45 protein-coding genes and 3 pseudogenes are annotated in these 48,905 nt (G+C 59.7%); 32 read left to right on the top strand and 16 right to left on the bottom strand.

Annotated elements, in window-relative coordinates:
- From P3C50_RS23920 to P3C50_RS23905, 4 genes are all read left to right on the top strand, one after another.
- On the top strand, positions 1-254 hold a 254-nt coding region (locus tag P3C50_RS23920; protein ID WP_275547871.1), incomplete at its 5' end, for an SDR family oxidoreductase.
- Between the two features lie 328 nt (positions 255-582).
- Positions 583-1,557 (top strand): zinc-dependent alcohol dehydrogenase family protein, encoded by a 975-nt coding sequence (locus P3C50_RS23915; RefSeq protein WP_275547870.1) that lies wholly within the window; start codon positions 583-585, stop codon positions 1,555-1,557.
- Between the two features lie 234 nt (positions 1,558-1,791).
- Positions 1,792-2,049, top strand: a complete 258-nt coding sequence (locus P3C50_RS23910) for a DUF2790 domain-containing protein (RefSeq protein ID WP_275547869.1) — start codon at positions 1,792-1,794, stop codon at positions 2,047-2,049.
- A 375-nt stretch (positions 2,050-2,424) separates the two neighbouring features.
- Positions 2,425-3,129, top strand: a complete 705-nt coding sequence (locus tag P3C50_RS23905) for a hypothetical protein (protein WP_275547868.1) — start codon at positions 2,425-2,427, stop codon at positions 3,127-3,129.
- A gap of 660 nt (positions 3,130-3,789) precedes the next feature.
- On the opposite strand, the pseudogene P3C50_RS23900 reads toward P3C50_RS23905, so the two are convergent.
- The 5 genes and pseudogenes from P3C50_RS23900 to P3C50_RS23880 form a co-directional block, all read right to left on the bottom strand.
- Positions 3,790-3,969, bottom strand: a pseudogene (locus P3C50_RS23900) (hypothetical protein); the annotation flags it as partial.
- A gap of 138 nt (positions 3,970-4,107) precedes the next feature.
- Positions 4,108-4,422, bottom strand: a complete 315-nt coding sequence (locus tag P3C50_RS23895; RefSeq protein ID WP_275547867.1) for a DUF2149 domain-containing protein — start codon at positions 4,420-4,422, stop codon at positions 4,108-4,110.
- Positions 4,422-4,898 carry a MotA/TolQ/ExbB proton channel family protein gene (locus tag P3C50_RS23890; protein WP_275547866.1) on the bottom strand — a complete coding sequence of 159 codons (477 nt, stop codon included), beginning with the start codon at positions 4,896-4,898 and terminating at the stop codon, positions 4,422-4,424. Before P3C50_RS23890 ends, P3C50_RS23895 begins: the two co-directional genes overlap by 1 nt.
- Positions 4,895-8,755, bottom strand: a complete 3,861-nt coding sequence (cobN, locus tag P3C50_RS23885; protein ID WP_275547865.1) for a cobaltochelatase subunit CobN — start codon at positions 8,753-8,755, stop codon at positions 4,895-4,897. Before cobN ends, P3C50_RS23890 begins: the two co-directional genes overlap by 4 nt.
- The gene (locus P3C50_RS23880) at positions 8,755-10,695 is read right to left on the bottom strand and encodes a TonB-dependent receptor domain-containing protein (RefSeq protein WP_275547874.1); all 1,941 of its coding nucleotides are present in this window, start codon (positions 10,693-10,695) and stop codon (positions 8,755-8,757) included. Before P3C50_RS23880 ends, cobN begins: the two co-directional genes overlap by 1 nt.
- Positions 10,696-10,995: 300 nt before the next feature.
- Here P3C50_RS23880 and P3C50_RS23875 point away from each other — a divergent pair, with 300 nt between their 5' ends.
- Positions 10,996-11,343, top strand: coding sequence for a LasR-specific antiactivator QslA (locus P3C50_RS23875; protein ID WP_275547864.1), 348 nt, complete (start codon positions 10,996-10,998; stop codon positions 11,341-11,343).
- 42 nt (positions 11,344-11,385) lie between these two features.
- On the opposite strand, the gene P3C50_RS23870 is transcribed toward P3C50_RS23875, so the two are convergent.
- The 4 genes from P3C50_RS23870 to P3C50_RS23855 form a co-directional block, all read right to left on the bottom strand.
- On the bottom strand, positions 11,386-12,867 hold the full coding sequence (locus P3C50_RS23870; protein WP_275547873.1) for a PepSY domain-containing protein: 1,482 nt from the start codon (positions 12,865-12,867) through the stop codon (positions 11,386-11,388).
- A 5-nt stretch (positions 12,868-12,872) separates the two neighbouring features.
- Positions 12,873-15,032: a TonB-dependent receptor gene (locus tag P3C50_RS23865; RefSeq protein WP_275547863.1), complete on the bottom strand. Its 2,160-nt coding sequence runs from the start codon at positions 15,030-15,032 to the stop codon at positions 12,873-12,875.
- A 72-nt stretch (positions 15,033-15,104) separates the two neighbouring features.
- Positions 15,105-15,497: a DUF2946 domain-containing protein gene (locus P3C50_RS23860; RefSeq protein ID WP_275547862.1), complete on the bottom strand. Its 393-nt coding sequence runs from the start codon at positions 15,495-15,497 to the stop codon at positions 15,105-15,107.
- Positions 15,498-15,659: 162 nt separating this feature from the next.
- Entirely contained in the window at positions 15,660-17,153 is a 1,494-nt protein-coding gene (locus tag P3C50_RS23855) for a methylenetetrahydrofolate reductase C-terminal domain-containing protein (protein WP_275547861.1), read from the bottom strand.
- A gap of 420 nt (positions 17,154-17,573) precedes the next feature.
- On the opposite strand from P3C50_RS23855, the pseudogene P3C50_RS23850 reads away from it, so the two are divergent.
- The 4 genes and pseudogenes from P3C50_RS23850 to P3C50_RS23835 all read left to right on the top strand — a co-directional run bounded on the left by P3C50_RS23850 (position 17,574) and on the right by P3C50_RS23835 (position 21,263).
- Positions 17,574-18,130: pseudogene (locus P3C50_RS23850) on the top strand (epoxyqueuosine reductase QueH).
- 425 nt (positions 18,131-18,555) lie between these two features.
- Positions 18,556-19,539, top strand: coding sequence for a DUF1852 domain-containing protein (locus tag P3C50_RS23845; RefSeq protein ID WP_275547859.1), 984 nt, complete (start codon positions 18,556-18,558; stop codon positions 19,537-19,539).
- Positions 19,540-19,565: 26 nt separating this feature from the next.
- A complete protein-coding gene (locus P3C50_RS23840; protein WP_275547858.1) occupies positions 19,566-20,594 on the top strand; it encodes a methionine synthase in 1,029 nt (342 codons plus the stop codon).
- A 150-nt stretch (positions 20,595-20,744) separates the two neighbouring features.
- On the top strand, positions 20,745-21,263 hold the full coding sequence (locus P3C50_RS23835) for a flavin reductase family protein (protein ID WP_275547857.1): 519 nt from the start codon (positions 20,745-20,747) through the stop codon (positions 21,261-21,263).
- 91 nt (positions 21,264-21,354) lie between these two features.
- Here P3C50_RS23835 and P3C50_RS23830 read toward each other — a convergent pair whose 3' ends face one another.
- A complete protein-coding gene (locus P3C50_RS23830; RefSeq protein WP_275547856.1) occupies positions 21,355-23,292 on the bottom strand; it encodes a hybrid sensor histidine kinase/response regulator in 1,938 nt (645 codons plus the stop codon).
- A 253-nt stretch (positions 23,293-23,545) separates the two neighbouring features.
- On the opposite strand from P3C50_RS23830, the gene P3C50_RS23825 reads away from it, so the two are divergent.
- From P3C50_RS23825 to P3C50_RS23780, 10 genes and pseudogenes are all read left to right on the top strand, one after another.
- Positions 23,546-23,779, top strand: coding sequence for a hypothetical protein (locus tag P3C50_RS23825; protein WP_275547855.1), 234 nt, complete (start codon positions 23,546-23,548; stop codon positions 23,777-23,779).
- A gap of 900 nt (positions 23,780-24,679) precedes the next feature.
- Entirely contained in the window at positions 24,680-25,024 is a 345-nt protein-coding gene (locus tag P3C50_RS23820; RefSeq protein WP_275547854.1) for a hypothetical protein, read from the top strand.
- 33 nt (positions 25,025-25,057) lie between these two features.
- A pseudogene (locus P3C50_RS23815) lies at positions 25,058-25,150 on the top strand (integrase); the annotation flags it as partial.
- A gap of 271 nt (positions 25,151-25,421) precedes the next feature.
- Positions 25,422-25,934: an antirestriction protein ArdA gene (locus P3C50_RS23810; protein WP_275547853.1), complete on the top strand. Its 513-nt coding sequence runs from the start codon at positions 25,422-25,424 to the stop codon at positions 25,932-25,934.
- Positions 25,935-26,439: 505 nt separating this feature from the next.
- Positions 26,440-26,811, top strand: a complete 372-nt coding sequence (locus P3C50_RS23805) for a helix-turn-helix domain-containing protein (RefSeq protein WP_343252779.1) — start codon at positions 26,440-26,442, stop codon at positions 26,809-26,811.
- A gap of 11 nt (positions 26,812-26,822) precedes the next feature.
- Positions 26,823-27,650 carry a replication initiator protein A gene (locus P3C50_RS23800; protein WP_275547852.1) on the top strand — a complete coding sequence of 276 codons (828 nt, stop codon included), beginning with the start codon at positions 26,823-26,825 and terminating at the stop codon, positions 27,648-27,650.
- 244 nt (positions 27,651-27,894) lie between these two features.
- Positions 27,895-28,533 carry a ParA family partition ATPase gene (gene parA / locus P3C50_RS23795; RefSeq protein ID WP_037004274.1) on the top strand — a complete coding sequence of 213 codons (639 nt, stop codon included), beginning with the start codon at positions 27,895-27,897 and terminating at the stop codon, positions 28,531-28,533.
- Entirely contained in the window at positions 28,530-28,772 is a 243-nt protein-coding gene (locus P3C50_RS23790) for a hypothetical protein (protein WP_275547851.1), read from the top strand. The genes parA and P3C50_RS23790 overlap by 4 nt, the downstream gene beginning before the upstream one ends.
- Positions 28,769-29,296, top strand: coding sequence for a S26 family signal peptidase (locus P3C50_RS23785; protein WP_275547850.1), 528 nt, complete (start codon positions 28,769-28,771; stop codon positions 29,294-29,296). Before P3C50_RS23790 ends, P3C50_RS23785 begins: the two co-directional genes overlap by 4 nt.
- Positions 29,297-29,646: 350 nt before the next feature.
- Complete coding sequence (locus P3C50_RS23780; RefSeq protein WP_275547849.1) at positions 29,647-31,596, top strand: relaxase/mobilization nuclease and DUF3363 domain-containing protein; 1,950 nt, start codon at positions 29,647-29,649, stop codon at positions 31,594-31,596.
- Positions 31,597-31,613: 17 nt separating this feature from the next.
- On the opposite strand, the gene P3C50_RS23775 is transcribed toward P3C50_RS23780, so the two are convergent.
- Positions 31,614-32,468 (bottom strand): helix-turn-helix transcriptional regulator, encoded by an 855-nt coding sequence (locus P3C50_RS23775; protein WP_108232780.1) that lies wholly within the window; start codon positions 32,466-32,468, stop codon positions 31,614-31,616.
- A 156-nt stretch (positions 32,469-32,624) separates the two neighbouring features.
- Between P3C50_RS23775 and hemA the strand changes: the two genes are divergently transcribed.
- From hemA to P3C50_RS23730, 9 genes are all read left to right on the top strand, one after another.
- Positions 32,625-33,857 (top strand): 5-aminolevulinate synthase, encoded by a 1,233-nt coding sequence (hemA, locus tag P3C50_RS23770; protein ID WP_275547848.1) that lies wholly within the window; start codon positions 32,625-32,627, stop codon positions 33,855-33,857.
- A 1-nt stretch (position 33,858) separates the two neighbouring features.
- Positions 33,859-34,362 carry a GNAT family N-acetyltransferase gene (locus P3C50_RS23765; RefSeq protein WP_275547847.1) on the top strand — a complete coding sequence of 168 codons (504 nt, stop codon included), beginning with the start codon at positions 33,859-33,861 and terminating at the stop codon, positions 34,360-34,362.
- Positions 34,359-35,429 carry a Gfo/Idh/MocA family oxidoreductase gene (locus P3C50_RS23760; RefSeq protein ID WP_275547846.1) on the top strand — a complete coding sequence of 357 codons (1,071 nt, stop codon included), beginning with the start codon at positions 34,359-34,361 and terminating at the stop codon, positions 35,427-35,429. Before P3C50_RS23765 ends, P3C50_RS23760 begins: the two co-directional genes overlap by 4 nt.
- A 22-nt stretch (positions 35,430-35,451) precedes the next feature.
- Positions 35,452-37,305: an asparagine synthase (glutamine-hydrolyzing) gene (asnB, locus tag P3C50_RS23755; protein ID WP_273256403.1), complete on the top strand. Its 1,854-nt coding sequence runs from the start codon at positions 35,452-35,454 to the stop codon at positions 37,303-37,305.
- An 85-nt stretch (positions 37,306-37,390) separates the two neighbouring features.
- A complete protein-coding gene (locus P3C50_RS23750; RefSeq protein ID WP_275547845.1) occupies positions 37,391-38,593 on the top strand; it encodes an MFS transporter in 1,203 nt (400 codons plus the stop codon).
- A 13-nt stretch (positions 38,594-38,606) separates the two neighbouring features.
- Positions 38,607-39,533: a LysR family transcriptional regulator gene (locus P3C50_RS23745; protein ID WP_275547844.1), complete on the top strand. Its 927-nt coding sequence runs from the start codon at positions 38,607-38,609 to the stop codon at positions 39,531-39,533.
- Positions 39,533-39,799, top strand: coding sequence for an EexN family lipoprotein (locus tag P3C50_RS23740; protein ID WP_275547843.1), 267 nt, complete (start codon positions 39,533-39,535; stop codon positions 39,797-39,799). The genes P3C50_RS23745 and P3C50_RS23740 overlap by 1 nt, the downstream gene beginning before the upstream one ends.
- A gap of 85 nt (positions 39,800-39,884) precedes the next feature.
- On the top strand, positions 39,885-40,292 hold the full coding sequence (locus P3C50_RS23735; RefSeq protein WP_275547842.1) for an antitoxin Xre-like helix-turn-helix domain-containing protein: 408 nt from the start codon (positions 39,885-39,887) through the stop codon (positions 40,290-40,292).
- Positions 40,292-40,987, top strand: coding sequence for an RES family NAD+ phosphorylase (locus P3C50_RS23730; RefSeq protein WP_275547841.1), 696 nt, complete (start codon positions 40,292-40,294; stop codon positions 40,985-40,987). The genes P3C50_RS23735 and P3C50_RS23730 overlap by 1 nt, the downstream gene beginning before the upstream one ends.
- A 294-nt stretch (positions 40,988-41,281) precedes the next feature.
- On the opposite strand, the gene P3C50_RS23725 is transcribed toward P3C50_RS23730, so the two are convergent.
- The 3 genes from P3C50_RS23725 to P3C50_RS23715 form a co-directional block, all read right to left on the bottom strand.
- Positions 41,282-41,989 (bottom strand): TraX family protein, encoded by a 708-nt coding sequence (locus P3C50_RS23725; RefSeq protein WP_275547840.1) that lies wholly within the window; start codon positions 41,987-41,989, stop codon positions 41,282-41,284.
- Positions 41,986-42,426, bottom strand: coding sequence for a YqaA family protein (locus tag P3C50_RS23720; RefSeq protein WP_275547839.1), 441 nt, complete (start codon positions 42,424-42,426; stop codon positions 41,986-41,988). The genes P3C50_RS23725 and P3C50_RS23720 overlap by 4 nt, the downstream gene beginning before the upstream one ends.
- Before the next feature lie 67 nt (positions 42,427-42,493).
- Positions 42,494-42,781: a metal-sensing transcriptional repressor gene (locus tag P3C50_RS23715; RefSeq protein WP_105446797.1), complete on the bottom strand. Its 288-nt coding sequence runs from the start codon at positions 42,779-42,781 to the stop codon at positions 42,494-42,496.
- A 127-nt stretch (positions 42,782-42,908) separates the two neighbouring features.
- On the opposite strand from P3C50_RS23715, the gene P3C50_RS23710 reads away from it, so the two are divergent.
- From P3C50_RS23710 to P3C50_RS23695, 4 genes are all read left to right on the top strand, one after another.
- Positions 42,909-43,238, top strand: a complete 330-nt coding sequence (locus tag P3C50_RS23710; RefSeq protein ID WP_226033785.1) for a hypothetical protein — start codon at positions 42,909-42,911, stop codon at positions 43,236-43,238.
- Positions 43,239-43,286: 48 nt separating this feature from the next.
- On the top strand, positions 43,287-44,024 hold the full coding sequence (locus P3C50_RS23705; RefSeq protein ID WP_105446799.1) for a HupE/UreJ family protein: 738 nt from the start codon (positions 43,287-43,289) through the stop codon (positions 44,022-44,024).
- A 12-nt stretch (positions 44,025-44,036) separates the two neighbouring features.
- A complete protein-coding gene (locus P3C50_RS23700; RefSeq protein WP_105446800.1) occupies positions 44,037-44,747 on the top strand; it encodes a transmembrane anchor protein in 711 nt (236 codons plus the stop codon).
- A gap of 194 nt (positions 44,748-44,941) precedes the next feature.
- On the top strand, positions 44,942-45,961 hold the full coding sequence (locus tag P3C50_RS23695) for an amidohydrolase family protein (protein ID WP_105446801.1): 1,020 nt from the start codon (positions 44,942-44,944) through the stop codon (positions 45,959-45,961).
- A gap of 18 nt (positions 45,962-45,979) precedes the next feature.
- Here P3C50_RS23695 and P3C50_RS23690 read toward each other — a convergent pair whose 3' ends face one another.
- Positions 45,980-47,284, bottom strand: coding sequence for an MFS transporter (locus P3C50_RS23690; RefSeq protein WP_275547838.1), 1,305 nt, complete (start codon positions 47,282-47,284; stop codon positions 45,980-45,982).
- 354 nt (positions 47,285-47,638) lie between these two features.
- Positions 47,639-48,592 carry a zinc ABC transporter substrate-binding protein ZnuA gene (gene znuA / locus P3C50_RS23685; protein WP_275547837.1) on the bottom strand — a complete coding sequence of 318 codons (954 nt, stop codon included), beginning with the start codon at positions 48,590-48,592 and terminating at the stop codon, positions 47,639-47,641.
- Between the last annotated feature and the right edge of the window lie 313 nt (positions 48,593-48,905).

Raw genomic sequence — 48,905 nt, 5'->3', positions numbered from 1 at the left:
CGGCATCATCTGCCGCACCACCCACTCCCGATGCTCTATCGAATAACGCGCCACACGGCTCTCACTTCCGCCCACCGACCAAGACTCATCGAATCAACTCACACGACAACTATCCTGACGCGGCGGGCACTCCAGAAGACGTTGCTAGCGCTGTCATGTTCTTCGCTAGCCGCGAAGCCGGCTATATCACAGGGCAAAGCCTAATTATCGACGGTGGCCAAGTCTTGCCTGAATCACTTCAAGCTATTGACTGAGTATCAGCCTAAATAAGAGACATGCCCGTGAACACCATAGCCACTGCTGCTCCGAGGACCAAACGGTATCTGCTGACTTGCAGGGCTTGCGCAGGAACTTCGTAAGTTTTCCTGAGGTCTCGCAGCACGCCTGCACAACTGGATTGATAGCCGCAAATTGGTTCCAGGACCGTAGTTTGGTCCAAGGCGAGTTACTGCCACCGGCAATATCATTCTTTATCCGGCACCGGAGAAACAAGCAAGAGCGCAGCCTACGAGCTCTTTGTGAATCGCACGCTGAACATGCTCGGTTCGAACATTCGGATGCCCATTGATACGAGGATTTAAAATGAAAGCACAAGTACTCAAATCGTTTGGCGGTCCGAACGCGTTCGAACTGAGCGAAGTCGCCAAACCCGTACCGCAGGCAGGACAAGTGCTGGTGCGGGTGCACGCCACCTCCATCAACCCGCTGGACTACCAGGTGCGTCGGGGCGACTACGTCGACTACGTGCCCCTCCCTGCCATTACCGGACATGACGTATCGGGCGTCGTCGAAGCCGTCGGTCCAGGCGTGACGAGCTTCGTGCCGGGCGATGAAGTTTGGTACACCACGCAGATTTTTGAAGGCGACGGCAGTTATGCCGAGTACCACGTTGCATCCGAAAGCATCATCGGCAAGAAACCGGTATCGCTGAGCCATCTCGAGGCCGCAAGCCTGACGCTGGTAGGCGGGACGGTATGGGAAGCGCTGGTCGGACGCGTAGCGCTCCGAGTCGGGGAAAGCATTCTGATCCACGGCGGTGCCGGCGGCGTTGGTCATGTCGCGATCCAGATCGCAAAAGCCATTGGTGCCCGGGTGTACACCACCGTGCGCGAAGCGAACTTCGAATTCGCCCAGGGGCTGGGTGCAGACGTAGTCATCGACTACGAACAAGAGGATTACGTTGAAGCGATCCTGCGGGAGACCGATGGCTACGGTGTGGATGTCATCTTCGACACCATTGGCGGCGACACCTTGACCCGTAGCCCTGACGCGCTCGCCCAGCTCGGCCGTGTGGTTTCGATCGTGGACATCGCCAAGCCGCAGAACCTCATTGAGGCCTGGGGCAAGAACGCCAGCTACCACTTCGTCTTCACCCGCCAGAACCGCGGCAAGCTTGATGAGCTAAAGGCATTGGTCGAGCGCGGCCAGTTGCGGCCCCATGTTGGAGCGGTTTATTCGCTCGCTGACATTTCCAGCGCGCACGCACTACTGGAAACGCCCAACAATGGCCTTCGCGGGAAAGTCGCGATCGCTATTGAGCCTTCAATAGTTCCGTAAGTGTGCACTTTTAAAAATTGGCCTGGCGCTTGCGTACATCGAAGTATACGACTGCCAGGTCAAATTTAGCCATCTAGCGCAGCATCGTACTCACAAAAAACATCCTGCACTGAAAGCTTAATTCACTATCGCTGCCAGCGTTAATAGTGACACCAGCATCATTCACCCCCAAAAGTCATTAATCACACTCATAAACACATAACACCTCAAGCATAAAATCAATTGGAACCTAAAATGAATAGCACAAAAATTATCAAATACCTTTTCGCCAGCTTAAGTTTGTTTTTTTCTTTTAGCGTCATCGCTGAAAGCCAGCCGAACACTTACAGATACGGAACAAAGCTTGACATTGTAAAGGTTTTATCCGTATCAGCCCCCAAAACTAATAATTGCAAGATAGTAGATCAAACGATGAGATACATAGATTCAACTGGAAAAGTACGAACTCTAAAATATCGAGCTCATTCAGGCGCCTGTAGCAAAGGGCACTAAATGCGCTTCGCAGCACCCAAGAGCCATTATCACGCCCGGTGAATTGTACTATCAACACGCTTGCTTTTATACATCCACACCTCACCTGTAATCTATGTTCAGAAACTAATTAATCGAGGACAATTTTATGAAATAGCCATCAGCACGTACTTCCGACTGAATCGAACTCAATCAATTGCTGCTTCACTATGAAGCCATCAACGCGTTACAGAAGGCGCAAGTTGCTGAATAAATCAGCAAAAGCGTCACTGACAAGTATTTTTCCACAAATGATTTTTTGGCTCATCCACTGAGTAGCAACTGGCGCAAAGTTTTAACTTTTGCAAGCTTATATCGAAAAATCCCTATATTCCTTTTCGCATAGCGAGGTTCAAAATGAAAGCACAAACTTTTACTAAGGCATTTGTAAGTTTTATACTGGCCCATGTAGCTTCGTCTGCATTCGCCGTTCCAGCATCTAGCCTTCAGCCCCTATTGGGGGAAGCGCGAGGCGCCGCGGCAGTCCAACAAGCCATTGCCGGCGATTTCCATATTTCGGAAAATGGTTTCGACCGCACACCGCTCGGCGAACGTATTGCTGAGGACGGTTTCGACCGCACACCGCTCGGCGAACGTATTGCTGAGGACGGTTTCGACCGCACACCGCTCGGCGAGCGTATTGCTGAAGACGGTTTCGACCGCACACCGCTCGGCGAGCGTATTGCTGAAGACGGTTTCGACCGCACACCGCTCGGCGAACGTATTGCTGAGGACGGTTTCGACCGCACACCGCTCGGCGAACGTATTGCTGAGGACGGTTTCGACCGCACACCGCTCGGCGAACGTATTGCTGAGGACGGTTTCGACCGCACACCGCTCGGCGAACGTATTGCTGAAGACGGTTTCGACCGCACACCGCTCGGCGAACGTATTGCTGAAGACGGTTTCGACCGCACACCGCTCGGCGAGCGTATTGCTGAAGACGGTTTCGACCGCACACCGCTCGGCAAGCGTATTGCTGAAAACGGTGTCGACCACACACTCCAAGGCCAGCTACTGGCAGTAGTTAATTGTGATCGTCCTAGCCTCATTAGCGGCTAACTCTGAAGAGAGAGAAAATTGGTTCTTCACAAAACTCCGCGTAAGCCAGAAACAAGAACGCCGATTTGATGGGTGATGTTCGTGCGAGCAAACACATCTACAAAACGGCGTCCTTGTGCTCGGTATTACACGGTTCTGCCCTTTGGGGAGGGCTTCTGTGTCATTGCCTTCAGGCCGATGGTGATGACCTGCTGATCAATCTGATCCCTCTTTCCACCAAACTCCCCACCTCCGGCAGCTGCCATCAGCCCAACAGCACCATCCACAAATACTGCCAGCGCTCAATCCATGACCTGCCTATTCTTGGCCGCGCGGTGCGGTTGAGTGTGGGGCTCCGGCGGGTCCGGGTAGCACAGTCGCTTACGAATGGGGTCAGCCAGTTGGCTTGATCGCTATTTGAGGATGGCTAAGCGCCTGGCCGAAGCCATGCTTCAGGCTTCTCAGCGACTCCCCCTTCACGCCGCCGAGTTTTTGAATCGCATTGGGACAGCGTGCGCTTACTGAAACGACGAGCATTGCAAGCCGCGCTGGAGAGGTCGCCGAAGGCCCAACCCAGACCGTTGGTGATGGACGAGTTTGCTCTGTAGTGGTCTACTAACGCCGGACACCGATTTAGGCGAAAATCCTCGCCGTTAGAGAGGTGTCTGATGAGCAACCAACGACGAGAGCCTCCTGCCATTTATTGGCCAAGGTCCCTTGATTGCCATATCCCCTTCTCAGGACGACACGGCCGAACTGGGCGACCACGCGTAGGGCGTGCTCCAGAATCTCGGGCGATACGTTGTCGCAATCCACCAAAACAGCTACACGCGCTTCTCCAGCCGGCGTGAAAACTCCCATCCCTGCTCCTTGTGGTTGATCTCGGTTGCCCAATAGCATCACGGCTACTATCAGCACGGCAATCACAGATTGCAGCAAATGACTCCGACCCAGTCTCCAGTCGGTACTGTACAAACGCGCCGAACGAAATGCTTCCGGTCACTCATTTTGCTCCGGCACATAGATCATCCGCCCATCAGCCAGACGATAGGTGACACCAGCCTTGGTGCCCTGCCCTTCGCCAATCGCACCGCTGGATTCATAGCGCTTCAGCTCCTGGCCATCCTTGACCAGCATGCGCATGTCGTCCTCGCCAGGGTTCTCGATGACCACTACATTGTCCTGGCTGAAGGGATTGAGCGGGTTCTGCACGATGACGACCATCAGGATACCGATCACTACCAGGAACAGATCGATGAGATTGACCATCGAGATGATCGGATCGTCCGCCTCGTCATGCTCAAGGAAGCGCATCAGGCCTGCTCCTGCGCACGTTCCACGCTGCGCAGCTCCTGCAACAGCCAGCGGCGGCGAACGGTAAGGATGAAGAAAGTGATGCTGGCAGCGACCAAGGCAACGATCACCGAAGAAAAGGCCACCACCATGTTCTCGCCGATGCCCTGAGCATCATTGCGGGTCAGTGCCAGCAGCGCCGGGCCCATGGGGATCATGGTCGCCACCAGACCGAGCATCGGGGCGCTGCGTGAGGTGATACGCAGCCACTCGAGCTGCTTCATGATCCACAGTTCCAGATCATCGCTGGTGCCCCCGTGTTTGTGATGCCAGGCAGCTAGCTTCGAGTGGTAGCGACCGCTGTGACGCTGCCAAGCCTCCAGTGCAAACGAGCCAAAGGCGAAGCAGGCATAGGCCAGCGAGGCGAGGATCAGCAGCATCACTGGAACCAGAAAGAGCCGGGTGATTTCGTAGATGCTGGTTTCGAGACCATTCATGGTGTGAGTTCCGTCATTCGAGAATTTGTAAGGCCTTGCCGAATGGCACCAACCAGGAAAAAACCGAGCATCGAGGCAAAGCCCAACCACAGCAGCCACTGAGGTTGAGTCTCTCCAGTCGCTGGCATTACCTCTTCAAGCACCCGCCCAGTGACGACTTGGGTCGCGGCGCCGGTTGATTGCGTTGGTGAAGTCTGAGCCTCGTTGTGCATGCCGAAGCCGGCGGCCATCTGTTCGAGGAACTGCCGAGTAAGCGCTTCACCGACTACGCCGGCTTCAGTGGCCGCGAGCTGCTGACGACGCTCCACCAGTTCGCGCCGGGTCTGCTCGCTGGCATCCCAGTAGCCCTTGCGGATGGCCTCGATCAGGCGCTCGATGAGCTGGGCCTGGGCCGTGGGGTTGTGCTGCTCGAACCAGGCATCGAGGCCCAGCTCGCGCTTGTCCATGACGTAGGTGTCATGGATCGCCTGCCATTGATCGTCACGCACCATGCTGCGGTCGGTCGCTTGCCAGCCCCAGAGGTTGTTGACCAGATCGAGCATCTCCAGCGTGCCGGCGTAGCCCTCCTTCTGCATCTCACCGATCCACTGCGGGTTCAGATAGCGGCCCCGCAGCTCAGTGGCCAGGAACTGGGCTGCCACTGTGGTGCGCGGAGCCGTTTTGCGCAGGTCGGAAATGTAGAGCGACGGGCTGGTGCCATCGAGGTGCCGGACGGCGGCTGACAGACCACCGAGGAACTCGAAGGGATGGTCCGTCGAGAGCAGGCCGTTGAGTTCAGATGAGCGTGACATTACGGCTGCCTGTACCCCCTTGAGCTGCTCGGCGAACAGGTTGCCAGCCTCCAGCTTCACCCCCCAGGATTGAGCCCCGTAGCCGTACTGCAGGCGCTCTAGGAATTGCTTGCCGAGCGCGGCATCGTCCTCCCAGGTGGTCGAATCCAGTGCCAGTTGAGAAACACCGGTGCCGTAGTCCCCTGGCTCGTTGCCAAACACACGTAGGCGCGATAACTGCCGCGCCTGATCGGCAGGCAGGCCCTGTTCCTGTTGCAGGCGCGCCGCCAGCGCCTGGCTGTTGGCGGCGATGACGTTGCCGGGCTCATCCAGCGCGGCCAGACGATCAGCCGCGTCGGCCAGCAGGCGCATGAAGCCGTCGAACTGGTCGCGGTAGACGCTGGTCACCTGCAGCACCGCGTCGATGCGCGGGCGCCCCATCTCGGCAGCCGGAATGATATCCAGCGCCACCACGCGGCCACCATCGTCCCACACCGGCCGTAAGCCCATGGCGTGCAGCACCTGGCTTTCGACGATGCCTAAGTGCCGCAGCGCTTCCGATGACCAGAGGCTGAACGCCAGCTTCTGCGGGGCCTGGCCCTGATGCTCGACCTCGTACTGGATGATCAGTTGCTGCAGGGCCTCTCCACCTGCGGCATAGGCCGCCCGGGTCGGTACTTTGTCAGCCTCGAAGGCATAGAGGTTGCGGCCGCTCGGCACCTCGGGATTGCGGATCGGATCGCCGCCCGCACCTGGAGCGACGAAGCGCCCGGATAGGCCGGCAAGCAACGCCTCCAGTTCCTGGGTATCGGCGAGGTGACTGTCCAGTTCCAGGCCCTTGGCGATCAGCTGTCGCAGCACGGCAGACTCGACTTCGTCGAGCGACTGGCCGTCCCGCAGGTAGCGCTGCAGGGTCTGATAGGGAAGCGAGGCCTGCAGCTCGCTGTAGTCCGCCGCGAATACCTCGTCGGAGTCCAGCCCCAGCGCCTGGTAATACGGTGTGCCCAACTGCTGCATCACCGTGAGCAGACGGTGCTCGGCCGAAGCCGGCTTACCGAAGGTATGCAGGCCGAGCGGCGTGGCGCCCCGTGCCAGTTCGTGCAGGTGATCGTGCAGCGCGGCGAAGAACGCAGGGAAGTCTGCGAACATGGATGCTTCGTCCCAGCCGAGGTCGGCCTGCATGTCCATCTCCAGCACCGCCGCACGAATCTGCTCGGCGGTTTTCTCGCGCACCGCGCCTTCGTCCAACTGCTGGTACTCGTGGATCAGGTGGTGCAGGTCGCGCAGCTCATCGTAGAGCCCGGCCGGCGCGAAGGCCGGGGTCTGGTGGCTGATGGTCACGGCCCGACCACGGCGCTTAGCCTGGATAGCCTCGCCGACATTGTCCTGGATATAGGGGTAGAAGACCGGCAGGTCGCCGACTGCCAGGAACGGGTAATCCTCGGCGGACAGGCCACGGTCCTTGCCGGGCAGCCATTCCTGCGTGCCATGGGTGCCGAAATGGATCAGCGCATCCACACCCACGCGCTCGCGCACCAACTGATAGGCCGCCAGGTAGAGGTGATCCGGCGGCACCTTGCTGTCGTGGTAGGACTCACCCGGCCGGCCGGCCCTTGGTGGCTGCGGCAACAGTAGCAGCTTGCCCAGGTGCAGCGCCGGGATTACGAACTGCGGCTCACCTTCGACCTCGCGTCGGGCCCAGTGCTGCGCCGGGTCACCCCAGCGTGCGCCCAAGGCATCCCGCGTGACCTGCGGTAGGTGGGCGAGCCAGGCCTGGTAATCCTTCAATGGCAGAGTCTCGGCCAGGCCATCGCGCAGCAGGTCGCCGAGGGTTTCCGGGCGGTAATAACCCGCCAGCAGCCGCTGGGCGCTGTCGATCAACTGCTGCTCGGTAGTGGCTGGCACGTCATACCCTTCTCGCCCCAACGCCGCGCTCAGTGTTGCCAGGCTGGCCGGCACATTGAGGTGGGATGCCGCGACATTGCGTTCGCCGTCCGGGTGGTTCCAGAACATCAGCGCCAGGCGCTTTTGCGCCACTGGCAACTGACGCAGACGGATCAGACGATCCAGCTTGCCGAGCAAGGCCTCGGCCTGCCTGGCCATCAGCGCCGGCTCGCCCTCCTCCAACGCGGTGATCACCAGCGGATCACTCATGCCCCAGCCTTCCGGCACGCTGAGAAAGGCCGCCGCCGAGCGCGCGGCCATGCCGCTGGGTTCGGCCTGCCAGTGCTGCTCGTCGCCGCCGCGATGACCAAAGGTCTGCAGCACCGGCACACCGAGCTGCAGAAACTCCTTCTGCCGCGCCGGGCCATTCTGCATGTGCTGCATGTTCACCAGTGCTCGGATATCGGCCTCGGCGAACAGCTCGGTCAGGGCATGCGGATTGGCATCGTCGAACCAGAACACCAACGGCACCTGACCACGGCGCTCGCTACGCGCGATCAGGTCATCGATGGCGCGCACCTGGGCATCGGCAATGGCGCCGCGGTGGATGGCGAAGGCCACACGGGGCGCATCCGCAGCCCAGCGTCCCTGGCCCCAGGCGAGGTACTCAGCCAGCGTGGCGAAAGGTCCCGGTGCGGCCGGATGGTAGAACCCGGTATTGGGCAGTGGGACAGGCGCCGGCAGATCATCGAACGGCTGCCCCGCCTTTTTGCGCTGCACCAGAGTGAATAGCTGTCTGAGGTTGGCTTCGCCTCCATTACCGTAGTAGCCGATCAGGCGCATGGCCACGGGCGGGGGCAGGTTGCCGTAGGCCGGCGCACCGCCGCCGATACGAATCCATGGGACTGGCAGGCGCTCCAACACATCGCCCAACCGTTGCTGCACCGCTGCGACATCGGAAGGCCGCGGCGTGTCCAGAATCAGCAGATCGACCGCCGTCAGCCACTGCGCATCGGGCGCCTTTTCGGCGCCGCTGTGCAAGCTGGTGAAGCCGACACCTTGTTGCTGCGCCCAGCTGGCCAGGCGCGCATGTTTGCCGGGAAGCACAAAGTCGCTGCTGAGCATCCGCACTTGTGCCGGTGCGGAGGCTGCAGCGTGCAGGCTCCAGAGCAGGCAGCAGAGTAGAATCATCAACCCCCGCATCAGAACGTCGCCACCAACCCGATGTGGTAGGTGCGCCCAGGCTCGGCATAAGCGAAGTGGTCATTCTGATCGGCGAGTCGCTCGTCACCGATGTTCTCGATGCCGCCGCGCAAGGTCAGGTTGCGACTCAGCTTCTGGCTCAGCTCCAAGTGCCACAGGCCGTAGGCCGGCAGCGAATAGGCGACGTTGCTGCTGTAGGTGATCTGGCTGCCGACGTACTCGGTGCGCAACTGGGCATCGAAGGCGGATGTCGGGCTCCATTTCAGCACGCTGTTGGCCAGGTGCCGCGAACGATCGCCGAGGCGCTGGCCGACGGTCCGGTTGCGGGCATCCAGATAGGTGTAGTTGAGGTCCCAGCGCAGCCCTTGTGCCAGGTCAACGCCACCGCCCAGCTCGATCCCGCGAATGCGGGCCCGCTCGACGTTCTCGTAGTTGCGCAGCTCGCGCCCCCGAATGCCGCAATTGGCCACGCACACGGTCTGGATCAGGTCCTCCACATCGTTCTCGAACAGCATGCCGCTCAGGGACCAGCCGTCCGCCTGATAGTCGGCGCCCAGCTCGTAGGCGGTATTGGTCTCCGGTTGCAGCTCGGGGTTGCCGACGATGGTGAAACGGCCACCGCCGCCGGTCGCGGAATACTCTGGCGACAGCTGCTTCAGGCTCGGTGCCTTGAAGCCTTTACCGACACCTGCGCGCAGGGTCAGCTCATCGTTGAAATGATGCAGCAGGTAAGCGCGTGGGCTGCTCTCCCAGCCGAACTGCTCGTGTTTGTCGAAACGGCTGCCGAGAGTCAGCGACCAGTCTGAATTGAAGGCGATCTCGTCCTGCAGGAAGACAGCACGGTGCAGGGCTTGTTCTTCACCGTTAAGGTTGACCGAACGGTCTTCCAACTCTTCCTTTCGCCACTCGCCGCCGACAGTCACGCGGTGCATCTCGAACAGAGGCACACTCAGGCTGCCGTCCACCACGCTGTCGATCAGGCGCTGCGGGTTGCTAGGCGCCGTCCCATCGCTGCGCGAATTCGTGCGATCGAGTTGGTTACGGTAAGCGCGGACCTGGCTGCTGCCCCACTGCCAGTCACCGGAATGGGCCAGGGACCAGCGCTCACGCTCAATGACGTCGGTGGACTCATAGTCGCGCGAGGCCGGGCCACCAGTTTCGGTATTGCGCCAGCGCCGCTCACGACCGCTCTCGTAGCCAAGGTCGATGCGCTGTGCGTCGTCGGGTGTCCAGGTGAGCGTGGCCCCGCCGCTGTTGCCATTGCGGCCTTCGAGTTCGGACAGGTTGCGCCTATCGGCGTCGGGGGTTTCCTGCTGGCGCTGGGTTTCGGCATTTAACGCCAAGCCCAGCACGCCCGGCAGCAGCGGACCGCTGACATACCCGCCCACCTGGTGCGTTTGCCCACCCTGGCCGTCCTCGCGCACGCCACCATCGACGAAGCCGCTGCCCAGCCAGGTGTCGGTCGCCTTACGGGTGATGACGTTGACCAAGCCACCTAGCGCCTCGGAACCGTAGAGCGATGACATGGGACCGCGTACCACTTCGATGCGTTCGATGGCTTCGACCGGCACCCAGCCCAAGTCGAAGTCGGAGTGCGCGATGGCACCGGAAGACGGGCTGATTCGCTTGCCGTCAATGAGCACCAGCGTGTGCTCGCTAGCCATGCCGCGGATGCTGATGCCACGCCGGCTCATACCAACGCCGTTGAACTGCAGACCTTCACTACCGCGCAGCGCTTCTTCCAGGTTGCGCACCGGGCGCTTGCTCAACTCCTCGGCAGTAATGACGCTGATGCTCGCCGGCGCATCCTTAAGCGTACGCTCGGTGCTGGTGGCACTTACCACCGTCGAGTTCAGTTCCAGCACATCCGCCAGGCTGGTGAGCGGGAAAAGCCCAAATGCGAGCAAAGACAGAGGACGGCGCTGCGCGAAGCTGCGCATCTTCAATACAGGCATGGTGATCCTTCCAGTTGTATGTCGTGCAAGCGATCTCGCACGACTGGTGTAACGGTGCACTTCGGTACCGAGGATTGATATCAGGGGAACGGGGCCGTGTTAGGCGGCGACATTGTGAAGATGAATCGATTCAAATGCTACTTTATAACATAGCACTTTATATGAAGACGGCTTGCAACCGGCAGACCTGCGCGTGCGCATCGCCGCTCACTCAACTTTGGATCTGCTCGATGAGATGGTCGTGCTCTATCGCCGCGTCCTCTCTGATGTTCAAGGAGGTGGCAGATGAGCAAGGGTGTGATGACCTACCTTCCGCCTCACTTCGGCCATCCAGTCATGGAGATAGCCTGGGCTGCCGACTGCCGGGACGCTTTCAATCAAGGCGTGAAGCTGGCACAGACCTGGCTCGATAACGCCCGCAGTGGATGGCTCTGGGCAGTAATGATCGCGGAGCGCGATCTGCTGCCCTGCGCTATTGAAAGGCGAGCTTTTGAGGTGGGTTTCCTGAGTCGTATCCACCAGCGTATGTGCTCGCATCTTCGCTGCGGTGAGCAGGCCGAGATCTATACCGCGGGTGATTGCTTTGGCCACAGAAAGACCCTGACGCGCGCCGAAGCGAGCTGTCAGGGCTGACCTGAGCCATGGCAAATGCCGATGAAGATACTGCCAATGACGCTAGGAGTGGCCATGCCTTTTCGTTTTGCAGGAGTGTGACCGACGTAAGCGACGCCAACCCAGCACAGTGCCGCTGAGGCAGATCACCAGACCGCCAAGGCTGAAGGCGATGATCAGGGCTTCGCGCAGCAGCGGGCGCTCCAGTAGCGGCGGCCAGTCCCAGCTATGCAGCAGGTTGAACAGCCAGCGGCCGATACGCTGGCGCTGGTCATGCCGCGCGACCATCTCGCCGCTGGCCGGGTCGAGGTAGACCCAAGTCTGCTCCGGGTCATCGAAGCGCACCCGCAATACTGGCAGCGGCCGGCTCTGGGAGCCGTACATGCTCTGCGCATCGCGGGCGAAGTAGTAGGAATCGAAACGCTCCAGCCAATCGCTTTGCAGCACCGTATCCGGCGCCATGAGGAGGGCCGTATCGAGCAGTTGCTCACGGGGGAGCTGACGCAGCAAGGTCTCGCCGAGCAACAGGCGGCTATCGCCGCTCGCATCGCGCGCCACCAGATAGGTGCGGCCATCCAGGCGACGCCATTCCAGCTCGACCACATCCAGCTCTGTACGCAGCAGTTGCAATGCACGGCTGACGGAAAGCGAGATATCCGCAGCACGCAGCTCGCCGCCCTGCATCAGCGCCGCGTCGAGGCGCGAACGGCTGTCGGTGGTGCCCCAGGGCCGCATGGACATCAAGCCACTGAAGATCCACGCCACCAAAACGACACCGAACAGCAGGCCACCAATATGGTGCCAACGCCACCAGCCTGCCGAATACGGGCTGCGCGAGCCGTTGCGATAGGGTTTGCGAAAACGCCAGCGCATCACGCCAACCACCATGCCCAGCACGGCCATGGCCGTGCCCAGCAGGGACAGGCCAATCACCAGTACGCGCCAGCCGTTGTCGAAACCAAAGCCACCGCGCAGCGGATAGAGCCAGTGCAGCCAGGCACCCAGCCAGTTCCAGCGCCTCTCCTGCAGACTGGCGTCGCGCACCACTTCGCCGGTCCTGCCGGACAGGTAGAGCCAGGTACGCTCGGCATCACCCAACTCGACCAGGTGCAGAGGACGCTCGGCATCCAGCGCACGCGAATGCGTCCAGACATCCTCCTCGAACTGGCCGCGATAACGCAGGGGCACGTCACCGGCATATTGCCGGGCGCCAGCCAGCGCCCAGGCTTCGTCGGCCCGCTCCAGTGGTTCACCGCTGCGCGCATCGAGGGTCACGCGGCGCCCGTCGGCCAGCTCCAGCAGATAGAACGGCTGGCCGCCCAGGCTGCTCAGGCGCAGCCGCTGCAACGGCAGCTGTGCCCATTGCGCCGGCACCTCCGCGCAGCAGGTCGCGGGCAGCGCCGGCAGATGCCCGAGGCGTTCGCTGCTGGTCAGCTTGGGGTAGCCTACATACAGCATCACCACCCCGGAGACGAACCACAGCGCCATCAGCAGGCACAGGCCGATACCCAGCCAGCGATGCCAGAGGTACAGCTGTCGCTTCAGCGCCATCAGTAACGCCACTGCACAGCCACTTCCAAGCTGCGTGGCTCACCCAGGTAGTACTGGGTGTTGCTCTGGTGGATGAAGCGGGCGTAGGTCTCGTCGGTGAGGTTGCGCAACCGCGCGCTCAGTTCGGTGTGGGCATCCAAGTCGTGCTTGAGGAACAGCCCGTAGACCGTGTACGACGGCACCCACATGGTGTTGGCGGTATTGGCGTAGACCGAGGAGACATAACGCGCATCGGCCCCCACCTGCCAGTCCGGTGCGACGTCATAGGTCAGCCAGAGGTTGGCCACGCGCTCGGGGATGTTCACCGGGTTCTTGCCCTTGCGCGATACCGCCACACCGCCGACGTTTTCGTTGAACTCGTCGTATTCGGCACGCACCCAGGCGACGTTACCGGCGGCGAGCAACTGCGGGGTGATCTTGAGCGAAGCTGCCAATTCGACACCGGTGGAGGTCTGCTGCCCGGCCTGCTCGGTGGTGTTCGGCACGCTGGAAGACGGCACCGAGATGTTCTTGCGCACGATGCGGTAGGCCGCCGCCGTCGCCGTGCCGCGACCATCGAGGAAGTCGAACTTGCTGCCCACCTCGACCTGGCGGCCGGTGCTCAGGTCGAAATCGGCGACCTGGGCGACCGAGGCGCTGGTCAGGGTGCCGCCTGGCGGTTCGGCCGAGGTGCTGTATTGGGTGTAGAGGCTGATGGCATCGGTGAGGTCATAGACCAGACCGACCCGTCCGGTGAAGGCATCCCAGCGGCGATCAAGCTCGACGCGGGTTGCATGTTCGAGCACCTCGAAGTCGATGTGGTCGTAGCGCAGCGCGGTGATCAGCGCCAGACGTTCGGTCAGCCGGGTACGGTTCTCGACGAAGGCCGAGGCGGTATCGGTCCAGGTGCTGCGACCCTTTGTACGCGGGGCGTCCATGCCGGGGATGTCGAGAAACTCGCCTGGATTGAAACCGTTGGGGTCGACCGTGTCGAAGTTCGCCGAGATCGACAGCGGGTAGTTGGTTTGCTGGTTGCGGCTGTACTCCAGACCGAAGGCCCAGTCGCTGGCCAGGCCGAACAGATCGCCGGCATGGGTCAGCTCGAAGCGGTCGCCATTGACCTCCTGATCATGACGCTGACGGTAAGCGGCAGAGCGGGTCACCTCGGTATTGGCGGCGTTGTAGCGATAACGCTCGAGGTTGCGGTAATCGCGCTGGCCCTTGTAGTGGTAGAAAGTGTTGCGCAGCTGGGTGGCGTCATCAAGGCTGTAGTCGGTGATCGAGCGCAGCCAGCGGGTGCGTTGCTCGTAGCGACCGTCCTCGACGTTGTAGTTGTTGAAGCGGTTGTGCTTGTCGATACGCAGCTTGCCACTCAGTGGCTGCAACGCCGGCGAGCCCCAGTACGGGCTGTCTTCCTGCTCTTCCAGGTACTCGATGGCCAGGGTGTGGGAGAGCTGGTCGTTGATGTCGCTGAGCAGGGAGAAGGCCAGGTTGCCGGCCCCGTTCTCCTGACGGTCGATATAGCCATTGGTGTGGGTGCGGCTGTAATCCAGGCGCGCGTAATGGCGCGGCCCGTCGCCCTGGTTGAGCGCCTGATTGACGCCGATGGCGGTTTCCCAGGTGTCATAGCGCGAGTAGCTGACACGCCCTTCCAGGCTATCCCGGTCACGGCTGGCCAGCTTGGTGATGTAGTTCAGGCTGCCGCCGACCGCACCGCTGCCATTGAGAAACGACGAAGGCCCGCCGAGCAGCTCGACCCGGTCGTAGATCCAGGCGCCGACAGGACGTGCCGAACCGCCGTACTGCAGGTTGATGCCATTGAACAACTGGCCGATCTGCGCGCCATTGAAGCCGCGATAGGCCACATAGCCGCCCCAGCCGGGCGGTGCCGACGCATTCACGCCGGGCAAGGCATTGGCGGCATCCTGGAAGTTGCGCACGCCCAGGCGCTCCATGGTCGCGCGGTCGGCCACGCTGACCGAGGCCGGGTTCTCACGAACGCGGAGATTGAGGCGCGAGCCGCTCTCGATGGTTTTGTCCAGGTTGATGCCAGTAGCCTCGTCAGGCTCGGCAGCAACGGCAGATACGGTGCTGGCAGGCAGCGTCAAGGCGTCATCTTGCGCCCAGGCAAGGGAGGTGGTGCTGCAGGCGAGCAGCGCCAGAGTGGTCATACGAAACATGTAAGGCTTCCAGGCTTTTGTTCGATAAGCCCGCACACGCCCTGGCCTCAAAGCCAGGTTGAACGGGCGATTTCAGAGCGCAGGAAGCAGAGAGGGAGAAGCGCGGGGATTAGCAGGAGGCCAGCGATAACGAGCAAGACGCGGGATGTTCAGCGTGAACAGCGGGCTTACACGCTCGACAGCGAGTAAACCGAGAAGGCCGAAGAACGCCGCCAGGATGATCGCGCTGAACAAACTGGCTAGGGCGCAGTTGGAACCCGTGGCCGGGTTCGGCGCGACGATACCGGAGCCGTCGAGGTCGGCGCCCGCGCCAAAGTTGCCGTCGAACGAGCAGTACTGACCATCGAGACCGCTGAGCTGCATGCCGGCCATCTGACCATGGCTGATCGCGCAGACGAACGCACTGAACAGGATGCTGAAGTACAGCATCCAAGCAGTTAGTGATCGGTCTTTGCGTAGTTTCATGGGATGCGACTCTACCACTTCAGCAAGAGCAAGTGCGTAGATTCTCATTCGCTGCAATGAGACTGATCCATTCGCGATCCGATGCACTTGCCGTAAAAATTTCCCACCGACGCTCACCCGAGTGACCTGCCATCACCGCCCCATCAATTCGCTTCATTTCGGCTACACAAGTTCATTCGAATCAGTCTGCTGAGGACTTAGGCCCGCAGCAGCGCTGGATCCATCAGCATTAAACCAACGTGGCCATGAACTCTGGTGTCTGGAGATGATGTCCACGCTTGGGATCAGTCGCTCGGTCAGTACAGCGGTCTGACCGAGGCTTTTAGCAATGCGATACTTAGCGCTGTGTATGCACTCTCGATCACCGAACTCGCAACGGTTGAGACGCGTGCCGCCACAAGGGCCATTAGCGACGCCTTTGGGACAAGTTTCCGGGCATATATACAGAGTGTCTTCAAGGCGGCAACTGCCGCAGGTGTCACATCCAACCAGCGGGCTTTTCAGACTTCGCTCCACCTTACACAACAAGCGTGCGCCACTCGGCGTAGTCCAGATGCGTCGCTGTACCGCCCAACCGAATCCTCGGCTTGCATAGCTACTGCGGTTGAAAACCAGTGAATGAAGGCCCGACAGCAAGTGATAGCGCAGCCTTTCCTTCGCTGAAGCGTTGACTTGGGATTCGCCCATCCGCCAACTGGCGCCTTCAGGGTTGAAGTTCACCACGGGTAACCCTTCGATCTGCCAGCTCGCTTCCCAGGCCGCGAACCATCGCTCCAGCGTTTGAACTTGTGTCTGCTGCTTCTCTATCGCCCGCTCCAGTTCCTCCAATTGCTCCACGTTATGGATTCCCGACAAGTGAATCCTGGCGTATCCCATCAGTTTAAGACCGATAATCTGCAATGCGAGGCGATCAGTGCTGCGTGCCTTGGCATAGGCTTTAGAAATACCCTCTTCGGATGCGAGGATGGCGCGCATGGACGCCGAAATCACCACACCTGGAACGTGCTCGAGCATGGCCGCCCGATTACGGGTAAGGCCTATGACGCATGCGATGACAGGAACCGCCCGACTCTGCCGTTGCCCCCATTCCCGTACTTCAAGGTACTTCACCGCATCGAAGCCCAACTGCAGCGTGAGGAAGTCTGCCCCGGCGGCGAGCTTTTTCTCGGCCTTGAAGTACTGCGCACCGCCCTCTTCCTCGCAATACTTAAACGGGTTGAGGGCCGCTCCCAATAACCAGTTGGGCCTGGCTTGGCGAACGATCTGCAAGGCGGAAACCGACTCCAGATAGCGTATTGGCTCTTGCCCAGGATCGTGGCCAGGCAGCCGATCACCGCTGAGCAGCAGGAACTGATCCAGGCCCATGGCGTCCATTCTGGCCAAATCTGCCAGGAGCGCCTCGCGCTCCCTGTCCTTGCCCGAAAAGTGGATCAGCGTGGGAACTGGCTTATCGAGTTTGCCAGCCGCATCTAGCGGCGTGATATCCGACGCGCCGCCAACCCGATCGGCAATAGCAGCGACCATTGGCCAGTCGCACAAGGTTTCATGACGCATCAACTTCTCGAATGCGGCGAAGTGCTCTACAGCAGGCTTAGGAACGAATTCGACGACACACACGAAACGATGTTCGTGTAGTGCCTTTTTCAGCAGGCTCATTATTGGGGATATCCGTCTTGCAATGGACTGACTTCGGACGCCAAGACGCGGCATTCTGAATGAGGCGGTCACTGTCTAGCATGCCTGTATGCGCAGAGAAGCTTTGTGAAAGAGACATGTGGCGACACTTGGGCGCTAGTCCCCATACCACGTTTACGCCTTCGCCCGCCTAAATCGCCCGCTGCGTTAATCCGAGTCCCGCACTGGCGCAACGCGCCCGGCGTGGTGCCTGCGAGGTTTGCGCAAAACGTGGAACGTACGCTGTTCTTGAGACACGATCATGAGAAAAATTTCTATTCATCTCGCAGGAAATCAGTTTGCCTCGCGAGCTGGTGGCGTTGAAAATTTCTCTATACCGATCGTAACGCTGACGAAGCAGCTCTCCGGGCTCGGCTTCGCCCTATTTTTTGGAGAGCTTCGATGCTAAATCAGCGCCCTAAGCTGAGCCTACCGGGTGGCGCCGACAAACTGCTGCTGCACTCCTGCTGCGCAAGGACGAGAACATTCGCTTTGCCGAGCAGAACGGTGTGCCGTTCATAGACGCCGACTATGACACCGACAACTGGTTCGCTCGCGCCAAGGGCATGGAGCACGAGCCGGAGCGCGGTATCCGCTGCACCATGTGCTTCGATATGCGCTTCGAGCGTACTGCGTTGTACGCCTACGAGAACGGCTTTTCGGTGATTTCCAGTTCGCTGGGTATCTCGCGCTGGAAGAACATGCAGCAGATCAATGACTGCGGCCAGCGCTCAGTGGCCAAGTACCCTGGAATCAGCTACTGGGATTACAACTGGCGCAAGGGTGGCGGTGCGGCGCGGATGATCGAGATCAGCAAGCGTGAGCGCTTCTACCAGCAGGAATACTGCGGTTGCATCTATTCGCTGCGCGACACCAACCACCACCGCAAGGCTACAGGCCGCGACATCATTCGGATCGGCGTGCAGTACTACGGTGATGACGAAGCCCATGACAATTGATAGCCACCCGCCAGGGCAAACCATAGAACATGGCTGGTAAGGTGGCTTCCGAAATTATCCTGAACGTCTGAAAAACTCCGTTTAGCGTCGCCCGACGCTATGGGTGCGTTGTGGCGTATGGCATACCTACGTCTATCAGCGGGAAAACGATTCGCTGATTCGCCTTGATGTCTTCAAGCAGAGCAAAAAGCAACCATAGCGCCAGCTAGCGCACCTCAGTACACGAGTGAGCCCCTTGGAACTGGGCTGCCGTGATCGTGAGCAGAGCTAATGATCAGGTGAAATAAGATCAGTTCTGTTCAATCAGTGCACTACATAGAATGCAGTACTCCTTGCTGCCAGCAGCACAGAAAACTACCCATTGGAAAATCCCTGAAGCGCCAGAAACGAACTCAGGGCTGTCTTGAATATTAGGTCGGGTCGAGATGAATCAAGAATTTACATTTGCCGTCAAGAGTATTCGTTTTGATGAGAACTACCAGCCATCAGACAGTACCCGTCTCACTACAAACTTTGCCAACTTGGCCCGCGGGCAGCATCGTCAAGAGAACCTGCGCAACGCGCTCAGGATGATTGACAATCGTTTCAATGCCTTGGCGCAATGGGACAATCCTCAGGGTGATCGTTATTCCGTCGAGCTGGAAATTATCTCCGTCGAGATGAATGTTGGCTCCGCGGGGAATGAAAATACCTTCCCTGTAATTGAAGTATTGAAAACCAGCGTTTTTGATAAAAAAACAAATAAGCGCATTGAAGGTGTTGTAGGCAATAACTTCTCCTCCTACGTCAGGGATTACGACTTTAGCGTGCTGTTGTTGGAACACAACAAAGGACAACAAGGATTTGGTATTCCAGAAGGCTTCGGTGACTTACATGGAAAGCTCTTCAAGCATTTTGTGAATTCCGAAGCTTACAAGCAGAACTTCAGTAAGCCACCTGTTATCTGCCTTAGCGTCTCGGATAATAAGGTCTACCGTCGCACTGAGAATCAGCACCCTGTACTTGGGTTTGAATACCAACCCAATGAGTCATCCTTGACGGAAAGCTATTTCAAGAAGATGGGCTTGCAGGTTCGTTACTTCATGCCTTCTGGCAGTGCTGCGCCATTAGCGTTCTATTTCTTTGGTGATTTGCTCAATGACTACACTGCTCTTGAGTTGATCAGCACCATCAGTACGATGGAAACGTTCCAGAAGATTTACCGCCCAGAAATTTATAACGCCAATGCTCCGGCAGGCCAACGTTATCAGCCGAACCTGAAGAACCAGGACCACTCGTTAACTCGTGTCGTTTACGATCGCGAAGAACGTAGCCGTCTGGCCATCGAGCAGGGCCGCTTTACTGAAGAACATTTCATCAAACCATACCAATCCGTTCTTGAAAAATGGTCTGCTAGTTGCGGCCTCTGATTAACCAGAATATAAGGTTATCTATAATGAAGAAGTTATTGCCTACGTCGACAGCCGGCAGCTTGCCCAAACCTTCCTGGCTTGCAGAGCCCGAGAAGCTTTGGTCACCTTGGAAACTGCAAAATGAAGAGCTGATTGAAGGTAAGCAGGATGCTCTGCGCTTGTCGCTGCAGGAGCAACAGCAAGCAGGTATCGATATCGTCAGCGATGGCGAACAATCGCGCCAACACTTCGTCACCACGTTTATTGAGCACCTCGACGGCGTCGACTTCGAGAAGCGTGAGACCGTCAGAATCCGTGATCGCTATGACGCGAGTGTGCCTTCGGTTGTAGGAGAAGTCAGTCGCTCAAAACCTGTTTTTGTTGAAGATGCCAAGTTTCTGCGTCAGCAAACCAATCAGCCTATCAAGTGGGCCTTGCCTGGTCCTATGACCATGATCGACACGCTTTACGACGGCCATTACAAAAGCCGTGAAAAGCTAGCCTGGGAGTTCGCCAAGATTCTCAACCAGGAAGCCAAGGAGCTGGAGGCAGCAGGCGTTGACATCATCCAGTTCGATGAGCCTGCATTCAATGTGTTCTTCGACGAGGTCAATGACTGGGGTATTGCTACGTTAGAACGAGCCATCGAAGGACTGAAGTGCGAGACGGCCGTGCATATTTGCTATGGCTACGGCATCAAGGCCAATACTGACTGGAAGAAGACGCTCGGGTCCGAGTGGCGCCAGTATGAAGAGATCTTCCCCAAGCTGCAGAAGTCGAACATCGACATCATCTCGCTGGAGTGCCAAAACTCTCGCGTGCCGATGGAGTTGCTCGAACTCATTCGCGGAAAGAAAGTGATGGTCGGTGCCATTGATGTGGCAACTAATACCATCGAGACCCCAGAGGAAGTGGCCAACACGCTGCGCAAAGCGCTTCAGTTTGTAGACGCCGACAAACTTTGCCCTTGCACCAACTGTGGTATGGCTCCGTTGTCTCGCCGAGTCGCCAGAGGCAAGCTGAATGCGCTGAGTGCCGGCGCGGAGATTGTCCGCCGAGAGCTCTCTGCCTAAGTACTGAGCTAACACTGGATATGCTGGGTGAAATATGGCCTGTCGTAACTGATCGACTGGCCATATTCAAGGCAGTAATGCTTGAAAATAGCAACCTACCTCAGGTTCTCTCCAGCACGTTCGAGTAGTACCTAATATTCAGGCTTTACTATGTCACTCCCTTGCAATGCTATCGAGCCATTGCGCTTTCGCGAAGCGCTCGGACACTACGCATCCGGTATCACGGTCATTACATCGCTCATCGACGATGAGCCGCTTGGCTTCACTTGCCAGTCGTTCTACAGCGTGTCAATGAGCCCGCCGCTGGTGTCATTCAGCGTAATGGCCAAGTCGTACAGCTATCCCAAAATCCGCCAGGCAGGTCGATTCGCAGTCAACATCCTGTCAGGCGAACAGGCCGAAATATCCAACACCTTCGCTCGACAAGGGGCTGACAAGTGGAACGGTGTTGAGTGGTGCGAATCACCACTGGGCAATCCAATCATTGGCGACAGCCTGCACTGGCTGGATTGCGAGATTCACGCCGAGCATGTTGCCGGCGATCATCTGATCGTGATTGGTGAAGTGAAAGCATTGCACGTTCAGGAAAATATTGCTGCACGGCCTTTACTGTATTTTAAAGGGCGATATTGCGAACTTGCGATACCTGGCGAAAAAGGCCTCAAGTAATAACGACAATATGCGCCACCAACGCTTCGCCACTAGATTATCAGTTCGACTTGCTCGAAAGTACCTCGCGTTGCAAAAAGTGTCATAGACATCAAGCTGTGAAGGCCGACAATGCTTGTAGCGAGACCCGCGCTAGTGTTTCCTGATCAAAAGGTTTATGAAGCCTGGGCAGCTTGAACGCTAGCTCTTCAGCAGCTCTATCTGCGAATCCTGAGGCAAGCACAACAGGCAACCTAGGATGTGAAGAGCTAAGCTGTTCAGCCAACTGGGCTCCAGTCATACCCGGCATCACCTGATCGGTAATAACCAAGTCTACGACCATTGTTTCCAACTTAGCGACTGCCTCCTCCGCGGAGTTTGCTTGCGAAACGCTCGCACCAAGATCTTCGAGCATCGCGGTGGTGCTGAGCAATACTAACGGATCGTCGTCGACCACCAAGACAGAGTGATTTTTCAGTTCAACGCCTCGTAAGGGAGGAGCGTCGACTTCCGGATCGTTTGCGACAGGAGCGTCCACCGCTGGCAGCCAAAGCTCGGCGGTAGTTCCATGGCCGCGCTTACTTTTGAGATGAAGACGGCCGCCCGATTGCTCCGCAAGGCCATGAACCATGGAAAGTCCCAGGCCGGTGCCTTTACCAGCCCCTTTGGTGGTGAAGAATGGCTCCTTGGCGCGCTGAAGCGTTGAGCTATCCATTCCGCTACCAGTATCGGTGATCGAAAGGCAGACGTACCGGCCAGGCTTCAGATCTTCTCCTGCTCCGCAAACCTCTCGCTCCACTGCTGCAATCGTTATTAGGCCGCCGGAGGGCATAGCATCCCGTGCATTGACAGCCAGGTTCAGCACCGCCATTTCCAATTGATTCGGGTCGGCCATTACGGACGTCAGAAAAAGAGGAAATTGAGTTTCGATGCTGATCCTGGCTCCCAAAGAGCGTTGGAGGAGTCCAGCCATGCTTCTGACTAAATCGGGTAAATCGACCGGCTCTACTCTCAGCTCCTGTCGACGCGCGAAGGCCAGCATTCGATGGGTCAGCGTCGCTCCGCGCTGCGCTGCTTGAAGTGCATTCTCCAGAAGCGAGCTTGATTTGGGATCGCTTACTCGCTTAAGAACAAGCTGCAAGGCCCCATGTATTACCATTAGAAGATTGTTGAAGTCGTGAGCCACTCCGCCCGTCAGTTGACCCAGCGCCTCCATCTTCTGGGACTGAAAAAGCGCCTCGCGAGCTTGCTCCAATGCGATCTGCGTCTCGCGGCTCTCTGTAATATCGCGAGTGACCTTGGCGAACCCAATGACGGATCCGTCGACGTCCCGAACTGGATCGACTACGACGTTAGCCCAGATCAATCTGCCGTCCTTGCGGACCCGCCACGCCTGGGTTTCAAAACGCCCTTCTCGCGCAGCGGTGGCAAGCCCACGTTCAGGCTCGCCTCTTTCCCGGTCCGCCTCCGTGAAAAACAAGGAGTAGTGTTTGCCAATCACTTCGTCAGGTGTATAACCTTTTATGCGCTCTGCGCCGCTGTTCCAGTTCGTGATCACGCCGGATGCGTCGAGCATGTAGATGGCGTAGTCGGTAACGCTCTGCACTAGCAATCGAAACTGCCGTTCACGTTCCAGAAACTCGGTTTCGGCGCGTTTCCTTTCGGTCAAGTCTCGTGTGATTTTTGCGAAGCCAAGGATGCTACCGTTGGAAGACAAGATCGGATCGATGACGACGTGACACCAGAATCGACTGCCGTCCTTTTTTAGTCTCCACCCTTCACCTTCAAATCTACCCTCTTGGGCGGCGGTCTGAAGGGCTTTCTGCGGTAAGCCTGCCTTGACGTCCGCGGGTTGGTAGAAAACTGAGAAATGCTTACCTAGAACCTCGGCCTCATCGTAACCTTTAAACCGCTTCGCACCTGGGTTCCAGCTTGAAACAAGCCCATCCGGGCTGAGCATATAAATGGCGTAGTCGGTAATGGAGTCAATGAGCAGACGGTAGCGATCGCCTGCATCCGCTGAATCGTTAGAATTGTTATTGTCGAACATTGGTTCCTCGAGCACGCCAAGCGGTACAGATGACTGACAACAGTAGCTAGTGCTTCGGCTGTTCGCCGAAAGCATCAGCATGTTACAGCAAGCCCCCGCTGGAAGCGGGGCGGTATGGACCATAGGTGAACACTGAACGTGGTTTTGACCCTAGCAGGGCTGACCTATTCAGGCATTTTTTGAAGGGCATGGTCCATTGGCATCGGCGGCGAAGCCGAATATTCTGGTTCAGAGCATTTGACAGGATTGTCGGATGAAAGAGTGGCTTGTTATCTACAGAAAGGTTGATGGTTCCGAAGGATGGGTCGTTATCAACACGGCTTCTATTCCCAAACTGAAAGCGGTCGCGTGGCACGCCATCATGAAAGCTTACGATCAGAACCCTCCACATCTTCTAGGAAATCTATCTACAGAGCGATGGCTGGAGAAATGCGGCATAGAACTGGTTGACTTACAACTTATACGCAGAAAGAAAACTACCATGTAATCGGATGCTGCGGCCAGCGGAAGCCAGGCCTTTGAATTAACTCGGCAGAACGCGGACCGCAGATTCAAGCCAGTCAAGCTTGTAGCTCTCCCTGCTGGATTAATTATCCACCGCGCATTTTGCAATTGCATTGAGCCCTGCATCCCCCTACAGCAGCCCTACGGTAATACTGCACCGACTGGCAGGCCAGGGGAATGATGTCGATTGCAGCTTCGGTACAGCGTTGCTGGTCGTCATGCAATTGGCTCAGCTGGGCTGGCTTAGATGGCTTCAAACCTGCCTGGAATCAAACAGTCTCTGCGGTTAATTTGCTGGAGCAGTCTCCAGTTATTCTGAGCGGACTTGACGCGATGCACGTTTTACTTGCAGCTCACGCTCAGTGGTCCGAGCTTCCTCCGTCTTCGTACATGATCGCTGACTATGCAGCAAGTCCCCTACCGAACTTCCGTATGTAGTGACCAAAACGGAAGCGATCTCATGCTCAAACCGCCCCGCAACTAGCTGTCAGGCCATGCTTCAGGCTGCAGTAGCTGGACTGCTTGAGCATCAGGACCGAATGAAAACGGCATCGGACGCGCATTCCGCCATGCAGTGGACTGGCTTAGGATGTTGGGATGGGCGTAAAAAATAAGGTATCGGAACATCATTGCGAATGAGCTTCTACGCCTCCGAATCAGCTTGTAGTGGTCTTCTTAGCTGGATGCCCTATCCACCGGCAACGTTCTGAACAGCCTAGACATTGCAGTCCGCATGATAGCTTTTTGACTGCCAATGCGTTTTGCACGCCCCCCCTTTGCTTGCAAACCAGGAAACTGGCCTCATTCAATAAATTATCATTTTTTGAGGATGGCATAAATCCTGCTTGCGGGTTTCGCACAAACGCAACGGAGTTCAATCGCCATGGACCATACCATTCGCTATTTAACCCAACATTTACCTGGGCATGACGTTTTGATCAAGGCGCGCCCAGACGGTAAGATACTGATGTCGTTTAGCAAGAACGGCTCATGCCTTTATATGAAAGCTATTGATCCTTGCAGCCTAATATCCGAGGCGGACTTGGACTCCTTAGTTGAAGGATTCAAACTTGACCGTAAATTAATCAGTGGAAATATCCATAAAGAAGATATCGAAAAAAAATTGCTGCATAACGCCCTTCCCACCTTTAGTGGACATCCAATCAATCCCACAGCGGCTAAGATGCTTTGGAAAAGGCGGCAAACAGGTCCTCACGCATCTCGCTAGAGTCTGGTGTTTGTAGTGGTCAAGCATCCCGGACAGAGGGTTAAGGTTTTAATCGGTCGCACGAAACTTGAAAGCACCATCAGATACTGGAGAATCGAAGTCGATGACGCGCTGGAAGCTGCCTAACACAACAGGCTGCTTTGGGTCGGTTCCGGCCAGTTGCTAACTGATGAAATTCGTTGCTATCACCACAGGCGGTGACGTTCTCCCTAGTGCAAAAGCAGGGGTTCTTGCCCCCTCAAACTCAAGAAAAATAGACGGTTTCCACCCGGCCGCTGCGCTGGGTGGAGCCTCCGCGATTTTTCCTGATTTTTTCACGACCGCCTTAGTCGCCCTAGTCGGCAGGGGTTCATGCGCAGCGCAAGCGCAGAACCCTGAAGACGAAGGAGCGAAAGCCATGAGCAAACACATCAGGATCTACGTTGCCGACCTGGCCGCCTACAACGCCGGTCACCTGCATGGCGTCTGGATCGATGCCACCCTGGAGCTGGACGATATCCAAGCGCAGGTCAGTGCCATGCTGGCGGCCTCACCGGTCGAGGGTGCGGAAGAGTTTGCCATCCACGATTTCGAGGGCTTCGACGGTTACCGCCTCGGTGAGTATGAGGGCCTCGAGAACGCCCACGAGATTGCCTGCTTCATCGAGGAGTACCCCGAGTTCGGCGGCGCCCTGCTCGCTCACTTCAACGACCTGGAGCAGGCGCGCAAGGCGGCCGAGGAGGACTATTGCGGCTGCTACAGCTCGCTGGCTGACTACGCCCAGGAGCTGACTGAGGAAACCAGCAGCATTCCGCAGCACCTGGCCATGTACATCGACTACCGCGCCATGGCGCGCGATATGGAATACAGCGGCGACGTATTCACTTTGGAGACCGGCTTCGAGCAGGTGCACGTGTTCTGGAATCGCTAACCCAGCGGAAGGCACCGGGGCGACCCGGTGCCTTGTTTTTTGCGCCCCTGTCCTGCCGGCCACCCGCGCGCCCCACCCGGAAGGCTGTTGCACGGGTGCGCCCCCCGGCGAGCAGCCTGGAACAACCACGTTGTGCTGCCAGTTGATTGAGACCGTTACGGTCTTACGGTTTTGCCCAAATCCGTCGATCCGCATCCAAGGATTTACGGATTGGTGGGGAAGCGGATTTAAGTTTTTACGGATTTACAGAAATCCGCCGTTGCGGTTTTCCGGTTTTGTGGAAAGCCGCAGATCCGTATATCCGTGGGGCTACGCGTGCGGAGCTTAGCGTGCTTGAGCACCATGGCCGGTGACCCGCGTAGATGGGCGTATACGGTCAGCGTCCAGACCATCCCGGTATCAATCCTCTCCCCTCCTGCCTGCGTATTCGCCCAGACCCAACCCGGCATGATCGAATGCGATTGCTGCCGCACGGTGCACCTCCCACGTCAACGGAGGACACACCATGTCGCACTCAACCAATCTTTCCCATCACTCGCGTCGCATCGATCTCGATGCCCCGCTGCATCGCAAGGCCGGGCCAACGGCGCATGCCATGCGGCCTGTGGAGGGCGCTGACGAGGCCCAAGCACCACAGACCTGCCCTGCCACTCGCTACCTCACCAACAACGAAGCAGCGGCCTTCCTGCGGCTGTCTCCGCGCACGCTGGAAAAGCAGCGGGTGATAGGCGGCGGGCCGCGCTTTCACAAGTTTGGCCGGCGGGTGATGTACGCGCTCGCCGATCTCGAGTCCTGGGCCGGTGAGCGCAGCTTCGAGACCACCTTCGATCCCGAGTACATCGACCGCCACCCGGGAGCACAGCGTGATGATCAGTGAAACCTTCGCCTATGAATTGTCGGCATCTCGATTTGACTTCGCAGAGCGAGCAACTGGATCTGTTCCGCGCCCTTCCGGGGGATATGGCGCCACGCGATGCCCAGGATCTGATGGCGCATTCGTTCTTCTCGCTGGCCAAGTCGCGGCGCACCGTGCCCATCGACTTTCGCTCCGGCGAGGTCAGAGTACGCGTGGAAGGCACGCTGGAACATGGCATCGCCACGATCTGGGATGCCGACATCCTGATCTGGGCGGCCAGCCAGCTTGTCGAGGCGCGCGATGCGGGTATCCCCACTTCTCGACTGATGCGTGCGACGCCCTACCAGATCCTGCGCTTCATCGGCCGCGGCACCTCGCTGCGCGACTACCAGCGCCTGAAGGCGGCGATGGATCGGCTGCAGTCGACCAGCGTGGCCACCTCGATCCGAGAGACCACTGGCCGACGCTTGCACCGTTTCTCCTGGATCAACGAGTGGAAGGAGCTGGCTGCGTCGGATGGCCGGCCAATGGGTATCGAGCTGATCCTGCCGGACTGGTTCTACAGCGGGGTACTGGATCAGGCGCTGGTGCTGACCATCGACCCGGCCTACTTCCGACTCACCGGCGGCATCGAGCGCTGGCTGTACCGCTTGGTACGCAAGCACGGCGGCAGGCAGAAGGACGGCTGGCAGTTCGACTTTCGCCACCTGTACCGCAAATCAGGCAGCTCTGCGCGCTATTCGGACTTTGCTTTGGATGTGCGTGCGCTGGCCGCCCGGCAGCCACTTCCAGGGTATCGCCTGGAGGTTGTTCACCTGCCCCCATCGACCGAGCTGCTGGCCTTCCGGCGCGTGCCGTAAACGGCACGGGGATAACTTGCGGAAAAGCTGTGAATGCAGTCGTGCTATCAGGCGCAACTGGGCTCGTGCTATCAGGCGCATCCCCATCGTGCTATCAGGCGCACGAACTCCGCTACAGGCCACGACTGGCGTGGCTTTCAGCTCCCCTTAACTTAACTAACTTAAAAGCTCTAACTTGTTATTGGGGCAGCGCCGCTGTGTGGACAGATGCTGATCAGGGCGGTCTTGCCGGGGGGAACCGGCCATGATCGTCGCCCTGCTCAACCAGAAAGGAGGGGTGGGCAAGACCACCCTCGCCACCCATATCGCCGGTGAACTGGCCCTGCGTGGAAAGAACGTCATCCTGCTCGATGCCGATCCGCAAGGGTCGGCGTTGGATTGGACACAACGGCGCAGCCAGCAGGGCTTGCCTAGGCTGTTCAGCGCCGTGGGTCTGGCGCGCGAGACGCTGCACCAGGAAGCCCCAGAGCTCGCTCGTCGCGCCGATCACATCATCATCGACGGACCACCGCGCATCGCCGCCCTCGCCCGCTCGGCGTTGCTGGCGGCAGATCGCGTGTTGATCCCGGTGCAGCCCAGCCCCTACGACCTGTGGGCCAGCGCGGAGATGGTCAACCTGATCCGCGAAGCGCAGGTGTTCAGGCCAACGCTGCGCGCGGCATTTGCCATCAACCGCCGCGTCAGCACCACGGTGATCGGCCGCGAAGCGCGCGGCGCCTTGGCCGACCAACCGCTACCGGCGATGCAGGCCGAGGTACGCCAGCGCATCGTCTTCGCCGAAAGCGTGGCTGCTGGTCGCCTGGCCCGCGAACTGGCGCCGGACAGCGCCGCCGCGCGGGAGGTCAGCAGCCTGGTCGACGAGCTGCTGAGGTGGTCGCCATGAGCGGCAAGCGCATCGGTATCGGTGCACGTCCACTGTCTGATCCGCAGGCCGAAGCCTGGATACGCAAAGGCGCTGGAATCGATAACGGCAAGGTCGAGCGCTATAGCGCCCGACTAACGCTGGACGTGACGCCATCACTGCGCACGCGGATCAAGCTGGCGGCCTTTGACCGCGGCGTGACGATGTCGGAGATGCTGCGCGAAGTGCTGGAGCGGCAGTTTCCGGAGGCGACGTCGTGACCTTGGGTACTCGCGGCGTGCGGTGGCCACTGGCGCTGCTAGCCTGCAGCTTGTTGGCCCTGGGTTCGGCAGCAATTGCGACGTCGCCACCACGGCTGGTCTACAACGCGTCCGACAGCGTGCCCGTCGGCTGGTACCGCATTTCGCCGACCAACTCGTTGGCGCCGGGCGATCTGGTGTTGGTTCGCCTGCCACCGGAGGTGAGGTCGCTGGCAGCGCATCGCGGCTACCTGCCGGCGAACGTGCCGCTGCTGAAGACCGTGGCGGCGATGGCGCCGCAGAAGGTGTGCGTACAGGGCAGCCGGGTGCATATCGATGGCGTCGTGGTTGTCAGGCGCATGAGGTGGGATCGACAGGGGCGCGTGCTGCCAGCTTGGCAGGCCTGTCGACGCCTGATTGGCGATCAGCTGTTCCTGCTCAGCAGCAACAACCCGGCGTCGTTCGACAGCCGCTACTTCGGCCCGGTGTCTGCAAACACGGTGATCGGTCGGGCGCAACCGCTGTGGCTGGAGTCGCGTCGATGAGCTGGCCGTTTCCCTGTCGCCCCGTATGCCGACTGCATGCGCTCGATGTTCGCACTCGCGGGCCACCTGGCTGCAGATAACTCTGCCCTTGCCTGCCGGCCAGGAGCTTTGGAAGTCGTCGTCCCGCCTCTCCTGATTACCCAACTCAACAGCACAAAGGCACGGAAAAAGCGGAGGGCAAGATAAAAGGGGGCGGCACTTCTTTGGCCCGGAAAGCAGTCTGCACGGGGGTTGGCGGCGACACAGAGCCTACGTCGCTAGGTGCCGAAATCGTGTGCGCCCCACAGCGGCAACGGCCTCGGAGCGTGCCTGACACGCCGTACTGCGATCAACTTGGAGGAGTCTTAGATATGAGCAAAGGGAGTCGTCAGGATGATGAATTGCGCTTTCGCCCGCAGCCGGGCAAGCCGCAGCAACGCGGACAACCCTTCGTCAACCAAGTGCTGCGCCAGGCCAACAAGGCCGGCACCGGCAAACCGCGCAAGGCGGCCCAGCAGCCCGGCGCCCGCCTCGGCCGTGGGCATGTCGCCGCCCGCTTCAGCGCGCAGCAACTGCCGTCCAACGCCCGCCGCGTCACCATCAAGACGCGCCTGGTGAACCTGCGTCAGGCAGGCAAGCGCTCGACGCTCAGCCACCTGCGCTACATCGAGCGCGACGGCGTCAGTCGCGAGGGCGATCCGGGTCAGGCCTACGGGCCATTGACCGACCAGGCCGACCTCAATGCGTTCGAGGAACGTGGCCGGGACGACCGCCACCAGTTTCGCTTCATCGTCTCGCCCGAGGATGCCGAGCAACTCGACGACCTGCGCACCTACACCCGCCACCTGATGAGCCGGATGGAGGCCGACCTCGGCACCCGCCTCGACTGGGTGGCGGTCGACCACTGGAACACCGACAACCCGCATACCCATATCGTCCTGCGCGGCAAGGACGACACCGGCAAAGACCTGGTGATCGCCCGCGACTATATCGCCGAGGGCATGCGCAACCGCGCCTCGGAGCTGGCCACCGAATGGCTCGGCCCGCGTACTGAATTGGAGATCCATCAGGCCCTGCAGCGTGAAGTGCAGCAGGAGCGTTTCACCAGTCTGGATCGCACCCTACTGCGCGAACGCCAAGCCGGCGTACTCAGCCTGAAGGGGCTCGCGAACCATCCACGTCGGCAACTGCTGATCGGTCGCCTGCAGCAGCTGCAGAAGTTTGAGCTGGCTCATGAGGTGCGGCCAGGACAATGGCTCCTACGGGACGACACCGAGGCGACCCTGCGTGCCATGGGCGAGCGCGGCGATATAGTGCGCACGATGCAGCGAGCCATGGGAGGCACGCAGCGAGAGCTGACGGTCTTCCAGCCGGGCAAGGATGGTCCCGAAGTGGTCGGTCGGATCGTGGCCAAGGGGCTGGCCGACGAGCTAAACGACCGCGGCTACCTGGTGGTCGATGGCCTCGACGGCAAGGCCCACTACCTGGCCTTGCCGGCCCGTACGGAGCTGGCCGAATACCCCATCGGCGGCCTGGTGGAAACGCGCAGCCTGAGCGAGCCGCGCACAGTGGATCGGTTGATTACCGCGCTGGCTGCAGATGGTCTGTATCGCACCGATCATCACCTAGCCTTGGCACGATCACAAGCAGTCGAAGAACAGGATCCCGATGCACTGGTCGAGCGCCATGTTCGGCGTCTGGAAGCCCTGCGCCGAGCCGGTATCGTCGAGCGGCTGGACGAGGGCGTCTGGCGGGTGCCGGCCGATCTGCCCGAGCAAGGCCGGCAGCATGATGCTCGCCGCCTGGGCGATGTCGCCGTCGAGCTGCGCACACCGCTGCCCCTCGAGCAGCAGGTACGCGCCGTCGGCGCGACCTGGCTGGACCAACAGCTGATCGGCGGCAACCGCGAGCTGGTCGACAAGGGCTTCGGCAAGGAGGTGCGCGAAGCGTTGCGACAGCGTGCCGACTTCCTGGTGGAACAGGGGCTGGCCCTACGCCAGGGCCAACGCGTGGTGCTTGCACGCAACCTGCTGACCACCCTACGCGGGCGGGAGCTGACCGCGGCGGCGCGCGAGATCTCGGAGCAGACAGGTATGCAGTACCGCCCGACGGCGGAGGGCCAGCGCGTCAGCGGGATCTACCGGCGCAGCGTGCAGCTAGCCAGCGGCCGTTATGCCCTGCTCGATGATGGCATCGGTTTCAGCCTGGTGCCGTGGAAGCCGGTGATCGAGCAGAAGCTTGGGCGGAGCGTGTCAGCAGTGATTCAGGGCAACAGCGTGTCCTGGCAACTGGGTCGCCAGCGCGGGCCGTCGATTGGTTGAGCAACAGGCGCCGGGGCTTATACCAGCGCCGGCTCCTGTTGCAGCCACTGCTCGAAGTCGCGGCTCTGCGGCATACCTTCCTTGGCTGCGTAGTAGACCAGCCGCAGGTGGCGATCCTCGTCGATGGTCAGCGTGGTGTGTTCGAACACCACCTGGCCGACCGAATCGATCTTCAGATGGCGGATCCCCTGGCACGGGCCGTGGATGTCCTGCTGCCGCCACCATTCCCTGAAGTCCGGCGAGGCCTTCTCCAGATCCTTCACCAGCGCGGCGATATCCGAATCCTGGGTCGCCCGCACGAAGTCACGGCGGAAGCTGGAGAGTATCTGCAGCGCCTGCTCATCCCAAGGGTTGAACAACTCGCGCATGGCCGGGCTGGTGAACAGCATCCACAACAGGTTGCGGCGATCCGCCGGCAGCGCAGAGAAACCGAACACCCGATCTGCCGCAGCGTTCCAGGCCAATACATCCCAGCGCAGGTTGAGCACATAAGCCGGGCGGGACGGCAGATCCCCCATCAGTCGGTGAATCAGCGCAGGCACCGTACACCAGGTCTTGCCCGGCTCTGGCGGCAGACGCTGGTGAGCGAGCAGGAACAGGTGACGACGCTCGGTGGCATCCAGCTTGAGCGTGCGCGAGAGGTTGTCGAGGAAGGTCGCGGACACGCTGATGTCCCGTCCTTGTTCCAGCCAGGTGTACCAGGACAAACCCACCCCGGCCAGGGCCGCGACCTCCTCGCGGCGCAGCCCCGGCGTGCGCCGCCGACTACCGGCGGGCAGGCCCACCTCCTCCGGCGAAATGCGTTCGCGGCGACTACGCAGGAATTCGGCCAGCTCTACCCGAGTGCGTTCAGCTGTGCGAGGCGCGCTCATCCGGTTACCTCCAGTACTAGGATAAACAGTCAAATTGTAACCCCTATAAATCCCGAGAAGAATAGCCCGACCTGGCCGCAATTACCCGAGCCAGGGCTCTCGCTTGATGAGGAACCACACAGAGACGTGTCATCAACTCGCTAAGGAGATAAACGGATGTACCAAGCACTTCTTCGGGAACAACTGGAGACATTGAAGTCCTCCAACCAATACCGCACCTTCACCACCCTCAGCCGCATCTGCGGCCAGTACCCGTTGGCCAAACTGGATGGCTGTGAGCAAGAACCGGTGGTGGTCTGGTGCAGCAACGACTACCTCGGGATGTCGCAACATCCTGCAGTGCGCGAACAGATGCACGATGCGTTGGAGACCTACGGAGCGGGCTCCGGCGGATCGCGTAATATCGGCGGTTCGCACGAGGTGTATGCCAGCTTGGAAGAAAGCTTGGCTGACTGGCATGACAAGGAGGCGGCGCTGGTCTTCCCCACCGGTTTTGGCTCTAACGACGCCACCCTCCAGTGTCTGCTGCGGCGTATTCCCGATTGCGTAGTAATCAGTGACGAACTGAACCACGCCTCCATCGTCAACGGCATTCGCTCCACGCCCAACGAGCGCAAGATCTTCCGCCACAACGACGTCGAGCATCTGGCGCAGATCCTCGCCAGCTACCCACTGGGTCAGCCGAAGATCGTGGTGTTCGAGTCGGTCTACTCGATGGATGGGGATATCGCCCCCATCGCCGAGATCGTTGCGATCGCCAAGCGCTACAACGCCCTCACCTACCTCGACGAAGTGCATGCCGTGGGCATGTATGGCCCGCGCGGCGCCGGTATCGCCGCCGAGCTGGGCGTGGCCGATCAGGTAGACATCATCCAGGGCACCATGGCCAAGGCCATCGGCGTAATCGGCGGCTATATCGCCTCGACCCAGGTGATCGTCGATGCGGTGCGCTCCTTCGCCACAGGTTTCATCTTCACCACTTCTCTGCCGCCGGCCATCACCGCAGGCTGCCTGGCCAGCGTCGAGCACCTCAAGGCCAGCAGTACCGAGCGTAATCGCCTGCATGCCCAGACCGCCAAGCTGCGCGAGCGGCTCAAGCACCATGACGTGCCGGTGATGCCCTGCTCGCAGACCCACGTGCTACCGGTACGGGTAGGTGAAGCCAAGCGCTGCAAGGCAGCGGCCGAACGCCTGCTGCATAACCATGGTGTGTACCTGCAGCCGATCAACTATCCGTCCGTGCCGGTAGGGACGGAGCGCTTCCGGGTCAACGCTACGCCGAACCACAGCGATGCGCAGATCGAACACCTGGCGGTGTCGCTGCGCGAGACCTTCGATCACTTCAGCATCCCGCTTGCGTCCGAGGTGTTCGCTGCGGAGGTGGCCTGAGATGGAACAGTCCTTCTTCACAATACGTCCGGCGAACCAGGCCGATCTGGCCCGTTTGGTGGAACTGCGCGCCTATCTGTTAGACGGCAGCAACGCCAGCTATTCGAGCAAGACGCCGCAGGACGCGGCTCGCTGGCGGGCGGCCTACCGCACCTGGCTGAATAGCCGCCTGAACGACAGCGACTGCGTGCAGATCCTCGCCGCCGAGCACAGGGAATCCGGCCAGGTGCTGGGCTGCGCAACCGCCATCATCGACCAACGCGCGCCGGCACCGGGCTGCCTTAACGGCCTGTCCGGCTGGGTGCAGTCGGTGGTGGTGGAACCGCAGTGGCGGGGCCGTGGCATCGCCAAGCAACTGATGCAGCACCTGCTGCGCTGGTTCGCCAACCGCGACGTCGCTTCCGTGGCGCTGCAGAGCACCGATGCCGCCGGCACGCTCTACCAGACCCTCGGCTTCGCCGTCAGCGACGAGCGCCTGCTGATCCGTCAGGAGGCCTCGGCATGAAGATTCTGATCATCGGCCTGGGCTACGCCGGCAACCGCTACCGCCGCGCCTTCGAACATATCGCCACGAGTACCGGCCTGCCGCTGTCGCTAGCCTATGTCGGGCGTCGGCAGAAGACGACCGAACTGCCCTACTTCGACAACGTTGGCCGCGCGCTGCTGGTGTTTGAGCCGGACATCGTGGTGGTCAGCGTCAACGACCACAGCCATGCGCCTGTGCTCAAGCAGCTGGCCGGCTACCGAGGCTTCGTGCTCTGCGAGAAACCCCTGGTCACGCCTGCTGACGACCTGGATGAGCTGCTCGGTGCGCTAGATCGGATCAGTGGCTTTGCCCTGGACCTGGTGGAGCGCTACTCGGATGCGACCCAGCAGTTGCGCGACTGGGTCGAGCGCCATGACTGGCAACTGGTACGTGCCAGCTTCCACTGGGGCAAGGACCGTATCAACGACTACCGCCCAACCTGCGGCGTGACCAGCGAGGTGATTCATGCTCTGGATCTGCTCGGCTGGATCTGCCCGCGCGCCGGCCAGCTCCAGCTCAGCGGTGTGCTCGGCGTGCGCTCGGACTTCTCGATATCCGGCGCAGAGGTACTCGATACCTTGCAACTCACCGCCAGTCTGGGCGAGGCGCGGGTCACCGGCTACGCCAGCTTCGTCAACATCGTGCGCCAACGCACCGTGGATTTCAGCTTCGTCGACCGCGATGCCCGGCTGATTCATGCGCGCCTGGTATTCGATACGCCGCGCTGGGATCACGACCAGTTGCGTATCTGGACGCGCGCCGCCAACGGCACCGAGGAGCTGCTGCACGAGTTCGCCACCGCTCCCGACGAGCCAGGGCTGGACACCCTGCACAAGCTATCGCGGCTGTGCCGGCAGGTTGTGCGCGCCGTAGCACTCAAGGAGCCGCCCCGCCAACCCTTCGCCGGCCTCGATACCGCCGTGGCGCTGCAACGCCTGCTCAACGACATGGAAACCCATGCCCAAACCCCAGCACCGGCGCGCTACGTCCATGGCGAGACGCGCGTGCTGCTGGCCGAGGACAGCGACCTGGAAAGCCTCGGGTAACCCAATCACAAGGAGAACGACTATGTGTGGAATCGCTGGATGGCTGTCCTACAGCCAGAACCTGGAAACGAAACGCGACACCCTGCAGCGCATGACCGACACCATGGCCCTGCGCGGGCCTGATGCCGGCGGACTGTGGATCGACGGCCCGGTCGGCCTGGGTCATCGGCGTCTGTCGATCATCGATTTGGAGGGCGGCCGCCAACCGATGACGGCGATGCACGATGGCCCGCGCGAGGTCGCCGCCATCACCTACAGCGGCGAGGTCTACAACTTCCGCGAGCTGCGCACCGAGTTGCAGCGACTCGGTCATCAGTTCAAAACCCGCAGTGACACCGAAGTGGTGCTGCGCGCCTATGTCGAATGGGGCGAGGCTTTCGTCGAGCGACTCAATGGCATGTATGCCTTCGCCATCTGGGACCTGCGTTCGCAAGAGCTGCTGCTGATCCGCGACCGCATGGGCGTCAAGCCGCTTTATTACTTCCCCACCACAGACGGCGTGGTGTTCGGCTCCGAACCCAAGGCGCTGCTGGCCAATCCGCTGGTGCCGCGCAAGGTGCGCGCCGATGGCCTGCGCGAAATCCTGGAGATGGTGAAGACGCCGGGCCATGCCGTGTTCGACGGCATGCGCGAGGTGATGCCGGGCGAGATCGTGCGCATCAACCGCCAGGGCCTGGGCCGCCGCCACTACTGGAAGCTCGAGGCGCGCGAGCACGAACACACACTGGACGAGACCATCCGTCATACCCGCGATTTGCTGGAGGACATCGTCGATCGCCAGATCGTCGCCGACGTGCCGCTGTGCAGCCTGCTCTCCGGCGGCCTGGATTCTTCGATCATCACCGCGCTGGCGTCGAAGAAGCTGTTGGCCGTAGGCAAGGAGAACATCCGCTCCTTCTCCGTCGACTTCGTCGACCACGGCAGCGGCTTCACCGGCGATGCCGTACGCGGTACGCCCGATGCACCCTTCGTGCGCGACCTGGTGGAGAAGATTCGCTCCAGCCACCAGGAGATCGTCCTCGACAGCCGCGAGCTGGCCGATCCGGCGTTGCGCGCGCAGATCGTCCGCGCCCTCGACCTGCCACCGGCCTTCTGGGGCGACATGTGGCCATCGCTCTACCGGCTGTTCCAGGAGGTGCGCAAGCACTCGACGGTGGCGCTGTCCGGCGAGAGCGCGGACGAGGTGTTCGGTGGCTACCGCTGGTTCCACGATCCGGAGGCAATCCAGGCCGACACCTTCCCCTGGCTGACCTCGGTCACCGGCAAGTACTTCGATGGCAAGACCCTGTTCGATCCAGGACTGCTGGCCCAGCTCGACATGCACAACTTCCTGCGCGACAGCTACACCCAGGCCATCGCCGAAGCGCCGCTACTGACCGGCGAAAGCGCGGTGGATCAGCGCATGCGGCAGATGAGCTACGTCAACCTGACCCGCTTCGTGCAAACCCTGCTCGACCGCAAGGACCGCATGAGCATGGCCGTCGGCCTTGAGGTGCGGGTGCCCTTCTGTGACCACCGCCTGGTCGAGTACGCCTTCAACATCCCCTGGGCGATGAAGGCCTTCGACGGGCGGGAGAAAAGCATCCTGCGCGCGGCGACCCGCGACCTACTGCCGGAGTCGATCAGCGAACGGGTCAAGAGCCCCTACCCCTCGACCCAGGATCCGGCCTATGAGCAGGCGCTGCGTGATGCCCTGGCCGCCATCCAGGCGGATCGCAATGCGCCAGTCACGCCCCTGCTCGACAGCGGCCGTATCCAGCAAACCCTGGCCAAGCCGCTCGGCAGCGTCTCGCCCATGTACGAGCGCATGGGCATGGAACTGGCGGTCGGCCTCAACACCTGGCTGAACGAGTACGACGTCAGCCTCGAACTCTAGTCCCCAACCGGATGTGGCCCCGGTGCGGGGCCGCATCACTCCGCTGTACCACCCACGCGTTCTTGCAACGCAAGCGAGTCCGAGCATGCACACACCCAACCAATCACCCATCTACCTCATAGCGCTGGGGGCCTTCGCCCTCGGCATGGCCTCCTACGTCACCGCTGGGTTGATCCCGATGATCGAGGCCTCGTTCGCGGTCTCCGTCGCGGTGGCCGCACAGTTGGTCACCGCCTTCACCCTGGCCTACGGCCTGGGTTCGCCGATCTTCGTCGCCCTGACCCCGGCGCATCGCCAGCGCGCCGGCCTGCTGTTGGCCCTGGGGCTGTTTGTCATCGCCAACGCCGCCAGTGCACTGGCCGAGAGTTTCACCGTGCTGATGGTCTGGCGCGCAATCGCCGGTATCGGCGCCGGTGTCTACCTGGCTATGGGCATCGGCGCTTCGGCCGCGGTGTCCACCCCGGAACGCCGTGGCAAGGCCATCGCCATCATCATGGGCGGCATGGCCAGCGGCGTGGTGCTGGGCGTGCCGCTCAGTTTGCTGATCGCTGAACAGCTGGGTTGGCAGTCCGCCCTGTGGCTGGTCACCCTGCTTGGCCTGGTGGCCTTCTTCGGCCTGCTGCTGAAGCTCCCTTCACTGCCGGCGGCCACCGCGACCACGCTGGGCCAGAAGCTGGCGATCCTCGGCGACGGTCATGTGCTGGTCATCCTGCTGGTGTCGCTGCTGGCTGCCATCGCCAGCCTGGGCATGTACACCTTCATCGCCCCACTGCTGGCTGACCCGGCCTATGGCGCGGTGCGTTCGGTCACCCCCTACCTGTGGGTCTGGGGTATCGGCGGCGTACTGGGCAGCTTCCTGATCGGCCCGCTGGTGGATCGCATCAAGGGGCCGGTGCTGACTTTCGCCATCATGCTGATCCTTGCAGTGTCGCTGTTCGTGCTGCCGCTGGCGGCGGCCCTCAGCACCTGGTTGGTGATGCTGCCCATCGCCCTGTGGGGCGCGGTCGGCTGGGCACTGCAGGTACCGCAGAACAACGAGCTGATCCTGGCGCGCCAGGCCCAGGGCGACGGCAACCTGGCCATCGCCCTGAACGAGTCGGCGCTGTACCTGGGCAGCGCCATCGGCGCCGCAGCTGGCGGCTTCGTGCTGCTGTTGCAGATGCCCACCTGGACCCTGGCTGCCAGTGCCGGTGGTGTCGCCGCGCTGGGCGCCCTGCTGCAGATCATCAACCTGCGTCGTCGCCAGCCAAGCTGGAAAGGTGACGTGCAAACCCAATCCTACAACTGACGGAGGAAAGGCCGTGGAACTGCGCCACCTTCGCTGTTTCATCGCCGTCGCAGAAGAGCTGCACTTTGCCCGCGCCGCCGCGCGTCTGCATATCGAACAGTCGCCCCTGTCGCGGATCATCAAGGAACTGGAGTACCGCCTGGGCGTACAGCTGTTCGAGCGCACCACGCGGCGCACGCGCCTGACCTGGGCCGGCAAGGTGCTCTTGGAAGAAGCACGCAGGGTGCTGACCGTGGTCGACCAGGCCAAAGCCAGCGTCAAGAGCGCAGCGGCCGGCTACCGTGGGCGAATCCGCGTCGCGCTGTCTGACGGCATACCCCAGGCACGCCTGGCCGCCCTGCTCGCCCAGTGCCGCGAGGAGGAACCCGAAGTCGAAATCTGCCTGTCGGAGGTTACCTTCAGCGAACAGGTCAAAGGCCTGAACGACGACCTGTTCGACATCGGGCTTGCACAGTCCGATGAGGTTGGCGATGGGCTGGTGGCCGAGCCGGTCTGGTTCGATCCGCTGGTGGTGGCGGTGCCTGCCCGCCACCCGCTGTTGAGCTATCGGCAAGTGCCGCTCGACGAGGTGCTGCGCTACCCGCTGGTGCTCTGCGATCCGCAGGTCTGCGAAGGTTTTTGGCAACAGTTGCAGCGGGTGCTGGGCAGCGTGGACACGCGGCTGACCATCGCCGACCGAGTACCGACATTAGACCTGATGATGGCGCTCGTGGCTGCGGGTTACGGCCTGGGCTTCTCCAGCCTGGCGCGCATCAACGAACTGAACAATCCGGACGTCGTAGCCAGGCCGCTAGACGACTGTGCATCGATGCTAACTACCTACTTGGTACGGTGCGAAGGCGATCCGGCCGAGCAACTGGCCCGGTTTATCGGGCGGGTGAGTCCGGCGGAAAGCCAAGCGTTGCTGCCGGATCACTCATTACAGAAGGAGATCGCTTGATGAAAAAGATGTCATTACTGCTGGCTGCATTGCTGCTCAGCGCATGTGACAAGCCGATGCCGTTTGAGTCGGCTGAAGCGCTTGCAGAGAATCCGAACCGGCTCAAGGAACTGCGACTGCAGTGCCGGGACAATCGAGCAGAGTTGGGGGAGGCCCAGTGCAACGCAGTCAGCGATGCCCAGCGCATACGTTTTATGGGCAAAGGCACCACCTACACTCCCCACCCCGTCCAGTTCTTCCACTCGGGCAGTGACAATGGACGCTAGAAGCAGCGCCAGTGCAATAGCCACTGTTAATCTGCAGACTCAAATATGCTATATTTCGACCTACAGATTAAATCGAGGGCTCTCCATGACAGCTGCCACCATCCAAGCTCAGGACTTCTCGAAAAGCCAGTGCGCCGCCGGCCTGCGTGCAGCGCTGAACATCCTGGACAAGTGGAAGGCCACCTGCGAGCAGGCTTGCCGGGTGCTGCGGATTTCCCGCAGCACCTACACCCGAGCCAGTCAGAAGGATTCGGCATGGGCGGTAAGCCTGGACTCCGATCAGATGCAGCGCATCAGTCTTGTGCTGAACATCCACGCAGCGCTGCGCGTTGTGTTCGACAACCCCGAGAACGTCTACGGCTTCCCCACGATGGAGAACCACAATGAGTTCTTCAACGGCCGCAAGCCGCTCGACATCATGGCGCAGGGCGACATGATCTCGCTGTACGAGACATTCCGACGGATCGACGCGCTACGAGGTGCCCAGTGGTAATGCTCGGAGACCTTCCCGTGCTGGAAGGTGAAAGTCTGCAAGCATACCGTTTGGTCAACTCCAAGTTTCCGCCCATTGCCCTGTTCGATGATGTCGCCGACGCCGAGGACTTCGAAGCTCTTTATCAGATCCAGGCGCTAACCAATCCACGGCTGCAGAACGAGATTGGTCGCCTGGAGCTGATTCCGCGTGACCAGATTCCGTTCGGCATCCCAGGCTGCTCGTATGCGACAGCACCCTTCACCCACGTCAATCCAGCCGGCTCGCGCTTCAGCAATGGCAACTTCGGCGTGCTCTACCTGGCCGACAGAATGGATACCGCGATCGCCGAGGTGCGTCATCACCAGGAGCACTACTGGTCGAATGTGCCGGAGCTCAACTATGAGCGTTTCGTCTTCAGAGGGCTGACCGCCAGCTTCAGCGACAGCGGGATGAGAGACGCCACCGCACTGCCGCTTTCAGACCCAATCTATGCGCCGGACGACTACGCACACTCAAATCGATTGGGAAGCGACTTGAAACGAGCGGGATACCTAGGCCTGCGCTACCACTCGGTTCGATCTCCCGGCAACATCTGTTGGGCGCTAATGACCCCGCGACCTGTTACCTCGATCATTCAGGCTGCTCATTTTGAAATGATCTGGAGCGGGCAAGTAATCAGTGTCAATCAGATCACTACCCTTCTAGCCACGTAGCTCAAAGCGGGCTGAAATCGGCGCCCTAGCAGCCGATGAGACAGGCAGAAACCGGCCGATTCTGTTGAAAAAGTCCCGTCGCGATTTTTACCCATGAAAGAGCGTGAGCGACGTTGGAATCTGATGCGCTCAGAAGACAGAGCCGCCTTGGTTTTTACGTAGCAACGCCGAAATCGAGCGTTTTTTGAGCTGCTGATAAGCAGCTCTCTCAGAAGCCGACTTTTTCAACAGAATCGGCCAAAAGCGGTCAGATCTGAAATTTAAATAAGATTGCGCGTCCTAAACAGCAAACATCTACACCACTGACCGGAGGCCGGAGAGCATGAGCAAATGGGCGGGGTAGAAGAAGTATCCCCACCGCCTCACCGGCCAGATACGCCACATGATGGGCGCACGCAGTAGCCATAACCCGATCAGAGGGGCCATGAACTCCGCAACGATACTGGCCCCCGCAGATTCGAGCCCCCAGCCTTCAATCCAGCGATTACGGCTGTTGGCCAAGACACAGAGCACTGCAGGTAGAAGCCCGGCTGGGCCCGGGCGCTGTATGGCCACAACCAATGCGGCAGGAAGCAGTACTCCAAAAGAGCCATACATGAGCCGGTCATGCAGAATGAATGCGACAGCTAGGCTCACAACACCGATAAGCAAGCCGTCACGTCCTTGATGATGGACGCTCCAAGCTATCAACAAGCCCAGCATGAGCGTGGGCATGATGTTCATCGAACTGCTTTCGGTGGAAAGCATGTGATAAGGCAGCTCAGATACAACCGAGAAAACCGCCAGCCATATCAGGTATCGAGCATTACCTGTGGTGTAAAACTGCCCTGGGCGTGAACGGGATACGTTGGCAGCAATACCCAGGCAGAACAGCGGAAAGGCCAGCCGGCCAATAAAAAACAACCATACTTCTGCTTGTGGCCACAGGTAGCGTAGGTGGTCGACGACCATCGTCAGCATGGCCAGCCACTTAATGAGATCTAGGCCTGCGTCACGCCTCATCCCGCGATACCCAGAGTCAGTGCTGCAAGTACCATGTAGCGAGTAGCTTTGGCGACCAAGACGATCAACAGGAAGCTCCAGAGTGGCTCGCGCATTACCCCGGCAATCATGGTCAGTGGATCACCAATAACTGGCACCCAACTCAGCAGTAGCGACCAGCGCCCGTATCGGTGATAGGCACGCTGCGCACGCCCTAGTTTTTCTTCACTGAGCGGAAACCAATGTCTATTCCGGTATCGCTCGATATAGCGACCGAGTACCCAGTTGACTGCTGAGCCTAGGACGTTGCCGGCAGTGGCCACCAGCAACAGTGCAGTAATGGAGTAATCGCTTGTCAGCAGCAGGCCAACCAGCACCGCCTCTGACTGCAGAGGCAGAAGGGTCGCAGCGCCGAAGGCTGCGATGAACAGGCCGAGGTAGGCCGGCAAGTCCCACACATAGACTCCCTAGGTGACTAAGCCAGTCCTGCCATGATCGAGAAGATGTGAGTCGCCATGGTGGGCTCTACAGGTACTTGGTTATCTGCTTGAACTCTTCCAGTGGTGCGCGTTCACCGCTGTTTAAGGCGCCGACGGTGTGCTCCAGGCAGTGATCAATGTGATCCTGAATCAGAGTGCGCTTGGCCTGGCAGACCGCTTTTTCAACCGCATACAGCTGTTGGGCGATGTCCACACAGGCGCGACCGTCTTCGATCATGGTGACGATGCTGCGCATGTGTCCTTCAGCGCGCTTCAACCTTTTGATGATGTCCTTATGACTTTGGTGCTGGTGTCCGTGTTCGTGCTTGCTCATCGATGAGGTCCGTGCAACCATACTGGCCGCGGCATCCTATCCCCCAGGGGGGATGCGGTCAAATCAACCGTTTCGCCTTGTCGCGCTCTGGTAGCTCGGAATGCTAAGTAGGACCGTCACAACCCGTGTGGTATTTGCACTGCTCCTGACCATGTTCATGGGATGGGTAGGGCATGCCTCGGCTTTGTTGATGCCTGCCAACCAGCAGACGGTGATAAGCGACGGGCATCCTCACTCCCACGACGAGCCGGAGATAATCGCCTGCCAGGCATGCTCCGACCATTTTCATGCGCCTTTTACCGCAGACCATGTGCATGAAACGCCTCATCTGAATGCGCTGCTCGACCTGGCTTCCTTGCCAGATCGTCGCATTCTCGACGTGCCACAGATTTCCGTCCGCCCTACCGGCCCGGTGTTTCTCATCGAACGCCCACCCCGCTCCAGGTTCGTGCTCTGAAACCAGCCGCTTTGCGGCTCCAGATCATTAGTTCCAGGAATACATCTCATGCATTCGTTCCCGCTGAGCGGTGCAGGCGCATTCTTCGCACGCCTGCGCCGACCGCTCTACTTGCCTCTGCTCGCCATCATTTTGTTGCTGGTGTCGGTTCCAGAAGCGCTCGCACATGGTGTCCCCGAAGGTGACAAAGGCTTCATCCAGGAGAGCACCGGTGTCCTGTTGATGCCCTTCATCTACATGGGCGCTAAACACATGATTACCGGCTATGACCACCTGCTGTTTCTGTTCGGGGTGATCTTCTTCCTCTACCGCATGAAGGACGTCGGGCTGTACGTCACTCTCTTTGCGGCGGGCCATTCGGTCACGTTGCTGTTTGGGGTATTGAGCGACATCAGCATCAGTTCCTATGTGATTGACGCCATCATCGGTTTCTCCGTGGTCTACAAGGCTCTCGACAACCTCGGAGCCTTCCAGCGCTGGTTCGGTTACCAGCCCGACACACGCGCTGCCACGCTGATCTTTGGCCTCCTACATGGCTTCGGTCTTGCGACCAAGATCCAGGAGTTCGAGATATCCCCGGACGGCCTGATAACCAATCTGATTGCTTTCAACGTCGGTGTCGAAATAGGCCAGCTCCTGGCCCTCGGAGGCATCCTCATCCTGATGGGCTACTGGCGACGTACCGCCAGTTTCTGGCGCCACGCATACAGCGCCAACGTCGCCATGATGAGCGCAGGCTTCCTGCTAATGGGCTACCAGCTCACCGGTCTTATCGTCTCCCAGTAAGGAATTCTCAGCATGTTCAATACCAAACTCCCGACGCTCAACGAACTCCCATCCTCGGCCCAACTGCTGCGCTCCACCGTGATCGCCCTGATCGCTGCTGGCGTGCTGCTCGTGACTGTTGTGATGCCATCGGAGTACGCAATCGATCCCACCGGTGTAGGCGGTGCCCTTGGGCTGACCCAGATGGGTGAGATCAAACTGCAACTCGCTGAAGAAGCGGCTGCTGACGAGGCGGCTGCCCAGGCGATCGCTACGCCGTCGGCCCCAGCGGTGGCTGCTGCACCGACTCCACCAGTTGCAGCTCCTGCTCCGATGCCAGCCCCCGCCCCCGCAGTAGCTCCCCAGGTTCAAGCCCCGGCGCAAACTCAGCCGGCTGCGCCGGAACCACAGGTGGCAGGCCAGCAACATGAAATGAGCATCACGCTGGAACCGAGCCAAGGCGCTGAAGTGAAGCTGGAAATGAAGGAAGGTGCCAAGGTGAACTATCTGTGGACTGCCAACGGCAGCGTCGTGAACTACGACACCCACGGTGACCCCTACAACGCTCCGCGCGACTTCTACCACGGCTATGGCAAAGGCCGTGCTACCCCAGAGGATTCTGGCGTTCTGGAAGCGGCATTCGACGGCAAGCATGGTTGGTTCTGGCGTAACCGCACCAACAAGCCAGTCACTGTCACCCTGCGTACGCAGGGCGACTACATCAGCATCAAGCGTGTGATCTGAAGCGAGGCGCCCCTTTCCCATTATCGGGAAAGGGGCGCTGTCATACCCCTGAATCCTTCCCGCTGCCCCGGTGCGGGCGATACGGGAAAGTCATGCCTGCGTAAATCTGCACCTGCAGAAACCGACTTTCACTTATTAGCCACTCGACCCGCCGCTGGAGATTGAGCATAAACGCCATCTCCAAGGGGAAACCTATGCCTGTAAAAACCATTCTTCCGAGCCTGATTGCCGGCCTTCTGGCGATCAATGCTCAAGCCGACAACTTCCGCTATAGCGACACGCACCTGCATTACGTCGACTTCTTCCAGAGCACGGCAGGGACAGCGTCACTGCTCAAGGAAATGACGGCTGCCAGGATTGATCACGCCATGCTTACTGGTATCTCGGTCGCCAAGGAGTGGGATGAAAACGAGCCCACTCGACCCCGCTACTACGCAGGTGACGATGCCAGAGCCTACTGGTACAGCGCGACCGACACATTGATTGCCCACGCGTACAAACAGTTGCCCGAGGATGAGCGAAGGCGCTTTCACCCATTCATCTCCGGATTCAATCCGAACGACATGAATGCCGATGTTCAAGTGCGACGTTTATTGGAGCTCGATCCTGGCCTATGGCAAGGAATCGGAGAGGTCTTTACCCGTCACGACTACCTGACAGCCTTGGTCTACGGCAAGGCACCGCGGGCAAACAGCAAGGCGCTTGCGAGAGTCTATCGGGTCGCTGCCGAATTCGACCTGCCGGTTCTGATGCACTCCAACATCACCTCCAAGCGAGAACGCTATCCGCTCTACCTGGAAGAGTTTGAAGCGGCATTACGCGACAACCCGGACGTGCGCTTCATCTGGGCCCATGCAGGAACGAGCATGGAAATCCATCGCACACAGGGCAAGATGGACTTCCTTCTTCCAGCCCTGGCGCAGTTGCTTGCCCGGTACCCGAACCTCTACATCGATCTGTCCTGGACGGTGCTGACCCCTTATCTGCTGGATGAGCAAGGTGACCCAGATCCAGCCTGGATACAGCTGGTTAGCCGCTACCCGACTCGCTTCATGCTGGGCTCCGATGTCGTGGGTACTTTTGGCAGCCTGAAAAAGTACATGTTCAGCTTCGCCCCCTTCCTGAATGCACTCCCACACCAGGTGGCACACCAGGTCGCTCTGTCGAACTTCCTCGCTATCTTGCCGGCAGAGCGACGCAGGTCGATTCAGTGAGCCCCGATCACACCGTCCTCAGTCCTTTGGCCAGCGTTGGTGCTCATCGTCGATGACGAAGGTATGAGCATGGGTTTTGCCACTGGCAACATGGGGATGGCTTTCCGGCAGATCCTCATGGCGATGTTCAACCACATCACGGTCATGCTCTGGCTGCCAGATTCGCAGGCTGACAAGGAGAGCGGCCAGAGCCAGCAGGCTCAGTCCAACGAAGGATGCGGTCATTCCCCAATTCGCCCCGACCCACCCGGCCAGCGGATAAGTGATCAACCAGCAGGCGTGGGACAGGGCGAACTGTGCAGCAAACAGCGCCGGCCGATCCTGAGTACTCGATGAGCGCCTCAACACCCGACCGGATGGGGTCTGAGCCAGTGAGTAGCCTGCGCCGAGCAGCAGCCATAGCGCCAAGAGGCTCGGGTAACTGGGCAGGAGTATCCCCAGGAAGAGGCCTGCAACCAGAATACCGCCGCCGGCCAGCATGACCTTGCGATCATCAAGCCGATCCAGCAAGCGCGGCAGAATCAGGGCCACCAGCATGGAGCCAGCCCCAAAGGCCATCAGGGCTGTGGCTGTCGAACTTTGCGGCAAGCCAAATCGGGATTGCACGAGTACCACGGTATTGACGATGACCATGGCGCTGGCTGCAGCAATAGCCAGATTGAGTGCCAGAAGCCCGCGCAGGCGCGGTGTCGCCAGAAATATCCGCATCCCCCTGGTGGTGCGCTCGTAGATACTCCTCTTGGGCCCGGCAAGCACAGCCGGCAAGGCAACGCTTGCAACCATTGCTGCCGAAATCAGGAAGCCTACGACGGTTCCGCCGAACAGGCTGTGGAAGCTGACCACGGTGAGTAGCAGCGCCGCCGCCATGGGGCTGATGACACTCTCCAGGTCATAGGCCAGCCGCGAAAGAGAGAGCGCCCGCGTGTACTCTCGTTCGTCAGGAAGGATGTCTGGAATGGTCGCCTGGAACGTTGGCGTAAAGGCCGCGGACGCAGACTGCAGAACGAAGATGAGCACGTAGACCTGCCAGATCTCCGTGACGAACGGCAGCACGACTGCCACAGATGCTCGAATCAGATCCAGGGTGATCAACATGCCCTTTCTTGGCAGGCGCTCGGCAAAGGCTGCCGCAACGGGAGCCACGCCAATGTATGCGAGCATCTTGATGGCCAGCGCGGTACCCAATACGGCACCGGCCTGCGCCCCGGCAAGATCGAAGGCCAACAATCCGAGAGCGACAGTCGCCAGGCCTGTACCGACTAACGCGATTACCTGGGCAAAGAACAAATGCCGGTAAGTGCGATTGGCCAAAACGGAAAGCATGTGAACCTCCAATACCAAGTCACCGCAGGGCAGAACTGATGTTCAGCGGCGCTGCATATGTTCCGGGTAGACGAAATAGCCCTTCGGATGACCAGAGGTGCAGAGTTACTCATCTTCGCCATGGCCGGCGCCCAGAAGAGAGCGCTGGCCAAATCCTATCCCCCCCCGGGGGGATATGGTCAACGAAGGGAGGAGGAATGTGTTTCGCTTCATGCCCAAGCCAAAGGCAATGATGAAGGAAGCTCCATACCCTAGTGCTGATACCGCACCAGGGTATGAACGGGATGTGAAAGGTTATCGACAGAGCAGGACGATCATGCTTCGTTGCCACGGCTACCCATGCTCACCTGGTTGTCATAGCTGCTCAAGGCACTCAGCGAGATCACTGCCAAGCGATGACAGTAAGCGCTCATACCCAACTGCACTCACTTCGATGTCATAGCCAAGCGCATCCAGCACCGCCATTCGCACCGGTAAACCTTCACTCAAGGTTTGGGCCAGACGAGGCTGTACTGGCGGTTCACTAAACACGCAACTGGGGCCAGCAGAAACCAAGCGGTTACGCATATTGGCCACCTTCCTGGCGCCGGGGGGCACATCAGCGCTGACTGCAAACACTCCCGCGTGCTTCAGAGCGTAGGCTTCTTCGAAATAATCGAACGCCTCATGAAAGACAAAGAACGGCTTGCCTGCGAGCGGCTTGAGCCGGGCTTTCAACTGACCATCCTGATTCGAAAGACGCTCGTTGAATGCAGCGAGGTTGGCGTCATATCGACGTGCATTGCTTGGGTCAGAAGCCGATAAATCGTCTGCCATGCGCTTGGCAATCAGTCGTGCGTTGTCAGGTGCCAGCCAGAGGTGGGCATCCAGAGTTCCAGGTCGGTGGAGCTCATCATGCGCGCCCTCCGCATCCCCATCAGCCTGTGACTCATTTGCATGCTCGTCTGCGTGGTCGTCGTGCCGATGTTCGTCGCCAAAGCGACGCAGGTGAAGACCTTCGATGTGCTGTACCGCCAAGCTGGGTGCATTTCGCCCTTCCAGAACCTTTGGCATAAACGTCTCGAGATCAGGGCCAATCCAATAGAACAAATCGGCCTCCCGCACCTTGCGGATGTCGGAAGGCCGCAGGGTGAAATGATGGGGAGATGCGCCTGGCGGGAGTAGTACCTCAGGCGTGCCAACGCCATCCTGTACCGCTGCTGCAATGAGTTGTAAGGGCTTGATGCTGGCTACGATACGTACCTCTGCTAGTGCAGAGGTTGTGGCGAGGCATGCAATTGTGGAGAAGGTGAGAAAGAGGCAGCGCATGGATAACCCGCAGGGTAAATTATGTTATTACATAACATAACAGGGGCATTAAGTATCAGGAAGATTTGCCCATGACCGCCCGACGAACAGGTGAATTCAGTATCAAAATGACCAGAGACTTTTCACTCTTCCCTTGAAACATGGCTCCCTTTCCATCTCACGACCCTTCTTGCAAACGTCCGCTTTTGGCCCAGAGTGTGTAAAAACGCCCGGATAAACCCTTGCTATGATTTCTGAGAATCTCATCGCAAGGGTCGCCTATGAAACGGTTTATCCAGGGTGAACACCGAGGTCAAAGCACTTTACTTCCCGA

The organism is Pseudomonas sp. Marseille-Q0931 (genome assembly GCF_940789645.1).
Taxonomy (GTDB): Bacteria; Pseudomonadota; Gammaproteobacteria; order Pseudomonadales; family Pseudomonadaceae; genus Aquipseudomonas.
This window is presented reverse-complemented; position numbering and strand designations above follow the sequence as displayed.

Excerpts from the sequence above, each read along its gene's own strand:
- P3C50_RS23915 (WP_275547870.1), top strand. The coding sequence starts at position 583 with ATGAAAGCACAAGTACTCAAATCGTTTGGCGGTCCGAACGCGTTCGAA.
- P3C50_RS23910 (WP_275547869.1), top strand. The coding sequence starts at position 1,792 with ATGAATAGCACAAAAATTATCAAATACCTTTTCGCCAGCTTAAGTTTG.
- P3C50_RS23905 (WP_275547868.1), top strand. The coding sequence starts at position 2,425 with ATGAAAGCACAAACTTTTACTAAGGCATTTGTAAGTTTTATACTGGCC.
- P3C50_RS23895 (WP_275547867.1), bottom strand. The coding sequence starts at position 4,422 with ATGCGCTTCCTTGAGCATGACGAGGCGGACGATCCGATCATCTCGATG.
- P3C50_RS23890 (WP_275547866.1), bottom strand. The coding sequence starts at position 4,898 with ATGAATGGTCTCGAAACCAGCATCTACGAAATCACCCGGCTCTTTCTG.
- cobN (WP_275547865.1), bottom strand. The coding sequence starts at position 8,755 with ATGCGGGGGTTGATGATTCTACTCTGCTGCCTGCTCTGGAGCCTGCAC.
- P3C50_RS23880 (WP_275547874.1), bottom strand. The coding sequence starts at position 10,695 with ATGCGCAGCTTCGCGCAGCGCCGTCCTCTGTCTTTGCTCGCATTTGGG.
- P3C50_RS23875 (WP_275547864.1), top strand. The coding sequence starts at position 10,996 with ATGAGCAAGGGTGTGATGACCTACCTTCCGCCTCACTTCGGCCATCCA.
- P3C50_RS23865 (WP_275547863.1), bottom strand. The coding sequence starts at position 15,032 with ATGTTTCGTATGACCACTCTGGCGCTGCTCGCCTGCAGCACCACCTCC.
- P3C50_RS23860 (WP_275547862.1), bottom strand. The coding sequence starts at position 15,497 with ATGAAACTACGCAAAGACCGATCACTAACTGCTTGGATGCTGTACTTC.
- P3C50_RS23855 (WP_275547861.1), bottom strand. The coding sequence starts at position 17,153 with ATGAGCCTGCTGAAAAAGGCACTACACGAACATCGTTTCGTGTGTGTC.
- P3C50_RS23845 (WP_275547859.1), top strand. The coding sequence starts at position 18,556 with ATGAATCAAGAATTTACATTTGCCGTCAAGAGTATTCGTTTTGATGAG.
- P3C50_RS23840 (WP_275547858.1), top strand. The coding sequence starts at position 19,566 with ATGAAGAAGTTATTGCCTACGTCGACAGCCGGCAGCTTGCCCAAACCT.
- P3C50_RS23835 (WP_275547857.1), top strand. The coding sequence starts at position 20,745 with ATGTCACTCCCTTGCAATGCTATCGAGCCATTGCGCTTTCGCGAAGCG.
- P3C50_RS23830 (WP_275547856.1), bottom strand. The coding sequence starts at position 23,292 with ATGTTCGACAATAACAATTCTAACGATTCAGCGGATGCAGGCGATCGC.
- P3C50_RS23825 (WP_275547855.1), top strand. The coding sequence starts at position 23,546 with ATGAAAGAGTGGCTTGTTATCTACAGAAAGGTTGATGGTTCCGAAGGA.
- P3C50_RS23820 (WP_275547854.1), top strand. The coding sequence starts at position 24,680 with ATGGACCATACCATTCGCTATTTAACCCAACATTTACCTGGGCATGAC.
- P3C50_RS23810 (WP_275547853.1), top strand. The coding sequence starts at position 25,422 with ATGAGCAAACACATCAGGATCTACGTTGCCGACCTGGCCGCCTACAAC.
- P3C50_RS23805 (WP_343252779.1), top strand. The coding sequence starts at position 26,440 with ATGTCGCACTCAACCAATCTTTCCCATCACTCGCGTCGCATCGATCTC.
- P3C50_RS23800 (WP_275547852.1), top strand. The coding sequence starts at position 26,823 with ATGAATTGTCGGCATCTCGATTTGACTTCGCAGAGCGAGCAACTGGAT.
- parA (WP_037004274.1), top strand. The coding sequence starts at position 27,895 with ATGATCGTCGCCCTGCTCAACCAGAAAGGAGGGGTGGGCAAGACCACC.
- P3C50_RS23790 (WP_275547851.1), top strand. The coding sequence starts at position 28,530 with ATGAGCGGCAAGCGCATCGGTATCGGTGCACGTCCACTGTCTGATCCG.
- P3C50_RS23780 (WP_275547849.1), top strand. The coding sequence starts at position 29,647 with ATGAGCAAAGGGAGTCGTCAGGATGATGAATTGCGCTTTCGCCCGCAG.
- P3C50_RS23775 (WP_108232780.1), bottom strand. The coding sequence starts at position 32,468 with ATGAGCGCGCCTCGCACAGCTGAACGCACTCGGGTAGAGCTGGCCGAA.
- hemA (WP_275547848.1), top strand. The coding sequence starts at position 32,625 with ATGTACCAAGCACTTCTTCGGGAACAACTGGAGACATTGAAGTCCTCC.
- P3C50_RS23765 (WP_275547847.1), top strand. The coding sequence starts at position 33,859 with ATGGAACAGTCCTTCTTCACAATACGTCCGGCGAACCAGGCCGATCTG.
- P3C50_RS23760 (WP_275547846.1), top strand. The coding sequence starts at position 34,359 with ATGAAGATTCTGATCATCGGCCTGGGCTACGCCGGCAACCGCTACCGC.
- asnB (WP_273256403.1), top strand. The coding sequence starts at position 35,452 with ATGTGTGGAATCGCTGGATGGCTGTCCTACAGCCAGAACCTGGAAACG.
- P3C50_RS23750 (WP_275547845.1), top strand. The coding sequence starts at position 37,391 with ATGCACACACCCAACCAATCACCCATCTACCTCATAGCGCTGGGGGCC.
- P3C50_RS23740 (WP_275547843.1), top strand. The coding sequence starts at position 39,533 with ATGAAAAAGATGTCATTACTGCTGGCTGCATTGCTGCTCAGCGCATGT.
- P3C50_RS23735 (WP_275547842.1), top strand. The coding sequence starts at position 39,885 with ATGACAGCTGCCACCATCCAAGCTCAGGACTTCTCGAAAAGCCAGTGC.
- P3C50_RS23730 (WP_275547841.1), top strand. The coding sequence starts at position 40,292 with ATGCTCGGAGACCTTCCCGTGCTGGAAGGTGAAAGTCTGCAAGCATAC.
- P3C50_RS23725 (WP_275547840.1), bottom strand. The coding sequence starts at position 41,989 with ATGAGGCGTGACGCAGGCCTAGATCTCATTAAGTGGCTGGCCATGCTG.
- P3C50_RS23715 (WP_105446797.1), bottom strand. The coding sequence starts at position 42,781 with ATGAGCAAGCACGAACACGGACACCAGCACCAAAGTCATAAGGACATC.
- P3C50_RS23705 (WP_105446799.1), top strand. The coding sequence starts at position 43,287 with ATGCATTCGTTCCCGCTGAGCGGTGCAGGCGCATTCTTCGCACGCCTG.
- P3C50_RS23700 (WP_105446800.1), top strand. The coding sequence starts at position 44,037 with ATGTTCAATACCAAACTCCCGACGCTCAACGAACTCCCATCCTCGGCC.
- P3C50_RS23695 (WP_105446801.1), top strand. The coding sequence starts at position 44,942 with ATGCCTGTAAAAACCATTCTTCCGAGCCTGATTGCCGGCCTTCTGGCG.
- P3C50_RS23690 (WP_275547838.1), bottom strand. The coding sequence starts at position 47,284 with ATGCTTTCCGTTTTGGCCAATCGCACTTACCGGCATTTGTTCTTTGCC.
- znuA (WP_275547837.1), bottom strand. The coding sequence starts at position 48,592 with ATGCGCTGCCTCTTTCTCACCTTCTCCACAATTGCATGCCTCGCCACA.